The 57,671-nt window shown below is 44.8% G+C and carries 33 protein-coding genes and 2 pseudogenes (1 of these 35 running past the window's edge); 18 read left to right on the top strand and 17 right to left on the bottom strand.

The window, feature by feature from the left end; all coding sequences use genetic code 11:
- The 3 genes from mrcB to HJG39_RS04195 form a co-directional block, all read left to right on the top strand.
- Positions 1-1,931: the 3' portion of a penicillin-binding protein 1B gene (gene mrcB, locus HJG39_RS04205; RefSeq protein WP_268407176.1), read on the top strand. The gene continues 451 nt to the left of window position 1, outside the view; the window shows 1,931 of its 2,382 coding nt (coding positions 452-2,382); its start codon lies off the left edge, out of view; the stop codon is at positions 1,929-1,931.
- Positions 1,932-2,191: 260 nt separating this feature from the next.
- Complete coding sequence (locus HJG39_RS04200; protein WP_268407173.1) at positions 2,192-3,511, top strand: alginate export family protein; 1,320 nt, start codon at positions 2,192-2,194, stop codon at positions 3,509-3,511.
- Between the two features lie 107 nt (positions 3,512-3,618).
- Positions 3,619-4,632, top strand: a complete 1,014-nt coding sequence (locus HJG39_RS04195) for a hypothetical protein (protein WP_268407170.1) — start codon at positions 3,619-3,621, stop codon at positions 4,630-4,632.
- 20 nt (positions 4,633-4,652) lie between these two features.
- Here HJG39_RS04195 and HJG39_RS04190 read toward each other — a convergent pair whose 3' ends face one another.
- The 5 genes from HJG39_RS04190 to HJG39_RS04170 form a co-directional block, all read right to left on the bottom strand.
- A complete protein-coding gene (locus HJG39_RS04190) occupies positions 4,653-5,753 on the bottom strand; it encodes an adenylate/guanylate cyclase domain-containing protein (RefSeq protein WP_268407167.1) in 1,101 nt (366 codons plus the stop codon).
- A 6-nt stretch (positions 5,754-5,759) separates the two neighbouring features.
- Entirely contained in the window at positions 5,760-7,049 is a 1,290-nt protein-coding gene (gene hemL, locus HJG39_RS04185) for a glutamate-1-semialdehyde 2,1-aminomutase (protein WP_268407164.1), read from the bottom strand.
- Positions 7,050-7,103: 54 nt separating this feature from the next.
- Positions 7,104-8,117, bottom strand: coding sequence for an aspartate carbamoyltransferase (locus HJG39_RS04180; RefSeq protein ID WP_268407162.1), 1,014 nt, complete (start codon positions 8,115-8,117; stop codon positions 7,104-7,106).
- 63 nt (positions 8,118-8,180) lie between these two features.
- Complete coding sequence (locus tag HJG39_RS04175) at positions 8,181-8,627, bottom strand: hypothetical protein (protein WP_268407159.1); 447 nt, start codon at positions 8,625-8,627, stop codon at positions 8,181-8,183.
- A gap of 89 nt (positions 8,628-8,716) precedes the next feature.
- Entirely contained in the window at positions 8,717-9,367 is a 651-nt protein-coding gene (locus HJG39_RS04170; protein WP_268407158.1) for a TetR/AcrR family transcriptional regulator, read from the bottom strand.
- A gap of 146 nt (positions 9,368-9,513) precedes the next feature.
- On the opposite strand from HJG39_RS04170, the gene HJG39_RS04165 reads away from it, so the two are divergent.
- Together HJG39_RS04165 and HJG39_RS04160 are read left to right on the top strand one after the other, a co-directional pair.
- Complete coding sequence (locus tag HJG39_RS04165) at positions 9,514-10,728, top strand: efflux RND transporter periplasmic adaptor subunit (RefSeq protein ID WP_268407155.1); 1,215 nt, start codon at positions 9,514-9,516, stop codon at positions 10,726-10,728.
- Between the two features lie 4 nt (positions 10,729-10,732).
- The gene (locus HJG39_RS04160; protein WP_268407153.1) at positions 10,733-13,909 is read left to right on the top strand and encodes an efflux RND transporter permease subunit; all 3,177 of its coding nucleotides are present in this window, start codon (positions 10,733-10,735) and stop codon (positions 13,907-13,909) included.
- A 34-nt stretch (positions 13,910-13,943) separates the two neighbouring features.
- On the opposite strand, the gene hemJ is transcribed toward HJG39_RS04160, so the two are convergent.
- The 3 genes from hemJ to HJG39_RS04145 form a co-directional block, all read right to left on the bottom strand.
- Positions 13,944-14,372, bottom strand: a complete 429-nt coding sequence (gene hemJ, locus HJG39_RS04155) for a protoporphyrinogen oxidase HemJ (RefSeq protein WP_268407150.1) — start codon at positions 14,370-14,372, stop codon at positions 13,944-13,946.
- A 12-nt stretch (positions 14,373-14,384) separates the two neighbouring features.
- Complete coding sequence (locus HJG39_RS04150) at positions 14,385-16,016, bottom strand: chloride channel protein (protein ID WP_268407566.1); 1,632 nt, start codon at positions 16,014-16,016, stop codon at positions 14,385-14,387.
- Positions 16,017-16,130: 114 nt separating this feature from the next.
- Positions 16,131-18,881, bottom strand: a complete 2,751-nt coding sequence (locus tag HJG39_RS04145; RefSeq protein WP_268407147.1) for an ATP-binding protein — start codon at positions 18,879-18,881, stop codon at positions 16,131-16,133.
- A 303-nt stretch (positions 18,882-19,184) separates the two neighbouring features.
- On the opposite strand from HJG39_RS04145, the gene HJG39_RS04140 reads away from it, so the two are divergent.
- The 5 genes from HJG39_RS04140 to HJG39_RS04120 all read left to right on the top strand — a co-directional run bounded on the left by HJG39_RS04140 (position 19,185) and on the right by HJG39_RS04120 (position 25,514).
- The gene (locus HJG39_RS04140; RefSeq protein WP_268407144.1) at positions 19,185-19,904 is read left to right on the top strand and encodes a DUF6776 family protein; all 720 of its coding nucleotides are present in this window, start codon (positions 19,185-19,187) and stop codon (positions 19,902-19,904) included.
- A 73-nt stretch (positions 19,905-19,977) separates the two neighbouring features.
- On the top strand, positions 19,978-20,322 hold the full coding sequence (gene erpA, locus HJG39_RS04135; protein WP_268407564.1) for an iron-sulfur cluster insertion protein ErpA: 345 nt from the start codon (positions 19,978-19,980) through the stop codon (positions 20,320-20,322).
- A 191-nt stretch (positions 20,323-20,513) separates the two neighbouring features.
- Entirely contained in the window at positions 20,514-21,656 is a 1,143-nt protein-coding gene (locus HJG39_RS04130; protein WP_268407137.1) for an efflux RND transporter periplasmic adaptor subunit, read from the top strand.
- On the top strand, positions 21,653-24,802 hold the full coding sequence (locus HJG39_RS04125; RefSeq protein ID WP_268407136.1) for an efflux RND transporter permease subunit: 3,150 nt from the start codon (positions 21,653-21,655) through the stop codon (positions 24,800-24,802). The genes HJG39_RS04130 and HJG39_RS04125 overlap by 4 nt, the downstream gene beginning before the upstream one ends.
- A 136-nt stretch (positions 24,803-24,938) precedes the next feature.
- Positions 24,939-25,514: a glutathione S-transferase family protein gene (locus HJG39_RS04120; RefSeq protein WP_268407135.1), complete on the top strand. Its 576-nt coding sequence runs from the start codon at positions 24,939-24,941 to the stop codon at positions 25,512-25,514.
- 47 nt (positions 25,515-25,561) lie between these two features.
- Here the strand turns inward: HJG39_RS04120 and HJG39_RS04115 are convergent, their stop codons facing one another.
- The 9 genes and pseudogenes from HJG39_RS04115 to HJG39_RS04075 form a co-directional block, all read right to left on the bottom strand.
- Positions 25,562-26,215, bottom strand: a complete 654-nt coding sequence (locus tag HJG39_RS04115; RefSeq protein WP_268407132.1) for a hypothetical protein — start codon at positions 26,213-26,215, stop codon at positions 25,562-25,564.
- 86 nt (positions 26,216-26,301) lie between these two features.
- On the bottom strand, positions 26,302-26,958 hold the full coding sequence (locus tag HJG39_RS04110; RefSeq protein ID WP_268407130.1) for an RloB family protein: 657 nt from the start codon (positions 26,956-26,958) through the stop codon (positions 26,302-26,304).
- Between the two features lie 2 nt (positions 26,959-26,960).
- On the bottom strand, positions 26,961-28,244 hold the full coding sequence (locus HJG39_RS04105) for an AAA family ATPase (protein ID WP_268407127.1): 1,284 nt from the start codon (positions 28,242-28,244) through the stop codon (positions 26,961-26,963).
- Between the two features lie 241 nt (positions 28,245-28,485).
- Positions 28,486-29,640 carry a phospholipase D family protein gene (locus HJG39_RS04100; RefSeq protein ID WP_268407125.1) on the bottom strand — a complete coding sequence of 385 codons (1,155 nt, stop codon included), beginning with the start codon at positions 29,638-29,640 and terminating at the stop codon, positions 28,486-28,488.
- Between the two features lie 15 nt (positions 29,641-29,655).
- Positions 29,656-29,910, bottom strand: coding sequence for a hypothetical protein (locus HJG39_RS04095; RefSeq protein ID WP_268407123.1), 255 nt, complete (start codon positions 29,908-29,910; stop codon positions 29,656-29,658).
- A 7-nt stretch (positions 29,911-29,917) separates the two neighbouring features.
- On the bottom strand, positions 29,918-30,211 hold the full coding sequence (locus tag HJG39_RS04090) for a hypothetical protein (RefSeq protein ID WP_268407122.1): 294 nt from the start codon (positions 30,209-30,211) through the stop codon (positions 29,918-29,920).
- On the bottom strand, positions 30,187-30,720 hold the full coding sequence (locus tag HJG39_RS04085; protein WP_268407120.1) for a hypothetical protein: 534 nt from the start codon (positions 30,718-30,720) through the stop codon (positions 30,187-30,189). Before HJG39_RS04085 ends, HJG39_RS04090 begins: the two co-directional genes overlap by 25 nt.
- Positions 30,721-30,847: 127 nt before the next feature.
- A complete protein-coding gene (locus HJG39_RS04080; RefSeq protein ID WP_268407117.1) occupies positions 30,848-31,183 on the bottom strand; it encodes a hypothetical protein in 336 nt (111 codons plus the stop codon).
- Between the two features lie 638 nt (positions 31,184-31,821).
- Positions 31,822-31,929: pseudogene (locus HJG39_RS04075) on the bottom strand (IS5/IS1182 family transposase); the annotation flags it as partial.
- A gap of 250 nt (positions 31,930-32,179) precedes the next feature.
- Here HJG39_RS04075 and HJG39_RS04070 point away from each other — a divergent pair.
- The 8 genes and pseudogenes from HJG39_RS04070 to HJG39_RS04035 all read left to right on the top strand — a co-directional run.
- Positions 32,180-33,913, top strand: coding sequence for a ShlB/FhaC/HecB family hemolysin secretion/activation protein (locus HJG39_RS04070; protein WP_268407116.1), 1,734 nt, complete (start codon positions 32,180-32,182; stop codon positions 33,911-33,913).
- 12 nt (positions 33,914-33,925) lie between these two features.
- Positions 33,926-53,230 (top strand): hypothetical protein, encoded by a 19,305-nt coding sequence (locus HJG39_RS04065; protein WP_268407112.1) that lies wholly within the window; start codon positions 33,926-33,928, stop codon positions 53,228-53,230.
- A gap of 1 nt (position 53,231) precedes the next feature.
- Positions 53,232-53,480 carry a hypothetical protein gene (locus tag HJG39_RS04060; protein WP_268407111.1) on the top strand — a complete coding sequence of 83 codons (249 nt, stop codon included), beginning with the start codon at positions 53,232-53,234 and terminating at the stop codon, positions 53,478-53,480.
- 407 nt (positions 53,481-53,887) lie between these two features.
- Positions 53,888-55,708, top strand: coding sequence for a hypothetical protein (locus HJG39_RS04055; protein WP_268407108.1), 1,821 nt, complete (start codon positions 53,888-53,890; stop codon positions 55,706-55,708).
- A gap of 2 nt (positions 55,709-55,710) precedes the next feature.
- A complete protein-coding gene (locus tag HJG39_RS04050) occupies positions 55,711-56,145 on the top strand; it encodes a hypothetical protein (protein WP_268407105.1) in 435 nt (144 codons plus the stop codon).
- Between the two features lie 292 nt (positions 56,146-56,437).
- Positions 56,438-56,854: pseudogene (locus tag HJG39_RS04045) on the top strand (DNA/RNA non-specific endonuclease); the annotation flags it as partial.
- On the top strand, positions 56,854-57,318 hold the full coding sequence (locus tag HJG39_RS04040) for a hypothetical protein (RefSeq protein ID WP_268407102.1): 465 nt from the start codon (positions 56,854-56,856) through the stop codon (positions 57,316-57,318). The pseudogene HJG39_RS04045 and the gene HJG39_RS04040, both read left to right, overlap by 1 nt.
- A 165-nt stretch (positions 57,319-57,483) precedes the next feature.
- Positions 57,484-57,671, top strand: a 188-nt coding sequence (locus HJG39_RS04035) for a hypothetical protein (protein WP_268407099.1), incomplete at its 3' end; no start/stop codon positions are given.

Here is a 57,671-nt window from a genome sequence, read left to right as displayed (position 1 = left end):
TAGAGAAAAAGCGTGTGCGCGCTATTACGGATTTAAAAACAGGGGAAAAACTACATCAAATTCGGCTAGAGCCACTACTGGTAACGCGTTTGATGAGTGGCAGTGCGGAAGATCGGATGTTGGTGGCGTTGGAAGACGTTCCCGAAGCGTTAGTTGAAGCCCTGTTGATCACTGAAGACAAGGCTTTTTATCAGCATCAAGGCGTTGCGCCTTTAGCTATCTTACGCGCGCTTGTAGCGAACCTTGCTGCTGGGAGGAGTGTTCAAGGGGGCAGCACACTTACACAACAGCTAGTTAAAAATTTATATCTAACAAGAGAAAAGTCACTGTGGCGCAAAGCCAAAGAAGCCTACATGGCATTATTGCTTGATGCTCAATACAGTAAAGACGAGATACTCGAAGCCTACTTAAATGAGGTGTTTTTAGGGCAAAATGGAAAGCAGGCTGTGCATGGTTTTGGGCTTGCTAGCCTGTTTTATTTCAATCGCCCGTTACAAGAAATTAATTTGGCACAAGTCAGCACACTTGTTGCCATGATAAAAGGTCCGTCACGGTATAACCCCCGACGCTATCCAGAGCGTGTAATGGAGCGGCGCGATCTCATACTACGTTTGCTTTATGAACATGAGCATATCAATTCAAACCAGTATCAATACTTTGTACAGCAACCTCTTGGTGTCGTTGAAAAATCAGCCTTAGATAAACATCTGCATCCGGCGTTTATGGATCAAGTCAAACGTGAGTTAAGACGCGTTTTGCCTAATCCAAGAACGCGTAATGCAGGTATAAAAGTATTTACCACGCTTGACCCTCACGCCCAAAAGCAGGCTGAGCGTACGGTTGAGCAAGTACTCCCTTCATTAGAAAAAGCACGCAAGTTACAACAGTTAGACATCGCAATGGTGCAAACCGACATTCGTAGCGGTGGCATCCGGGCTCTGATTGGATCTCGAGATGTGGCTTTTGCTGGATTTAATCGTGCGCTCGATGCGAAACGCCCGATAGGCTCATTAGTTAAACCCGCTATTTATTTAACCGCACTTGAACAGGCTGAACACTATAACCTTGCGTCACCATTAAAAGATGAACCGATCAAGTTGAAAAGCAATTACGGCAAGTTCTGGGAGCCACAAAATGCAGATAAAACCTTCCGAGGTGAAGTTATGCTGATTGATGCCCTAACAAAGTCGTTAAATGTTCCCACCGTTCACTTGGGGATGGCATTAGGCACCCAAAAAATTGCGAATACCATGAATAAATTAGGTGTTGAGGGTGATATTCCCCTTTACCCGGCTATGACACTCGGCGCGGTCAATTTAAGCCCAATTCAGGTCAATCAAATGTATCAAACGTTAGCCAATATGGGACGCTTTATGCCGCTTCATAGTATTGAGGGGATTACGACACATGACGACAGAGCGCTATGGCACTTTGATTTTGAAGCGACGCAAGCCGTTCAGTCTCAGGCGGCTTATCTTGTCAATTACGCTTTGCATAAAGTAACGAAAGCCGGTACTGCAAAAGCGTTAAAACAACATTTTCCAAATACTCATTTTGCTGGGAAAACGGGCACAACCGACGATTATCGAGACAGTTGGTTCAGTGGTTTCGACAAAGATAAAGTTGCTACAGTTTGGATAGGCAAAGACAACAATGAACCCACGCAACTTACAGGCTCTAGTGGGGCGCTTAATTATTTTATTCAATTCCAGAAAAACCAAGATCCTCGCTCCTTAGCTCAAGGCTTTCCAGCAGGTTTAGCGATTGCTCACTTTGATCCGAGTTCGGGTCAGGTTACACAGGCAGGCTGCCAAGGAAGTATTAGTCTCCCTGCTGTTATTTCTGCCTTAGATGAACCAACACAAGCCTGCGAAGTACATACCCAAAAGCCACAAAAGAAGAGTTTTTGGCAACGCATTTTTGGGGATTAAGTCCCGGCTAGCTTTCCGTTATGTTCTGAATTTATCCATGAAGATTAACTTTATGGATAGGTTTGCGTGTCCCTTTACTTAGGAATGGATTAAAAAGGTATCTTTTTTAGTATCTAAATGCTTTTTATGTTTTCGTTGAGCCGCATTTCATGTGATGATTCTGCAATAATACTAGGTAACTAATTTATATAAAAAAATATGAATGATCGTATGATTATCTCGGTCATTACTGGTGGAATATTCATAAGTAAAGGTCAACTATGTACACAAGAAAGCCTGCCTTGGGTTTTAAAAAGGCAATTTTATTGGGAGCGGCTTGCTCATTTATTCACCTTCCTGCGGCTAGCGCAGTAGAGTTTGATGCGGGAGGCTCCGTTCGTCTTCGAGGTGAAAGTAAACAGGACTTTAACTTGGATGACAGTTCGCAAACCTATTGGCTTTCCCAAGTTCGATTTAACCTGAATACGAAAATCAACAAACAACACGCCTTTTTCGTTGAGTTACAAGACTCTCGGATTTTTGGGGAGGATGATGATGGCATTCCCTTTATTAACGAAGATGCGCGTAATCAGCCATTCTCTGATCAATTGGATTTACACCAAGCGTACTGGACATTCTCAGGTGAGCAGTTCAGCGTAAAGCTTGGTCGTCAAAAATTTAATTTAGGTGATCAACGTTTAGTGGCTTCATTGGAGTGGGTTAACACTGCACGAGTTCACGATGGAGTGCGTTTTACCTACAAAATGCAAGATCGCACAATTGACGCATTTGCGAGCACGTTAGTGTCAGTTGACCCTGAACATTTTAATGATCAATCCACATCCAATAACCGTTATTTCGATAGTGAGTTTCACGGTATTTTTGTTACCGATAACGTAATAATGCCCAATCACAAGACCGAATATTGGTGGTTTTATCGTGGTAACGATAGCGGTGTTTTTGATGACAGTATTCATACACTCGGGGCGCGAATCGTAGGGAGTAAAAATCGTTGGAGTTGGGACCTTCAAGGTGCGTGGCAAACGGGTGATTTCTATGATGTTACCCGTGGCGTTTTATTAGATCACGATGCCGGAATGGTACACATTTCAGCGGACTACAAGTTAGCAGGTTCAACCATTGGCATTGGCTACAACTGGGCGAGTGGTGATGACGATCCAAATGATAATGATCATGGCACATTCGATAATTTGTACCCATTGAATCATGCATATTACGGTTACATGGATTTGTTCTCGCTGCAAAATACTCACAACTTGGAGCTCGTTTATACACGTCCTGAATTGGCTGGCAGCAAGGCTAAGCTGCGTGTAGCGTTGCAGAACTTTTGGCTCGATGACACTAATGATGCGTGGTACAACGCTGGCCTTGGTGCAAATACCGCACGCTTAAATGCGGCTTTGCAAAACGATGCTGATAGCTATGTGGGTAGTGAAATAGATGTCACTGTGTCGATGCCTGTGGCAGGTATTAAGTTTCTTGCGGGCTACAGCCATTTCTTCGCGGGTAGCTACGCAGAGGATACCGGTAACGATGCCAACGCACATTTCTTATTCTTACAAGCGAAGAAGTCGTTTTAAGATGCGATAAGGCCGTTAACTGTTAAGGCTCTTTCTTGGATTGATCACCTTCATTAAAGAAAGAGCCTCAAAATATAAGAAGGTGAACTGTAATAGGGAGTCATTTCATGATGAAAAGCGTCGGTTACTTATTACGGAGTAGGATGTGGTTTAAAGGGATCCTTGTGTTGTTAATGGCTTCATCTGTTGAAGCGGCGGGAAACCGTCAATATACCCCAAACGACGTTTATACCGGCGTGGTGTATGCCAATGCAATGCTTGATAAAGTGCTAAAGCATCAACATATCAATCGTCTAGAGTTACCAGAATCGCGTGAAGTCGCAGCGCGTCCCATGCATGTTTACGAATTGCATTCAGCCATTTTGTCGCAGCTTCATGTGTATACACATAAGCACAGTATTTTACGGCCACCTCCTCTTGCTGTTTCCACCCCAATCGAATACACACCTACGGATGTCTATTATCTTACGCGCTTGATTGTCGATAAAATTGAGGAAATTCATGAGTTATTGGTTGGAGAGGTGAAAGTTAAATCCGTTAAGGTATCTGGGAAGTCTCCCGTTGATGTTTATCGTGAATTATTTAAGCTTTATTATCGGTTAAGTCGGTTAATTGGTACACAAAACATCAGTCCTGATGAGGTCTATGCGCATATGGTCAGGGCAAAAGAAGATTTGCAATATAGTTTGCTCACGCTCTCAAAACGTTTAGATGAGCCGGAGGAAGAACGAAAAATTTTGCTGGTGTCTGCAATTTACGGAATGCATCCAAATGGCTCTTTGCTATCACCAAAAGAAGAAAATAAAAAAATGCGGGATGTGCTGGAGCAGGTCTTTGCTGTACGAGAAAAACTAAACCTACTGCGGCAAAAGAATAATTTGCCTCAAATTGATATTCCCGATATTGAGGTTTTCAGCGATGTTAAACCAATAGATGCATTTTTACAGACTCAATTTATTATCGCAGAGTTAAACTTACTGAAATTGCCGATGCAAATTGCAACCACTACTAATCTTCCAAAGCCAGTCAAAGAGAAAACGGCGTCTGATGCTCTGTATGAAGCGAAGCATATTGAATATATGCTCGACAGATTATTAAAGTTTAATTTGATTGGTAAATAAGAATAAGCAGCAGGTAACGTTTACAAAGTAACCGAGCCATCCCATTGAGGGTGGAGTGGTTTGGTACGAAGCTGGTTACATTGCTGGATATGATGTTGAATCACTTTGTCCTGAGGATCGATGGCTTGAGCGGCTTTAAATGCATCAATCGCTTGGTTCCACTGTTGTGCCTTTCTTGCTGAAAGACCTGTTTTAATGAATGGCGCCGTTTTCAGTTTTCGCGCTATTTCATCTTCTGGTAGATGTGTCATCACTTCATAAATTTCAACTGGATTACGCTTTCCTTTCACACATACCCAGTCCAATAGGCGGTGGCGATAGGTTTCTCTTGCCTTTGCGCTATCCAAAAGTTGAGCACTGACAATAATGTCGCATCCGTAAATTGGTGTTAAGGTTTCTAATCGATAGGCGATGTTCACACTATCGCCAATCACGGTTGTATCCATACGCACATGGGAGCCAATGGTGCCTAAAATAACTGGGCCATAGTGAATGCCAATGCCAATATCAATAGGGGGATACCCGCTATTAGCACGGTGTTGATTGTAAATAACAATCGTTTTGCGTAAGTCGATAGCAGCACGTAAAGCATCGTCCGCTTTATGCTGTTCAGTGCCACCGGGGTGGTCGAACAGCGACATTATGGCATCACCAATAAACTTATCGATAAAGCCGTTATGACGGTGAATCGGCTCACTCATTCGTAAAAAGTAGGAATTGAGAAAGTTCATCAACTCTTGCGGTGACATACTTTCCGATAGTCCTGTGAACCCACGAATATCACAGAAGAGAATCGCAACGTCGTCTTCACCAGCTTGACCCAGTACCAGCTTTTGTTTGCCTTCCTTAGTAAAATGATTCACGAACTGTTTAGGTACGAACTTATGGAACGCGGAGTTCGCGAGTAACTCGGCGTGTACTACATCAAGTTTTTCCGATTCTTCTAGTTGACGAAACCCAAGAACATCTTCTGGATCGGGTAAATTCAGTTCAACAATGGGAGGGGTGTAGTAATGGGGAGGACGAGAGTGAAGTTTACGCCATAAATAAAGGATAATTCCGATACTCACCAGCAGCGCCAGCATAAGCAGCAATGTTAGCGGGTGAAGTATCGGATTCATAGGGCGTTATTGATTCTTTAATTCAGCAAATACGGTATCTGCTGTTTTAATGGTTTCATTAATAATATCCTCATCATGGCAGATAGAGACAAACCCTGCTTCGTATGAGGCTGGAGCAAGGTAAACGCCTTTTTCTAACATTTTATGGAAGAAGAAATTGAACTGCTCAGCGTTACAATTAATGGCTTGCTGATAGTTAGTTACCTTATCTAAGTCAGTGAAGAACAAGCCAAACATGCTACCAGCCTGATTCGTGGTTAGCGGGATGCCGTGACGATCCGCTGCGGCTTGAATGCCCTCTACTAACTGTGTCGTACGACGGGTTAACGTATCATAAAAGCCCTCTGCTTGAATGGCTTTCAGAGCTGCCAAGCCCGCAGTCATGGCAATAGGATTGCCTGATAATGTACCTGCTTGATACACCGGCCCACTTGGTGCGAGCTGTTGCATAATGTCCTTGCTACCACCAAAAGCGCCTACAGGCATACCGCCGCCAATCACTTTACCTAAACAGGTTAAATCTGGCTTGATGCCGAAATGCCCCTGTGCGCCATTTAGCGCCACGCGAAAGCCTGTCATCACTTCGTCGAAGATCAGTACCGTATTGTGCTCAGTACATATCTCTCGTAAACCCTCTAAAAAGCCAGAAACGGGTGGAATGCAGTTCATGTTCCCAGCGACTGGCTCAACAATAATGCAAGCAACATCTTCACCTTGTTGCTGCATGGTTTCACGTACCTGCTCAATGTTGTTGTATTCCAAGGTGAGAGTGTGTTTTGCGATGTCTTCTGGCACACCCGGGGAACTTGGTACACCCAGTGTTAGCGCGCCAGATCCTGCTTTTACCAGTAGGCTATCGGCATGACCGTGATAACAACCTTCAAATTTAACAATCTTATTTTTGCCTGTGTAGGCTCGAGATAAACGAATTGCGCTCATGGTGGCTTCGGTGCCCGAGTTCACCATGCGTACCATTTCCATCGAGGGAACAATGTTGCTTACTAATTCCGCCATCTCAACTTCTAATGCGGTGGGAGCGCCAAAGCTTAATCCCGACTCCACTGCTTTAATAACGGCTTCTCGAATGGCACTAGCATTGTGTCCTAGTACCATCGGCCCCCAAGATTGCACATAATCGATATAACGTTTGTCATCTTCATCATAAAGGTAAGGACCATCGGCACGTTTGATAAAAGGCGGTGTGCCACCTACTGCTTTAAAGGCTCTTACTGGAGAGTTTACGCCGCCGGGAATATGTACTTGGGCGCGCGCTAATAAAGCTTCGGATTTGTTCATAGAGTCTCGCTCGCTAGTTGTCTTAGTTCGTTCGTATGCAAAAAAGAAATACAATTAGTCTTTATGTGCAGCATACCAAGGCACATTGTGTTCGTACTGCTTAAGTTTATTTTCCACGCCCAAAATTAATGCAAACAGAGCCATTCTTACTAGCACCCCGTTATCGGTCTGCCTAAAGATGGCAAGATTGGGATTAGCGTTTAAGTCGTTATCTAATTCGTTAGCATCAGCTCTTGAATCCCGAGGTAATGGATGCATTATGACTGTCTTAGATTTGAAATGCCGTGTGTAAATCTCTTGATCTAGCCTAAATTTGCCTCGGTACTTATTGGCTTCTTCTTGCGAAGGAAAGCGCTCTTCTTGTATGCGGGTTTGATAGCAAATATCGGCATCAAATTGCCCTTCTAAACTATCGGTAATGCGGAACTGATGACCTGCATTGGTAATAACATCTAGCACGCTATCTGGCATGGTTAATTCCGCTGGGGAAATTAAGGTGAAGTGGATATTCTTAAATAAACACAATAGCTTGGATAGCGAGTGTACGGTCCGGCCATGACGCAAGTCACCTATCATGGCAATGTGCATACCATCAAGGTCAGAATCGTGGGAGTTCAGTTCCTTTCTAATGGTGTATAAATCGAGTAAAGCTTGTGTTGGGTGTTCATTTGCCCCATCGCCGCCGTTGACTACTGGCACCCGGCTTCCGTTAGAAAATTCATTGACTGAACCTGAGTCTGGGTGACGCATAGCGATAATGTCAGAATAGCCGCTTAACACACGAGCGGTATCGTAGAGCGATTCGCCTTTGGCAAGGGCTGATGTGCCAATGCCTGTTGTTTCTCTTACAAAGCCGCCTAATAAGTTAAACGCGGTGCCAAAACTTACGCGCGTTCGAGTGCTAGGTTCGAAGAACAAGTTACCAAGAATCGCACCGTTGAGCACGGTTGTGCGTTTTTCGCGTTTTGCATAAGGAAGCATTTGATCGGCAACGGAGAAGATGTGTGTGATGGTGTCACGATCAAATTGTTCAACGGATAAAATATGCTGACCAAGAAGCGAATTCATACCTTAAAAGTCCACTGTACTACGTTGGCGCATAGTCTAGCAGAAATCGGCAATAAAAAGCGCTTAACGTAATGACCTGCCGAAAATTCTTTCACAGGCTGAAATGATAACTTGATTATATTGCGTTGCGTAATTTAGCAAGGTTTGGCGCTGTCTGGCATCAAAACTGGCATCTAAACTGACGGCGGGGCTAGGAAGGGCTCGAAGTCCGCAATGCTTGGTGACGTTATCCAACTTAAAACGCGCTGGGACGCCAGGAGGTAAAGTGGTTTGTTGTGCAAATGTTAGTAGGCGTAAATCGTGTACTGAAAGTGCAATTTGTGCATCGAACGCCGGGGTGCTGTATAGGTCTGAAATAGTGACGGAGGTGTTTTCTTCGCTCGGTTCGGCTGCCGTCGTTTCGGCTTGGTGCATCCACAGAGTATTAGGCATATTCTGACACGCAGTAAGCAACACTCCGCAGAGCATGACGAGCCCGCTCTTTGTTAGTTTGCTTCGAAGTATCGTCATGTCGATCCCAATGAAAGTTGCACAGTCTGGCAAGAATACTAGCTAAACCAAGCGGATAGATCCACACAAAGCGTTCAACAAGGAAGCTTTTATTGCTTGCTTAGTTTGTTGGATTCGTGAGCAAGGCACAATAGGATCCACTCAACAACCTGATTAACATGCTGTTTAAAATAATGAGGTGGATATTCACTCGTTAATCCTAAGAGATTACGAATATGGAATTCACCCTTTAGTGTGCTGAAAAATAATATCGATACCTTTTCAGCGACATCCTGAGGGATTGGATAGCGTTCTTGCAACACAAAATAGTCTGCTAATATTTTGCGTCCACGACGTGAACCAGCGCTATAAAAGAGTTCGGCAATGTGTGGGTTGTTGCCTATATCACCGATAAGTGCTTTGTAAGTGGCAATGACCTCTGGATCGCTGAGCAGTTTGATAAATTGATGACCTAAGTGTTTGAGACTGGTTTCTAAGTCTTCTGGGTTCAGTTGTAAGTTGTCTTCATCAAAACAGTATTGTGAGCACTTACCTTCAATAACGGCTACGTATAATCTATCTTTATTTTCAAAATGAGAATAAACCGTTTGTTTAGAAACACCTGCTCGATTGGCGACAAGATCCATAGAGGTTGATGCAAAACCGCATTCAAGAAAGAGCGTGGAGGCTGCTTTTAGGATTTGTTCCTTTTTCTCTTCACTTTTTGGACGTCCAGCCCCTTGCTTCTTGGTTGTTGTCATTACGTTTTGAAATACCTATTTATTATTTATCAAACTATACGGTCTAGTATTTTATTTGATTTATCATACTCAGTAGTCTAGTATTTTTTTCCATAAGTTCAACGGAATATTTCTTAATTTAGCTTGAAGCTGTCATTGAGGCGTTTATGTCCAATAACCATCTAACATCGCCGGGTAAACAATCCAAGTGGTTTACTATTGCCCTGATCTTGATTCCCGTCGCTTTTCTCGTGTCTCTATTACATGCGGCGGGGGCAGGGCAATCTTACTCTTCAGATGCCGAAATAAGGCGACACCATGTCGATGTGATTCAGGTCGAAATACAAGCGTCTTACCAACGTCAAATAAAAGCCGTTGGCAAAGTTGAATCCACCCAACAAGCCAATATGGGGTTTGAACGCGCAGGAACATTGCTTGCAGCCTATGTAGATGATGGTGCGCGAGTCAAACAGGGGGAGCTATTAGCGGAATTGGATGTGGCACGCTTACAAGCTGAAAGGCAAGAAGTAAAAGCAACGGTAGAGCGCGCAAAAGCGGATGCACGACTCGCTAAAGTGTCTGAACGTCGTATCGAAAGACTGGTGCGTGAAAAGTTAGAATCGAGACAACGACTTGATGAAGCGAAGGAACAAGCTGCGGCAACTGCGGCGTTTGTCACACAAGTTGAGGCCTCGTTAGCTCGAATTGATGTAGAGCTTGATAAATCTCGCATCTATGCGCCTTTTGATGCGCGTGTTATCTCACGTGAGGTAGACCCGGGCTCTGTAGTGAACACTGGTCAGTTTGTCTTTGTATTGCAACAGCAAGGAGCGACCGAAGCACGTTTTGCTATGGGGGCGGACCAAGCCTTTGAATTATCAGTCGGTCAGAAACGCACCTTACACCTACCTTCTATGCATAGAAATAGCCACAGCCGTCGACAAATAAAAGGCACAGTGAAATCCATTTCCAGTGCTCGCAACCTAAATACTCGTACGGTGGATGTTATTTTTACTCTCAACGCTAACAACCAAGTGTTGTCGGGTGATTTACTCACGTTATCGTTACCCGAAACCATCAGTGAATCAGGTATTTGGTTGCCCAAATCAGCCCTTGCAAGCGGTGTAAGAGGACTGTGGACAGTCTATACCGTTGAGGGAACAGGAGAAGCTCAGAAAATCGTGCCTAAATCGGTGTCGATTTTGTATCACGATGATGAGCATGCGTTTGTTTCAGGTGCATTGTTAGATGGAGATTTCGTTGTTGTACAAGGCGTTCAACGATTAGTGCCCGAGCAAGTGGTTAATGTCAGCCTCTTACCTCAGAAACAGCTTGTGAAAAATACTGCACAACACACCGTAAAGCATTTAGTCAGTCGATAACGTTATGTACGAATTAAAAGGTATTGAATCTCAGCCGCCTTGGTATACGAAGTTTTATCGAAGCGGTCACTTACTTGCTTTAAGCATTGTTATTCTTATTGTTGCCGGGCTATCGGCACTCACCACTCTACCGCGTCTTGAAGACCCTCGTATCGATAATCGTAATGTCATGATCTTAACGTCGTATCCGGGCGCATCCGCAGAGCGAGTTGAGGCATTAGTGACCGATGTGATTGAAGATGAATTGCGGCAATTACATGAAATTAAAGAGCTGCGTTCAAACTCGCGTGTTGGCATTTCTTTTATTATCGTCGCATTAGCTGATTGGGTAGATAACACCACTAATGAAGAAATCTTTTCTAAAATGCGAGATCGCTTAGGAGAGGCAAGTCGACGTTTTCCCGAAGGTGTTAGTGAGCCAATTTTAGATGATAAGCGCGCGGCCACTTCGTTTACGCTTATGGTAGCATTACAGCCTCAAGGCCCAATGCAGCCGATGACTCCCATGCTGTTGACCCGTCTAGGTGATGAACTTGCCGATAAAATGCGGAACGTTAGCGGTACGGAGCTTGTACGTAATTTTGGTGTGGCGTCTGAAGAAATTAACGTCAGTATTAGTCCGCAACAACTTAGCAGTGCTGGTTTGAGTGTACAGCAGGCGAGTCAAATCGTAGCGGCAAATGATCCCAAGCTCCCCGCTGGGGTCATGCGTAATCACAAGCAGAATATGCGTATTCAGGTTGCTGAGGAATTAGATAGCCTCAATACGCTTCGCAATATTCCAGTATTAACAACTGAAAGCGGTGGGTATTTGCGTTTGGGCGATATTGCCGATGTGCGCCGAACCACTCGTAATCCGCCAAAAGATCAAGCTTTAGTGCAGGGTAAAGAAGCAGTTATTGTTGCTGCGCGCATGCAAATGAATGTGCGCGTTGATAAGTGGACTGACTCTATCAAAGCAGTGATCGCCGACTTTAATGAACGTTATAAAGGCTCTGCTTCCATTTCGATTGTATTTGACCAAAATCGATACACCGAAGCGCGATTGAACGACCTTACCGAAAACTTACTGTTAGGCAGTGTTGTGGTTATGGCTGTTGTAGCGTTATTTATGGGAAATCGAGCTGCTTGGATTGTTGGCTTAACATTGCCTTTATCTGCTGCCTTTACTCTGTTTTCATTGAGTCTTTACGGTCAACAAATTCATCAAATGTCGATTTTCGGGATTATCATTGCCATTGGTTTGTTAATTGATAATGCCATTGTTATTACAGATGAAGTTAGGGCGAATTTACTCAATCCCGATTTATCGCGCTTGCAAGCACTGGTAAAAAGCTTGCGACATCTGTTTGTACCGTTATTAGCGTCAACCCTTACCACCGTGCTGGGCTTTATGCCGATCTTCTTACTCCCCGGCAATATCGGGGATTTTGTCAGTCCAATTGCGATTAGCGTTGTTATGGCGCTAATGGGTTCCTTATTTATCTCGCTTACCATTATTGCTGCACTTGCGGCACGCTATTTAAAGCGCGTCGCACCGGATGCAAAAGGCATCGATGTTGAACTTAAATGGTATCAACGAGGCATTCAAATGCCCAAAACAAGTGCATGGTTTAAAACTAAATTAACAAATGTGATTCAAAAACCATTAAAAGGATTACTGTTAAGTTTATCGGTACCCATTTTGGGGTTTGTACTTGCTGGGCAACTTGGCAATGTGTTCTTCCCTAGTGCCGACAGAGACCAATTCGAAGTGTATGTGTGGTTGCCAAGTGGCGCTTCTATCACCCAAACCAAAGCATTAACCAAAGAAATTGATTCGCATATCCGAGATAAAGAAGGTGTTACTCAAACGATGTGGCTTGTGGGGGGATCGGTGCCTTCGGTTTATTACAACCAGATCATGACCAAAGATAACACGCCGCATTTTGCTCAAGGTGTTGTCACTACTGATAGTATCGGTGCCGCAAAGCGCTTGATTAGCACGTTACAAAACGAACTTGATAAAACCTTTACCCAAGCACAAGTGGTTGTGCGCGCGTTTGGTCAAGGTCCGCCAATCTATGCGCCCGTTGGTGTGGATATTTACGGTAACGATTTAGCTGTACTCAGTCAGTTGGGGGACAAAGTGCGTTTGGCTTTATCACAAATTCCGGGAGTCACGCATTCAACCGCTTCTATCACAATGAGCGACCCAGAATTGACTTTGGATACCAGCAGCAATTTAACGCAGCTTTCTGATTTGTCACTGACCGACATTGCCCAACAACTGCAAAGTAATTTGGAAGGGCAGGTTGGTGGCTCCATTCTTGAGGGAACAGAAGAAATTCCTATCCGTATTCAAATAGCAGAAGAAGAACGTGACACCACGGATGCGTTAGCCACATTACCTTTGGTCAATAGTGCCTTAGGTGCAGAGCAATCATGGGTACCTTTAGCAGCATTAGGAGAATTCGAGTTACGCCCTAGCATTAGCGGTATTAATCGTATGGATGGAGAACGCATCAATAAAATCGAAGCATTCTTGATGCCGGATGTGCCTGCTGTTGATGCGAGCCGTCGCTTGTTAGAGCTTCTTGATACGCCTGAGTTTGCCATGCCAGAAGGTTATCACATCAAAATGAAAGGGGATGCCGATAAACAGCGCGAAGCGATGGGGCAATTGGCGACCTATGCGCCAGTTTTACTTGCGTTGATGATTGCGACACTGATTTTATCTTTTAACAGTGTGCGCTTGGCCTCGGTTATTGGTGCTGTTGCTGTCCTGTCGGTGGGATTAGGCATGCTTAGTTTATGGATTTCAGGTTTGCCATTAGGCTTCAATCCAATGCTCGGTACCGTTGGCTTAATTGGCGTTGCCATTAACGGTTCAATTGTCGTTATCGCGGCTATTGATGGAAATCCGCTAGCGCGGGCTGGCGACGTCGAGGAAATTGTTAAAGAAACAATGGGGTGTAGCCGCCATATTTTATCCACGACAGTGACCACTGTGGGGGGATTCATTCCATTATTATTATTCAGTGAAGGCTCTTTCTGGCCGCCCCTTGCGGTAGTGTTGGCGGGGGGGGTTGGATTCTCGGTTCTGTTAAGTCTTATCTTTACCCCTATTATTGTGGGACAAATGGCAATCCGACGCGGGAAGCGTACAGAAAAACAGCTGAATATGTTGGCCACACAATAATCAAAGAAAACCCGAAAACAATATACGTGAAGCCCTAAAAAGGCTTCACGATAACAAGAATAACAATAGCCAGTAGTACCAAAACGGGGGCTTCGTTCAAAAAACGATAAAATTTGGCAGAACGTTGATTTTCATCGCGTTCAAATTGCTTCATCACCTTAAATAAGTAGCCGTAATAAATATAAATAAGCACGACCAAGGTTAATTTGGCATGTAACCAACCAGAAGCTGCAACCCACGCAGAACCATACAAATGCAGCATGCCTATCCCTGTGATCGCAGTTAAAACAGCAAAAGGCAGTACAAACCACCATAGTCGGCGCTGCATTATCTTAAAGGTTTCTTTAACCGAATTCTCGGTAGCATCTGCATGATAAACAAATAGGCGAGGTAAATAGAAAATCCCGGCGAACCATGCAATCACAAAGAAAATGTGAAACGCTTTAAACCATAAGATGGCCATAATTTCGTTATCCTAATAATGTTGTTGGTTAATGTAATGACGTACACAATCCCAGGTAATAACACCAACAATATTTTCCGCTGTATTACGGTAAACATATACGGCACCTTGCCTGTTGCGTTGTAAAATATCATACACCTCAGCCATTGTGGCTTGAGCAGGAACTCCTTGCATGGGGTAGTAGGTGAGCGGTGTTTGGGAATGTGGATCAAGGCTCATATCGTATTGCACAAGCTGGTAGGTTACGTCAATTTCATAGAAAGACTGCTGTACCACTGGGTGTGTTGGCGCCGTATCCAGAAATTCTAAGATGGTACTTTCTTGAGCGTCGTGGAACAGTTTAAATTCTTTATCGATAGCGGCCATAACGCCAATTTTTTGCAGTGACTCGTTAATAAACGTGGTTTTGTACGGTAATTTTTGAAAATCTAACTGCTTAATAAAAATAGAGCGGTTTTTCAAAAACTGACTGGCAGTAACGAAAGAAGGAACAATGACCAACATTGCTGGCAAAATCACGCCAGTAGTATGGGAAAGCTCCATAATAAAAGACAAAGCTGCTAACGGAGCGTTTAACACAGATGTGAGTAAGCCGGCCATACCTAAAAGGGCAAAACTACTCGTGAGATGTTCTGTTTCAGGCATAAATAATTTAAGCGGAAGCAATAACAAAACCCCTGCCAAAACGCCGATGCCCAGAATCGGCCCTATGACACCGCCGGGAATCCCTAAACCAATTGCAAATAATGTCAGGATCACTTTGGCTATCAAAATCATTAGCAGCAATTGCATGTCGTGGGACATATCATTAATAAGGTGAACGGGGCTTAAGCCTGTACCCATTGCCTCAGGAATAACAAAACCAATCAGGCCAGTGATAATGCCCGCAAGTATAAGACGTCGTGCCATTGAAACAGGGCGAAAGGCTTTGATGATGTGCATTAACTGCTTGTTAAAGAAGGTTGCTGCTACTCCAAGCACCATCCCAAAAGGAATGAGATACGCTAAAATCCAACCTTGGTGAATTCCAACCACATTCAAAAAGGCAAGCTCATGAGTGTTACCAAATACACTTCGGGTAATCACTGAGCCACAAGCTGCCGCCAACATCACAGGAATAAAAATATGGATTCGGTATTCTCGGAGCACCACTTCCATCACAAAAATAACGGCAGCAAAAGGCGTGTTAAATGACGCAGCAATACCCGCAGAAATGCCACAACCTGCCAAAATTCGTACCGCATTGTAAGGAAGTTTGAGCAAGGTACCGAAGAAGCTACTGGTGGCGGCACCTAAATGAACCGAAGGGCCTTCTCTCCCTACAGAAAAACCACTTGCTAGGGCAAACATGCCACCAAAAAATTGGTTCAATGCCGTGCGAAATGGCACCGTGCCATAAAAAAGCTTAACTCGGTGAATGATAAAAGGTATGCCTAAACGGTAGTGCCGAAATCCGGTAATAAAAGCAAAAGCCGCAATACAAAGAGCGCCTATAATCGGTAAAATCAAGCGGGCTTCAGGGGCGAGAGATGCGTACTTTTCAACATCGTCTAGATATTGTAATTGAATAGACTCGTAGCCTAAGCGAAAAAGAATAATAACAAATGCAGAACAGATCCCAGCGATAATACCGAGTAAACACATTTGGATTGTGGTGGTGGGCTTGGCGAGTTCTTCTTGGAAAGAGACAAGCAGCTTCAACGAGAATGCTCCCAACATTAAAATTTTCAATACTTTAGCGAGGTTTAGCGTAAGCGTCTAGCCTTCCGTAGGAATTGCTTGTATTTCTTGGGATAAATACTTATTCAAAGCACTATAGAGCTTTTTCATGTCTATCGGTTTACTGACATGACCATCGAATCCAAGTTGATAATAACGCCGCACATCTTGCTCTAACACATTTGCGGTTAGCGCAATAATGGGGATAGTTGGAAAGCTTTTCTTGATAATCATGCAAGCTTCTTCTCCATTCATAATAGGCATTTGAATGTCCATTAAAATGAGATCTGGTTTGTGATTGGCAATGGAATCAACGGCTTCTTTACCTGTTGCCACTGTATCAATGGTCACATGCGTTTGTTCAAGCATGGATTGTACGATTAATTGATTAATCTCGTTATCTTCCGCTAACAAAATTCGTTGCCCCGATAAATTAGGGACATGCATCTTATTTTCACTGTTTTTTATCGGCGTAAAGTCAGCCTTTTCGAATGGCAAGAACACATCGAAAGTTGTTCCTCCGCCGGAAGTGCTCGCGACTTTTATTTCACCGTGCATAATATCCACCAAACTTTTTGTGATAGCCATGCCTAACCCTGTGCCGCCAAACTCCCGTGTGGTGGATTGTTCACCCTGTTCAAAGCGCTGGAATAATTTCTGCGTCATTTCTCGGCTCATGCCAATACCCGTATCCGCGACACATATTTTTAAACGTTCAGGGCTACTCGTTTTATCGTTACTTATTTTAACGGTAACGTACCCACACTTTGTAAACTTCACTGCGTTTGATACCAGATTTAGCAAAATCTGATGCACTCGTGTAGGGTCGCCATACCAGCCATCAATAAAGTTATCGTCGTATTCAAGGTACAACCCAATCCCCTTATCAACAGCAATCGGGTGCATGTCTGAGATCACCAATTGCGCGATTTCATCGACTTTAAACTCAACGCTTTCCAGTGTGAGTTTGTTCGCCTCAATTTTAGAAAAATCTAATATGTCGTTAATAATCGTGGTTAACGATTTTGCAGAGAGTAAGGCTTTTGAAATTAACGTCTCATGCATGGGCTTTTGACGGGTTCTGGATAGCACTTGCAAGGTGCCAAAAATACCATTTATCGGGGTGCGGATTTCATGGCTCATATTGGCAAGAAACACATCTTTCATGCTGTTTGCCTGTGCCGCTTGCTCATAAGCTTTTGTTTGAGAAACATAAGCCTGCGAGACATTTTGAATAATTATCACCACTAAGGCGATAACGATCACAATTAACAAAAAAGCCATTGCAGCAAAGGTATAAACGCGTGTTTGGGCAGAAGCGATTTTCTGGTCGAGTTGCTGTTGAATATCAATCTCCAATTGCGCGGCATATTTTTCAATTAAGGCCTCTTTTTGATTGAGCTGTTGCAAAGCTTTATGCCACGGAAACTCCCACACATAACCTTGTAAAAAATTGAGCGCATTAACGGCTGGGGAGTCGTCAACGTTGGTCACTTTATCAATGTCTTCAATAGGAATATCGCGTGCATGTAAGCGAGCAATAATAGGCAGGTTATTTTTATATTCATTAACCACTTGTTGAGAGTTAGCAAGCTGGGTGAAAAACGCATCGTCCTCGTAATCGGCGGCATTGAGTTCATCAACGATGCGAACAAATTCAGTATACAACGTATTAAATGCCTGAGCGTTTTTAGGCTCTCCACGAAGTACAAAATTCTTGTACTGATGGATGAGCCCATTGAACCCCATTAGGCGTTGTAATTTATCTATTAATACCTCATTTCGACGGGCTAAATGCTGTCGTTGAATCTTTTTCACTTCAACAACTGCATAGGTGTTTACGTATTCTTGTGTCAGTTTCTTAATGTCTGGCGATAGGCTGTTTAATAGTGAATCCATAATAATGTCTTCATGTTCAATTCCTCTTTGAACCAAAGGCTTTAGTTCATTCAACTGTGCTTTGCTGGTGTTATGCTCAGAATAAACTTGACGAAAAGGTTCGGTTTTAACAATCGCCTGAAAAGTATGAGTGATCAGTAATATTCTATGTAAATCAGTAAACTTCTCTTGAGTAATCGCTAACTTACCTAAATCGACGCCGCTTTTAATGTGGCGAATTTCTTGTAAAACAATTAACGATAGTGACTCGTACTTCTCTGCTATGTTTGCCCAATTTGCGCCAATGATAGCAAGGTTTCGCGCTTCTCTAAGTTTGTTGGCAATGAGTCGTTCTGGCTGATGCTGTTTTTGCATGGGTAGCTGATTAAAAGCGTCAGCCCATTGCAATAGCTTTTTGTCGGTTGTCATTCGGGTATCGTTAAACGTGAGTGCGGTCACGGTTTCATTGCTAGAAAATACAAATGCGCCTACGGTAAATAGCTCGTCGTTAATCGCGTGGAGTAACTCGCGGCTCTGGCTATTAATCTTTTTGATAGGCTCAATTTTTTGTAACTCGTCAACTTTATGATGCTGTTGCTCAATAATAAAAGCCAGCAAGCCAATCGCAATCAGCAGTGGAATGCCCGTGGCAAAATAAACTTTCCGACGAATATCGTTATTCCCATTTTTTTGTTTCGCATTGTTATGGGATATAAATAGCAGCAAAATGGGAGCCAGAATGACCCCCAACAACATGGCACTTAAATAGGATTTGGGAATAAAGGGTAACTTAGTCAGAATCCACGGTTGAAAATGCATAATGGTCAGATCTAAGACTGCAATAGTCACAGACAAAAACAAAACAACAAGAAGCGTGTGATAGCTTTGAAAAGGCTTTAAGTTTTCATCCATTACGCAGAAAGTACCTTCGTTTGCGGTTGATCGTGGCACACTAAAAGGAGAACAATTGGCTTTTTACAAGCGATGTAAATGTAAAAAATTAACCTTGTTGACTTAGGTTAAAGCATAAAATTTTATCCGTAAATCTTTTCAATGAGAAAATTTAGAAAAAGAGGCTAAGTGAAAATACCTATGATTATCGTGTGTAACTACGTAACCAAATTCGTAGGTGAGTAGTATCTGATGGATTCGGCATAGCCAAAGGCGAGTCGCTTTGAGATACTAGCGTTAGTCATTAGCAGAAGCAGAGTAGTAGTGGAATTAACATCGTTAAAACAGCGCGTTGGTGCGTTTAAATATTATCTTCTAATAATAACGCTCCTGTTTTTAAGCGGGGTTTCTGGTTTTTGGGTGAAGTCATTCCTTTCCGAAGCGACAATGGAAGAAGCTAAGGTTCTTGCGCATTCGGTTCATAACTTAAAAGTTGAAAATGAAAGTTTAGTGAAGCAGCTCAATATTCTTGGTGTGGAGCTTGAAGTTGCACGCATGACGAATGAACAAAACTACCAGCTCATCCAACAAGAATTGCAGGCGAAAATAACGCTAAAGAAGCAGTTGTCGTTTTATCAAAAAGTGATGGCGCCTGAGTTAGAGCAAGAAGGCTTTGCAATTGACTCCTTAAACATTGATACCACACATAGCGAAAATTATTACCGCTATACGTTGGTGTTAATGCAATACGACAAAACCCGCAGCACGGTAAAAGGCTGGGTCGATTTAGTATTAAAAGGCAGTCAGAATGGACGCCCAGCCGAATACCAATTGCTCGATTTAATGCCAAATGACGCGGATCCAATTAGCTTCAGCTTTCGCTATTTTGAAGTTCTGAAAGGTGATTTCAAGTTACCAGAAGGCTTTATGCCCGAGCGGATAGAAGTTAAATCCACGTTGAGTCAGGCAAAGTGGGGCAAACGCCACCTGGATCGTAGTTTTGATTGGGTTGTTGATGAACCCGAACTGGCGGCTAATACTTGACTACTTTAGTCAGGCATTTCATAATCCAGTGCGTTTACACCCTGTCTATTCAATCCGAGTTATCGAGGACGCCATGTCAAACAACCCAGAGTTCCCAATTGAGTTTTCCGATGCTGCTGCAATCAAAGTGAAAACCTTAATTGAGGAAGAAGAAAATCCCAATTTGAAGTTGCGCGTGTTTGTTACCGGTGGAGGCTGCTCAGGCTTCCAGTACGGCTTTACTTTTGATGAGAAGGTGAATGATGGGGACATGGTTATAGACAAGCAAGATGTGTCGTTAGTGGTTGATCCAATGAGCCTGCAATATTTAATGGGCGGTGTTGTGGATTATTCAGAAGGACTACACGGTGCTCGTTTTGTTGTTGATAACCCCAATGCAACTACCACTTGTGGATGCGGATCCTCATTTAGCATTTAACTTCCCGTTATTTGTATCCACTTTTTACATCTTAAGCGATTTGAAACATTTTCATGTGAATTTAATTTCAAGTCGCCCATCTATTCTTCAAAAAAACACGTAAACTAAGCCTGCTTTTTTAAGTACTGGAATATACCCTCTGTTTCAGAGCAATATAACTCCAGTACATTGCTATAGGTTTAGGGAACAGTATGTCTAAGGTCATTAATAAATTTCGAAAAGAGCCGCATTGGTTAGCCTTGCTTATTTTTATTGTTTTAGTGGTTTGGGTCATGAGTGGCCTATCAAGTGAAAACACGCCACAAAATGAGAAAAAAAATATGGAGCATGTTACGGAAGTGCAAAAAGTGCGTACCACCATGCTGTATGCCGAACAGGTCGACCAAGAAGTTCGTATTTATGGACGCACTGAGCCAGATCGAGTCGCAACCTTAAGCGCAGAAGTCCGAGGTCAAGTGTTAGAAATTTTAGTGCCGGAAGGACAAACTGTAACTAAAGGACAAGCATTAGTTCGTCTTGATGAAAATGATTTAAGACAACGTTTAGCCTCCGTTAACGCCTCTCTTCAACAGGCATTAATTGAATTAAAAGGCGCCAAAAAACTGGGTAAGCAAGGCTATCAATCAGAGGTCGTTCAAGCCCAAGCCGCTGCCAGTGTTGCCGATGCCAAAGCACGTAAAAAAGCGTTAGAACTGGACCTTGCTAATACCGTTATTCGCGCACCATTTGATGGTGTCATGAACGTACAATTCATTGAAGTCGGTGATTATTTGCGTGAAGGCGATCAAATCGCCACCATTGTTGATTTAGATCCGCTAGTCATTAAAGCCGATGTAACCGAACGTTTTGTACAAGAGCTTTCCGTCGACCTCAAAGCGAAGGGGCGATTGGTTTCTGGTCGCTCACTAGACGGTTACGTGCGCTACATTTCCAGCCTTTCCCAAATGGGCACCAATACTTTTAAAGTGGAAGTGGCAGTTCCCAACCCAGATAGCACATTACGCGCTGGTATGAGCACCGAATTAGTTATTCCTATTCGTACAGAATTGGCCATGAAAGTCACGCCAGCAGTAATGGCACTCGATGAAAAAGGCAATTTGGGTGTAAAAACGGTCGAAAATGGTCATGTGAAATTTGTGCCCATTGACATGGTGAAAAGTGATAGCTCTGGCGTTTGGTTAACCGGGCTAGGTGAGCAAGCCGAAGTTATTACATTAGGACAGGGTTTTGTGCGCGATGGCGACCCTGTTGAAGTGGTGAAAGACTTAAAAATTGGTAGTGAAATTGGCGCGAGTGAAAAGGTCGGCAATGTCAGTGCTGGGGAGGCAGAATGAACGGCATTTTAGCTTCCATTATCGGGCGCACACGCACGGTATTAATGATTCTGTTGCTACTGTTGCTATCTGGCACCGTAACCTACTTGAACATTCCTAAAGAATCGGACCCAGACATCACCATTCCGTTCATCTATGTGTCGATTGTTCACGATGGCATTTCGCCAGAAGATGCTGAGCGCATGCTGGTTAAGCCAATGGAAAACGAGCTACGTAGCATCGAAGGCGTGAAAGAAATGCGCGCTACGGCTGGGGAAGGTCACGCCAATATCACTCTAGAATTTCTAGCCGGCGCCGACCCAAAAGAGGCCTTGGCAGATGTGCGCGACAAAGTCACCGTTGCCCGCGCAGAATTACCTGACGAAACCGAAGAGCCGACTATTCATGAAGTGACCATGGCAGGAGAGCAGCCGGTGATTACTGTGGTGTTTCATGGCCCCGTTAGCCAACGAGCACTCATCACCCTTGCGCGCGACTTGCAAAGCGACCTTGAAGGCTTAAAAGAAATTCTAGAAGTGGATATTGGCGGTGACAGAGAAGACATGGTGGAAATTGTTGTCGACCCACTTCTTATGGAAAGCTACGGTTTAGATCAAAACGACATTTTCAACTTGTTATCGCGCAACAACCGTTTAGTGCCTGCGGGAACAATGAACAACGACAAAGGCAGTTTTGCGGTAAAAGTGCCCTCCATTTTTGAAAGTATTCAAGACATCATGGAGCAGCCAGTGAAAGCTGAAGGCGACCGCGTTATCACCTTTCAAGATGTGGCAACCGTGCGAAGGGCATACAAAGATGCCAGTAGCTTTGCGCGTATGAACCAAGAGGCTTCGGTGTCGTTAGAAGTGAAAAAGCGCCCCGGCGAAAACATTATCGATACCGTTAACAAAGTCAAACAAATCATTGAGGACGAACGAGCTTCGCCCATGTGGCCAAATGCCGTTATGGTCACTTATGTAGGTGATCGCACAGAAGACGTTGAAATGATGTTGACCGACCTACAAAACAATGTAATTACCGCCATTTTGCTAGTGACTATCGTCATTGTTGCGATTCTGGGATTACGCACTGCCACCTTAGTCGGTATCTCTATTCCCGGTTCATTTTTAACCGGTATTCTTATCTTATCGTTGTTTGGCTATACCCTAAATAACGTCGTTCTATTCTCGCTTATCATGGCCGTAGGAATGCTGGTGGACGGCGCCATCGTAGTCACTGAATACGCCGACCGCTTAATGAGCGAAGGCGCAGATAAACATGAAGCTTACATTAAAGCGGCGAAACAAATGTTCATGCCAATTACCACATCTACTGCCACTACGTTAGCGGCATTTGCCCCCTTAATGTTTTGGCCGGGAATGATGGGGGAGTTCATGAAGTTCCTGCCATTCACACTCATTGCTACCTTATCGGCATCGTTAGTCATGGCGCTGATATTTGTTCCAACGTTGGGAACAGTGTTAGGTAAGCCGCGTTATTTATCGCCTAAAGAGAAAGAACAAGTCGACCTTGCGGAATCGGGCGATCTGAAAAAACTCAGTGGGATTGTTGGCAGTTATTTGCGCTTCCTCGATAAAGCCATTCGCCACCCGCTTAAAGTGCTAATGGCTGCTTTTTTTATTGCTATCGGTTCCATTATAGCCTTTGGCATGTCGGGCTTAGGCGTCGAGTTGTTTCCGCATGTGGATTCGCCAAGCGTCAACATCACTATTCGTTCCTACAGTGATATGTCGATTTACGAACAAGATGACATCGTGCGGGATGTGGAGCGCCGTTTAGTCGACATGCCAGAAATTGAAACCATGTATGCGCGCACAGGCGGATCAGACCAAGTTGGCTACATTCGTCTCAACCTTGTTGACTGGCAATATCGTGGGCATTCGGATGCGATAATGGCAGAAGTGGAATCGCGTTTAGGCTCCTTGCCGGGGTTAGATATCGAAATTGCCGCTGACCAAAACGGTCCGCAACAAGGGAAAGACTTACAAATCGAACTGTCGTCTCGCTTTCCTGAACTCGTGAGCGAAGCGGCGGGGAAAATTCGCCTTGCTATGGAAAACAACGACAAGCTCATGTCGATAAGCGATACCGCGCCTAAGCCGGGAATTGAATGGCGCCTAGTGGTTGACCGTAGCGATGCCGCACGCTTTGGCGCAGATGCAACGCTCGTTGGCAACACCGTCCAATTCGTGACTGATGGCTTAAAAGTGGGGGAATATCGCCCCGATGATGTAGACGATGAACTCGACATTCGTGTGCGTTTCCCCGAACAAGACAGATACATTGGCAAGCTTGACGAACTTCGAGTGAAAACCGCAGATGGTTTAGTGCCTATTGGTAACTTCGTCGAGCGAAAACCCGATCATAAAACCGATGTTATCCGTCATGTGGATAGCCGCCGCGTTATTCGTGTGGAAGCGAATATGGTACCGGGCAATCAACTGGATAAAGCATTACCTGAGCTGCAAGCTATGTTGCCAACATTGGGTATTGACCCGCGCGTTAACATCAACATTCGTGGTCAAAACGAGCAACAACAAGAAAGCGAAGGCTTCTTAATGAACGCCTTCCTTGTGGCCTTGTTTGTGATGGCGATTATTTTGGTAACCCAATTCAATAGCTTCTACCAAGCGATGTTGGTATTAAGCGCCGTGCTGTTTTCAACCGTTGGCGTTTTCCTTGGATTGATTTTGATGCAGCAACCCTTTGGCATTGTAATGTCGGGAATTGGGGTGATTGCATTGGCGGGGATTGTGGTTAACAACAACATCGTGCTTATCGACACCTACAATCAACTGCGAAAAGAGGGTTATGAATCAATAGAAGCGATTTTACGCACCGGCGCGCAGCGTATTCGTCCGGTATTGATGACCTCTGTTACCACCATTCTCGGTTTATTGCCCATGGTATTCAGAGTCAATATCGACATTATGCAACGCACCGTGGAATTTGGTGCGCCTTCTACTCAATGGTGGACGCAACTTGCCACAGCCGTTGCTGGTGGCTTAGCGTTTGCTACCGTATTAACCTTAGTACTAACACCATGTATGTTAGCGCTAAAAGTACGTTTCGACAGATGGCGACAAGCAAGAAAGCAGTTTTCAGCTAACGATATGAGTGGTAAATTATCCGCCGCTGAACGTTAAGTCAGTTGGGGTGTAAGCAACGCTTAAACGTGTTTTCCACCCCCTATTTTCACACAAAGATAACAGCAGCCCGTGAGCGAAGTGATGGTGTACTAACGGGTTTCTTCTTACTTAATCATCAATATGGGAAAAGCTCATGTTTACCTTATACGGCTCGACGACTTCACCCTTTGTGCGCCGCACACGTTTACTATTGGCAGACACAGACTTCACTTTCAATAAGATCAACATCTTCAATCCAGAAGATAAAGCCGAATTACGAAAAGTTAACCCAACACTTAAAATCCCTATGTTGCAGGATGGTGATAACTACATTTATGACTCAAAAGTCATATATCGCTACATTGCTGAAAAGTTAGGCTTACCTAAATGTTCATGGGATCAAGAAAATTTGTTAACGACAATCGATTCCGCGAACGACACTTTTGTTCAGTTATTCTTATTAACTAAATCAGATTTCGACGTTAAGTCCGATCGCTTGTACTTCAATATGCAACAAGCACGTTTAGATACAGTGCTTCCTTTCCTTGATGAACAAGCGAAAACAGGAGCGTTTGATGAATGGCATTACCCTTCAATTTGTTTGTTCTGCATGATGGATTGGCTAATGTTCCGCAAGTTCCACGATTTCTCGGTATACGAAAACCTCATGGCGTTCCACGCGCGTTTCAAAGGCCGTGAAGATGTTGTGGCGACACAGCACGAAGACTAAATCAGCGTTTAAATAGCGATGAGCACCTGAGGGCTGATGCTTAACATTCAGGTGCTCACTTTTTCAGTTTTATTATGGAGTTTATTTAAGAAGTTCAGCAGTTCGTGGGCAAAAATAGTTGGGTTATTCGCCGTTGTGTTTTCCACCGATTGTTGTGTTGCATTTTCAGATGCTTCATGCTCAGAAGCTCTTTCACTGCTTTGGCGAATCAACTCCTCCAGTTCTTCGGTCAGCTTCTTCAATTTGTCTTTTAATGCGCTTAGCGTGGTTTGTTGCGCCTCAGTGAGCGGCTCTTGCTTCTTTAAGCCTTCAATGGCTTGCTCCGTTTGCTCAATTTCTTCTTTCAGCTCTTCTAGCTTTTCCTGATCCAAACCTAAACGATTCGCTAATAGCTTCTCGTATGCTGTCGTAATAAAACTTTCTTCAGAATCTTTCGAACTCTGTGAATTTGAGTGGTCGTGATCCGCACAATGTTCGCAGTGTTCACCACTTTGCGAGTGTCCATGTTCGTCTTCGGTACGATTTCCAGTTTGCTCACCTGCACTGCTAGCGGCAACAGATTGCCCCTGTACATCGGCATTCACTTGTGAAAATGCCGCACCATTGCCCGTTTCCTGTCCTGCACTGAGTAAACTATCTTCCTGCGCGTCTTTGCTGTACATCTGCTGCCAGCGCTGATAATCCGCTTGCGTTACTATCACAACACCACTCCTGATACATCGTGTTGACTACTTGTGTGAGTGATAATAGCAAGTATGGGGCCAGAATGGATGAAAGTAAGCGAAGGCTATTTTTTCAGGTTTATCAAGTATTCCACTAATTCATGAGCATGTGTTGTAGGGTTATCTTCGCCAATATCGTTAGCGGCACTTAAGGCTTTTTTGGCGTTTTCAATTGCTGTACCTAGCTTGGTTTCTAGGTCATCAAATATCTTTTTGTTGCCCTTTTCATAATTTGGAATATGCGACTTCAATTTTTTAATTACCTGAGTACAAATACTCCTGTTTCCAGATGCATGATAGGGCGTTGTTGTGTATTCGAAATGCAACAGCAACCAATACTCAAAGCAAGGCACAGAAGTGCAAGCGTAAAAATGCTGTTTGTTGGTTAGTTTTTCTACGGTGGCACTATAGGATGCATGGCTATCTTTATCGAAAACACAATAAATGCGGTCGTATGGATTACCCTCTTTGCTGGCTCTTTTTGCTAGCTTTTCTGCACTTTCAAGCACATTTTTCGGGCTAGAGCCTCTGGAATCCGCAACTTCAACGTTGGCACTATTAATGCCGTAACAGCGAATTAGCTCTTTAAAGTAGTTAGGTTCGGTTTTTTCACCCTCACAAACAATTAAAACACGATCATAAGGCGATCTTTGGGCGTCCCTTCTTTTTTGTTTGTTAGCTGTCCTTGCTTTGCGCTTATGGTGTAAATTGTCTGTTCCCATCGTTAGCCCCCTAAGCTAGTAATAAAGGGAACTGCCCCATATTTGCCGGAAAGGTATCCTGCTTCAAGGTTTTCCCTGTCCGCTTTACGTGGGCTAAAATCGGTAAGCGGGTAAATACTGGTTTCGCCGAATTTTTCTTTTTCGCAAAACCAAATCTGGTCGCGTCTAAACACATGTTGGTTGAGCACAGACGTTTCATGCGTAGAGAAAATAAGCTGTGCGTTGTGCTTATTCACTTCTTTGTTGTGGAAAAGTCGAATAATGCCTTCAACCATTTTCGGGTGAAAACTGTTGTGCAGCTCATCAATGACAAGGATATAGCCTTTTTCCAGAACATCTAATAACGGGCCTGCAATGGAAAATAGCTTTTGTGTACCGTCCGACTCTTCTTCTAAGTCGAGAGTGACAAGTTTACCTGATTGGGTTTTGTGTACCGTGCGAATATCTAAAATTTCTTCATCCTTCATTTCTTGGTGAATTTTCTCTTTAATTTCTTGAGGTAACTCATCAGGAAGAAGGCTTGAATCAAACTTTTTAGATTCAATGGCAAGGTCGTGAATATTCAAGTCGGCAGCTTGTAAAAGGTCGATAACGCGGCGTTTAAAGCCATCATCTAAGCAAAAGGGGCCAGTATAACGAGGGCCCCAATTATCAAAATTGATAACGGGTTGTAAAACATGTCGGAACCAATTAAATACCGGCTTTAACTGTTCGCTATTAAGTTGCACCGCGGTAGACAAAAACAACGCATTATCGCGGGTGGCATTATGCCAAATCTGCTTGTTGCCTAACAAATTGTCACTGAACTTATAATCGTACTCTTGGGTTTCTTCATCAAAAACACGAGAAAACCACTTTTGCGGACGTTGCTTTGGAAAAGCAATTAACCACTCATCGTGCACTCGTGCTTGCGTCGCGGAAAAGCCATATTGGTATTTGATGTCGTCATAAATAAAAACTGCTTCGAATTCGCTAGGCGCTTCAGACGTGGATTCATCAAACAAGAAAGGTTCAACGGGTAAGGAGTCACCCTCTTGTAAGCTGGTAGATGAATGCTTAACAATCGTGTTCATACACCTTAGTGCATTAACAAAATTAGACTTACCGGAGGCATTTGCACCGTAAATAACGGCGCTGGCTAATAGCTCGGTGTTGTTCTGATCATTTGTTTTAAACGTATTGCTCGCTTCTAGCTCGTCATCTTTAATTTTTGACGCTTTAACCATACTAAAAATTTGTTCTTCCTTGATTGAGCGAAAATTCTTTACGATAAATTCAATCAACATTTTTAAACATCCTTAGGTAATACTTGCCGTTGAGTTTACACTACAAAATCTTGTTGTGTTAAGTTTAGTTTTGCTTTTTTGGCATTTTTAACCAAAAAGGAAAAGTTAAACGGGTTTGTGGTGGTTTTTTACTTAAGACGAAAGTGTTTTGAGAGTGTGAAGCGAAGGTTTTCGGCAAGAAGAGGTTTTCCTTAACCTCAATTTTCTGAATAGGCAACAATGTTACCAATAACACCGCCTGTTATTTATTGCCATACGCCTGCCAAAGCAGAATATCTAACTCCGCTAAGTTCTTGGCTTGGCTTTTGGGGTTTTGTTGAAGTGACGCGCGTAAGGTTTGAGTGACTAACAAATACTTCGCACCTTGGCTTGCGCCTTTTGGGTATGCGAAACCGATGGCTTTAAGAAATGATTTCAATGGGCTGTTTAGAACGAGGTATTGTTCTGGAAAGGCTAGGCATAGCATTTCACTAAAAAAGGCTTTTCTTGCGCTATTGTTACTTGCTTCTAGCTTATCTAGCTCATTAACAACAACGCTATCTCTATTTTCGTCACTGGCGTTGACTATGGAAACAAAGCTTTTGGATAACTCACGAAAATTGGCGGTTTTGCCTTTTCTTTCCCAGCCTTTACCTTGAAGCCGTGAGCCTTGAAAATCTTCCAAGTACCAATATTTAGGTAATCTTTCATAAAATGCTAACGAGGTGACTTCTGCACTTGCGCACTGTTCAAAAAGTGAATGAAACTCAGGCTTAACCTTGTTGTGTTTTGCCAGTTGCGCTCTTCGTTTTTTAACTAGCGCTGCGGCATTTAACGGATTTGGTAATTCAACAGAGGATACCCTTTGCGTCACTTGGTTCGACTCAACGCGGCTTGTGGAAATGCTGGCTTCTTTATAGCAGTTCAGCCAATTCGGGGTAACAGGAACACAAAGCTTAGCAATCTCATTTACCCATTGTTTTGCATCATTAAATTGCGCCAAAGTAATGTTAGAAACAATATTTGCCTCAACATTTTTATTGAAGGCGGCATGGCTTAAATTTGACGAACCAATTAATGCGTAGCAATGTCCGCTGGTGTTTTTCCAAAAAATAGCTTTAGGGTGAAAGCCTTGTATGCCGTCAGCAACAAGAAAGGAAAACTTAAATTGAGGCGGAAGCCATTTGGTTACATTTTTGCATGCCTGTATGCGCGTTAATCCAAAATCCTTACCAACGATAATTTTGACATTCTCGCACTTTGGTAGTTTGGGTAAGCTTGAATCCCAGTGTGTTAGGTAAGCGGATAAAACATAGAGTTCAACGGCTTCTGCAAATGCTGTTTTGTAGGTTTTATTTAGTTCTGTTGTTGAATTTGGTGAATGTAGAAATAAGCTGACTTCTTTTAATGTATTCAAAAAGTGGCCTCCTCGTTAATCCCGCATTTTTTGGTAGCTTCTGGCTTCTTCCAGCCATTCGATGTGGTTATTTCCCCAAACCGATTGAGTTTTGGGGTCGTACATGGTGCGGCGTTTAAAAATAAGGCGCTGGGCTATAAAGTGTTTGTTGGTGAGTTTGGCGGTGAAGGCGTTTTTTACTTGCAGGATACTCGAACGAAGCATCAGCATAACAAGCAAGGCCGATACAACTAACACCAATATTTCGGGAATGTAAAAGGTGAAGTACATGTAATGGCTACCCTAGGTTTGGATCGTGAGAAGAATTAACCACTGCAAAGCGAGTTAAGCGCTGCACTTTGGCGTCCCATTCGTTTATTTTGTTATTGGCCTTGATGATTTCCATAAAGTGTTTAGAGCCTGAGTTCATAAGCTGTTCCGAAAGGTAAATTCCTTCGTTTACCAGCTTTTCGTAAAGGCTTAATTCGGCGTCGCTGGGCACATATTCAAATGCTTGTTTTGCCACGCGCAGCGAGCAATAAAGTTGGTAGCCTACAAGGCCAAGCGTTAAAGCGATGATTGCGGTTTCCACTTTTTCACCTCCACGTTTTTCAGCACGGCGTATAACAAGTAACCGGCAATCGCAAAATTAATAAAAGGCACGCCCAAACGATAAAGCAATTCTAACGCTTCTACTTTAAAGAAAAGCTGATTGACTAACACAATTAAGAACAAGGCAATAATGCCGCTAATGCCATATTGCACCACTTCAAGGTGGCGCCCCTTCGACACATTCAGCCATATATGCAATTTTTGCAGTAAGTAAATTTGTAAATACGCAACGGTTACCCAAAACACCACCCAAGCGCAAAGCCGAAAAGTATAGGTTAGCCCCACCTCATTAAAGTAGGCTAAAAGTGGTTCGTTAATCGGGTACATTACAAATTCGGCCAGCGCTAAAAACACCACAATAATGGAAGCCGAGTTCAGTTTTTTACTGGTTGCCGCACTTAATAAAAACAATACGGTGTATAAATACGGCAAATAACTGCCTATTTCTAACAATACTTTATTAACTTGGTGAAAATATTCTACGCTCATTGCTCTGCTTTACTCTAGTTTGCTCTGGCCCTGTAATACTCACTTTGCTGTGCTGGCCTTGGTATGTGCCAAGGCCGTTTACTAACGCCGTTTATTTACACCGAGCGCTATTTGTTTACGCTATTTGCTAGGGTTGTGTACATAACCCTAACACGCACCATAATGAATACGTGCTGGTGCTACTGATATTCGGGTCTGGCACTGGAAGTGTGCCGTTGCCATTGCCATTGGCAATAATGCCGTCGAACTTGCTGTTTGGGTCCGGCACGGGAAGAGCGCCACCGCCATTACCAAAGGGGTTAATTGTACCCAAACCAACCGTACCCGAAGCAAGGTTTGGGTCCGGCACTGGGCGGGTGCCTCCGCCATTGCCCGTGGTGCTGGCCTGTGTTCCTGCCATTGCCGCCGACGCGGTTAAAAAAAACGCCGCACATAGCGCAAGGATTGTATATTTATTTTTCATAATTTCAACTCATAAGGTTAATCAAATATCCGGTTTTTTCCGGTTTGCTAACATACCATAAGGTAAGTAAGTACGTAGGCTACATCGTGGTGAGGGTAAATTTCCATCCAAAAAAATCTGGATTTAAAGCAAGAAGTTTTGCTTAATTATGATAAATATTTAATTTTATTGGTGAATTTATAAAGTCATGGCGAAATTCTTAAATTTAAATGCGGTAAATAAAATTTTAAAAAATTTACCATCATGATTTTGTGGAATTAATTCAAAACGGAATCCTTTCGATTTAATCGGTTATAAACTTCGAAAAGTTGGCAATTTTGGGGGCCGAGGTATTAGCGTTTTGTTGAACGACTTAATCCTTTGGAAAATATTCGTAATATTGCTTAAATCTCGGCCACTTTATAGGTTGCAGGCATAACTATTCTAGTAAGATTGTTTATCGCTCCGGTGGTTGCTATTGCCTCAGTAATTTGAGTGTTGTCATTCCTTAAAGCTCAGCTCATCTCCAAAGTGTGTTTTGAATCTGAACATAGCCGTTTCATTCAATAAGCGTTGATGATAATTGGTTTGCTTTTTCCAATGGCGGTGTCGCCATTAACGAAGCTTCCTCCACAACCACCATGATGAGCTGAACAATTCCATTCTGCTATCGCAGATTCGTCAATCCAAAATGTGATGGAACCTCTATTAATAAGATGTTGGTTGTACTGTTTCCAGTTTTTAGTTCGGTATTTAGGTTTAGGCATGAGGAGGGAGCAATAATGATTTGGTGATCTGATCATTGAGAGAAGGAAAAGTTCAAATCATTTGTTCAACAAAGCGACAAAAAATAATCCAAGTTGAGTAAAAAATAATCTTTTAAATTGCCCAAATATATGTAAAATCGCCTTCCTTTTTGGTTTTGTCTGGTCATATTATTTGTTCAATTCGTTGCTATTCCAGGATAGGGATGAGTAACGCTCGGAGCAGTTTTAATACGGAATGTTAGTTAACGTAATGAATTTTAAATATTTATTTGCATCCTGTGTGGCTGCTTGCCTTTCTTTTTTTACGGTTTCCTTTTTTGCGTTTGCGCAAGAAAACACAACTACTGTTGTTCCGAGTCAAATTTCTCAAAACCACGAGCGTTTGATAAAAGAAGGCAATGATCGCATTCAAAGCGAACTTTCGCCGTTAATGCAACGTTCGGATGTTTTCTTACAAGACAATTTCAGCCAGCAGACTCAGCAAACAACGCCGCAAGGCGATGAGCGTTGTTTCGATATTACCCGCATTCATGTTGAAGGTGTGGTGATCTTCTCTCCCGAGCAAATTCGTTCAATTACCCACAAATACACCAATCGCTGCTTAACACTTACTCACATCAATAATGCGGTAGCTGAGATTTCCAACCTGTATTTGGATAACGGTTACGTGACCAGTCGTGCTTATATTGTTGAGCAAGACTTATCCGATGGTACGTTGGATCTTGTGATACTTGAGGGCGTTATTGAAGCTTTTGCATCACAAGAAAACTCGCTTTCTGAAACCCAGCTTCATCTTGCCTTTCCGGTTTCACCCACGGAAAAATTAAATATTCGCGACTTAGAGCAAGGCTTGGAAAACCTAAACAGCTTGGGGCAAAACAAGGCGACATTAGCCATGCAACCGGGTGAGCAACAAGGCGGCACTATTGTTGGTATTCAAAATCAAATGCAGGCGAATTGGCGCGGTTCAATGGGTATTAATAACACGGGCGTGGCGTCTACCGGTGAATACCAAGCCGATGCGAACTTAATTTACGAAAATCTGTTTGGTGTGAATGATAGTTTAATTGCTACGGTGTCGTCGAATGTGGGCGAGCACGAGCTGCCTATTTCCAAATCCAGAAGTTATTCCTTGGTGGCGAGTATGCCGTTGGGGTACTGGCAGTTTGCTTTGAGTAACAGTTACTTCGAGTATGAGCAATCGGTTATCGGTACGGAAGTTAACTTTTTAACCCACGGCACTTCATTTAATTCTACGCTTTCTGCCAATCATATTTGGTATCGCGACCAAGCGGAAAAGCTGCAAGTGTCGTTGGCATTTACCCGCAAAGAAAGCCGCAATTATATTGAGGATGTATTTCTGGAAACGTCCTCTAGAACGCTTTACGTGTGGGATGCAGCGGCAACCTATATTCACCATTATCCAGCTGGCTCGTTAGATGCCACCTTTCATGTTAATAAAAGTGTGCCTTGGTGGGATGCAAAGCGAGAGCTGGCGGTCGCTGAGGATGACTTTCAATTCACCAAATATATTGCCGATGTGGGCTTTACCTCAACATTTTCGCTGCTGACTCATCCCATTCAAATGCGAAACAGCCTGCATTTGTTATACGCACCGCAAGAAATACTTATCTCCGAAGGAGTAAATGTTGGTGGGCGCTATTCCGTTAGAGGGTTTTCTCAAGGCGGATTGGCAGGCTTTAGAGGCGGCTATTTACGTACCGACTTCCACACTGGCTTGCCGTGGCAACTGCCGTTGGGCATGAACGCACAAGTGCATTTGGGCTTGGACCTTGGGGCAAGCAATGCGCCTAATTTTGCAGCAAGGCAACATTCGGATTGGGTGGCAGGGGCCATTATCGGCTTGCAACTCTACTACCAAACACTCTCATTTAATTTTTCTTATGCGCGAGCACTGCATTCTCCTGATTATTTAGGCGCGCAAGAACAAGAAATTGACTTTTCACTTCGACTCGGTTTTTAAAGGAACTTGGCCATGTTGACGGTTAAAACAAAACGTATCACCGCTAATTTATTACTTTGGGTGATGTTAATGAACCCCGCGTTTGTTGCGGCAAACGGCGTGGTTACTGCCTCAAATGCAGAACCAGAATTTGCGATACCAGCTCAGCAATTTTCCACGGGTGTGGTGGTCGATACCTCATCGGGTGATCCGCAAAGAACCGGCATAAAAGAGTCTGCCAATGGCGCCACGGTGATTGATATTGCCGAAGCCTCGCAAGCAGGGGTGTCTCATAACCTGTTTAGCCAATTCAACGTGGATGAAAATGGCCTGATTTTAAATAACAGCTTAAACCCGATTATTTCCCAACTTGGTGGCTGGACAGACGGAAACCGCCGCTTAGCAGGGGGAACTGCCAGCATTATTTTGGCGGAAGTGACAGGAAACAGTGCCTCTTCTTTATTAGGCTTTACCGAAATTTTGGGCGACTCCGCAGAGTTTGTATTAGCTAACCCTAACGGCATTACCTGTAATGGCTGTGGTTTTATTAATACCCCGCGTGTGACCTTCGCCACAGGAACCGCCGATGTGCAAAATGGCGCGCTGTTAGGCTTTAACGTGAATTCCGGTAGCGTGATTATTGATGGTGCAGGTTTGAATGCCTCTAACATCAGCAAATTCGATATTTTAACGCGCGCAATGTACGTTAATGCCGCGTTGTACGCCAATGAGCTTAACGTTTATACGGGCAACAACTATGTTGGTTACAGCGCTGGTGATGTGAATGTGTTGGAAAATCAGCCCGGCGATACGCCATTTCAATTTGCTTTAGATGCCTCAGCCCTTGGTTCGATGTATGTAAACAGCATCAAACTGATTGGCACAGAAGCAGGTTTAGGCGTGCGCTCCGATGGCTTAATTAGTGCCACAGAGCGCGTAGAGCTAACCGCCGATGGGCGTATTCGCTTAAAAGACACACTAACGGCGGGTGATCTGGCGTTAACCTCTCAAAACAATGATGTGATTTTAGATGGCAGCACGTTTGGCAATAGCGTTAACATTAGCGCAGGCGGCAGTGTGGGCAATGCTGGAGAGCTTTCCGCGCAAGAGCAAATTAATTTACAAGCACAAGCACAAATTGAAAACCAAGGGCGTATTTTAACCGAAGGTGATGTGACACTTTCAGGCGAGACTTTCGATAACCAAGCCGAAGCGATCATTCAATCCAATCAGCTAACCGCGCAAATCAACGACATTGTGAATACCGGCACCTTGGTTGCTCAAAACCTTGTGATTAGCGGTTCACAGCTTACTAACTCGGGTCATATCCAAGGCGATAACATCGATATTAGTGCCAACATCGAGCAAACCGAAGGCACTTTATACCAAGCCACTGAAGATGGCAGTTTAACCATTAACAACCAGCAAACGTTGATCACTGGCGGCTTAATCGCACATGAAGGCGACGCGAGCGTGGTATCAAATGAACTCACAAACAATAGCAATTGGCTCGCAAACGGCACACTGAATATCGACGTACAATCGGTAGTCAATACGGGCACTTTGCAGTCCGAATCTGCCCTTGAGTTAACCACCGATACTTTAAGCAACAGTGGCAACCTATTACTGAATAGTGAAACCGCATCAGGGCTGAATATCAGCCAATCGTTTAATAACGATGGTGGCGTGCTCCAATCTACTTCGGCATTGAATATCGACACCCAAAATATCAGTAACCAAAACGGGCAGATATTGCTGTTGAGCGAAGATGAAACCAATGTGCTTGCTGCAACTGATGAGTTCAATAATGTCAATGGTCAGGTGCTTAGTAACGGTGAAACGCAGTTATCGGCGGCGACTGTGGATAATACAAATGGCGAGATCAATGCGGCCAGTATAACGCTTAACGCAGAAACATTGTCGAACCAAACTGGCCGAATTACCGCGCAGTCACTCGATATCCACGCACAATCGTTAAATAACCGTGAAGGGACGTTAGCAGCAGAACAGCTAAGTTTGTCGGGCGATGAACTGAATAATCAGGCCGGCGTGATTGTGGCGCAAAGCTTTGAAGAAACCCCTTCTGATGAGCAATTGGATGCCTTGTCGATCGAGTTAAATTTCACCTCAGAAATTGATAATAGCGAGGGCGGTGTAATAGAAAGTCAGACGCAAGATTTTGCGTTTGTGACCGAGCATATTAATAACAATGGTGGCCGAATTGCGCTCATCGGCACTGGGGTACTGAGCATTGAAGCGTTGGAGTTGCTTAATGAGGCGGGAACCATCATTGCCAATGAAACGACTTTGAATATTGAAACTATTAATAACAGTAGTGGGCAGTTATTGGCGCAAACCCAGCTTGATATTAGCGGTATTGATATTGCCAACCAAGACGGGGTCATTCAGGCGGGTGAGTCGCTAAATATTGATTTAACCGGGGCCTTAACAGCAGAGGGTGAAACGGTTATTTCCGCACAAAATACTAGCATTTTATCACAGCACATTGATCTCGGTGAGAATGCGGTCATTAACGCCGAAGCTTTATCGATTAATGCGACAGATATTGCTAACCAAGGTCTGATTCGGGCCTTTGGCGAGTCTGAAAATGCATTATCTATTAATGCCCAAAGCATCGTAAATGCTGGGCGTATTGAATCATCTGGCGAGAATTTCGTACTTGATAATATCCAAATCGACAACACCAACGGTGAGATTATTCATCTAGGTTTGGGCGTATTGCAGCTAGCATTTTTGGGGGGCTTAATTAATCAGGACGGCATAATTTACTCGCAATCAGATGTGACAATTGCAGAGCTTGATAATGGCAACCTGCTTAACAATAACGGGCAGGTGTTAGCTAACCAAAACCTCACGGTAGAGGCCACAGAAATACAAAACCAAAGTGGTGTTGTTCAGGCACAACAGCAGCTTTCGATTAATGCTCAGCAGCTTAACAACGACCTTGAAGGGGTGATTAGTGCCAATAATGCGAGCTTGTCGGTAGCAAATTGGCAAAATGCGGGTGATTTTGTGGCAAATAGTGCCAGTGTGTCAGCTTCTCGCATTCACAACACCGGCACGATTCAAGTTGTTAGCGTGTCGAGTGACGAAGAAGGCTCAACCAATAGCAATGCACAAAGCACCGTTTTTACGCTGGATACTCGAGAGTTAATTAACCAAGGTACATTGTTGACTGATGCTGCCAATTTAACGTTGAACAATGTGCGCCTAAACAACCAAGGTGGCATTATCGCGCATCAGGGGCAAGGAGTGTTGCAAATTAACGCGGTGGGGTCGTTGAATAACCAAAACGGGGTTATCAATACTAATCAGCTCGCCGTGAGTGCAGGATCCTTGAATAATATCGATGGTCAAATAGTCGCTCTTTCGCCACAAGCAAATATGCACTTAAATGTGCAAAGTCAGTTGCGTAATAACAATGGTTTGATTGGCAGTGCGGGGAGTTTGAATCTTTCCGCTGGCGATATTACAAACAACGATGGCAGCATTCAAATGTCGGGCAATGGTGTGATCAACGCATCAACCATTGATAACCAAGGCGAGGGGCAAATCTTTGCGGGCAACGCCTTGGATGTGACGGCAACAACACTAAATAATAACGGCACCTTGCAGGCTAATCAGCTCGTTGCAAAAGTATCTTCAATCGATAACCAAGGCACCATTGCTGCCACTGGCACACAGGGCAACAGTTTAGTATTTAATACCCGTAATTTGAACAATGGTGGTGTGATTGTTAGCCAAGGTGAAAACCTGTTGTTTAACGATATGGTCTTAAATAATGCCGGAGGAGTGATTGTTCACGAAGGGCTTGGCGTACTGAGTATTGAAACGCTGGGTAGTTTGAACAATACCAACGGACAAATCTCGACCAACGGTGGCCTTGTATTAACAACTGATAAACTATTAAACGACCAAGGTATGGTGTTATCGGCTGGGGATGCAACGCTAAATTTTTCTGATTTGAGTAATGTTGCCGGTACGTTAAATATTCAAGGTAATGCCGTCTTTGAGGTGGAAAACTTGAACAACAGTGAGGGGCAAATTGTCGCCTCATCATTAGAAATAAGCACACAAAGTTTGCAAAACCAAGACGGTGCCATTGTTACAACAGGCACGGGGGCTGGAACCGGGTTAACTCTCAATATTGCTGAAGAGATAAACAACACCCGAGGGCAAATTGCTTCTGCGGGTGAACAAGCCAGTATTACAGCGGCAACTATCTTGAATGAACAAGGCTTAATTCAAGGTGACAACACTCTATCCTTAACCACGCAAACGCTAATGAATTCGGGGCTGATTGAAGCGAATAACCTTGATATTACGACTACCCAATTCGATAACCAAGGTGACGTTACCGCTAATGCGCACTTAAACCTCACCCAAGCCGAGCTAACTAACGCCGGAAATATTAGCGCCCTAAGTGCCAATATCACAGCGCAAACGATTGAAAATAGCGGAGCGGTGAATATTACGGGTTCCGAGGATGATAGCTTTGTACTCACCGTTGATACCCTCAATAACGCTGGCACTATTGCTACCCTAAGCGCCAATTTCACCTTAGAAGACATCAATTTAGACAACACTGACGGGCAGTTATTGCATTACGGCGTGGGCGTGTTTTCGTTATCGGTATTGGATGAACTGAGCAACCAAGACGGTGTGATTTTAAGTCAAGGTGAGTTGCATCTCACCACACCAATCTTAAACAATCAAAACGGGCAAATTCTGGTCGTTGCAGGCGAGGATGCGCCAGCAGGTTCGGGTGTTCTCAAGCTAGATATACAAAGCATTACCAACACCGGCACAGGCGCAATTGCTAGCGCTGGCTCACTTATCATGAATGCTGACGATTTGCTTAGTAACGCAGTGATAAGTTCAGAAGGTGCGATGACCCTTAACGTTGATGACGTTACGCTGCAAACCGACAGTCAATTATTGGCTGGCGATTTAACGCTTGATGCCAGCACCTTAAGTAACGCAGGTATTTTGAGTGCTGAAAACACTCAGCTAACAACAACCCATATAACTAACTCAGGGCAAATTGCGATTGCTGGCGATTTACAGCTGAGCGTTACCGATTTAATTAACACCCAAGGCAGTATTCAAGTAACTGATAACCTCACAGTGGATTTGGTTACACTGAATAATACTGACGGGCAAATTTTGAGTAACGGTGCGGCAACAATCAATGCCGATTCAGTCGTTAATCAGCAAGGGCAAATTGGCGCACAGCAATTAACCTTGAATATTGCTGATATTGATAACACCAATGCAGGCGAGCTATTTGGTGAGCAATCCTTAAACATCAACACCACCTCCTTGCTTTCTAACGGCGTGATTTCTGGCGGCGAATTGTTGCTAAACGCTCAAACCTTGGTGCTACAAGAATCTGCTGAGCTAAGCGCGAATCAATTTACCTTAACTGCACATAGCCTTGAAAATGCCGGTACTGTGAATGCGTTACAAGCTACGCTAACACTGGATACGTTAACTAACACAGGCACGATGCAAGCCCAAGAAAGCTTAGTGTTAAATACCGATGCGTTCACAAACAGCGGTAATTTGCTAAGTGTGGACCAGCTATCAGTTAGCGCGAATGCTGGTGCATTGAACCTTGAAAATACGGGCACGATTGGCGCAGGTCAGCTTGTTATTGATGTTGAGCAACTTAATAATGCTGAACATGCCGAATTAGCCGCTTATAACACCACGGGCAATGCGTTGCAGCTAACTGTTGCGCAAACCCTTGATAATGCAGGGCGCATTTATAATGGCGGCGAAGCCGGTAGCATTAGCGCTAATCTGATTAGCAACAGTGGGCAGCTTGAGCACACAGGCACAGGTGTGCTCACCCTTGATGCGCAGCACATCGATAATCTGGCACAAGGCGCAATGGGCACGAACGGTGAGTTAATCTTTAACGCGCCTATCCTAAATAACCTTGGAACGTTGGCGGGGCACGCGCTCACGCTTAATACCGCGAATACGCAAAACCAAGGCAGCCTTTTAAGTGATGCGTTAATGATTAATGCCACAAACCTGAATAACGCAGGCTCTATAGAATCGTTAACCGCGCAAATAACGGCCCAAGTGATCGACAATTCAGGGCAAATTCTTGGTGCAGAAACGCAATCAGGCATTGATGCGTTAAGCATAAATGCCACTCAATTGAATAACACAGGGGCGTTAATTAGCCGCAGTGAAAACTTCACGTTACACGGCATTAATATTAACAACCAAGGCGGCCAAATCTTACATTTTGGTGCGGGTGTGTTGGATATTGATACCCTACAAGCCTTACAAAACCAATCGGGTTTGTTGTATTCCGATGGTACGTTGGTGCTGTCTGCCTTGAATTTAGAAAACAGCCAAGGGCGCGTGTTAAGTCAGCATCTTGAAATTGAAACGGGGCAAATTGGCAATCAGCAAGGTGTGCTACAAGCCCAGCAATCGCTGACGATTCAAGCCGATACACTGCAAAATGAATTAGGTTTAATTACCTTAGATGCGCCAGAAACGTCTACGACCAATTCAAGAACGGCGTCGCTAAACATCACACAAGCGCTCAATAACCTAAACGGTGTCATTCGCTTAGAAGGTGACGGGCAGCTCAATTTAAATGCGGCGGATTTACAAAATACCCTAGGCCAGATTTTGTCGGAATCGGCATTAACCATTCAAGCGCAAAACCTATTGAATACCGGTGAGATTGGCGCGCAGACATTAGCGCTAAACGGTGGTCAGGTAAACAACCAAGGCGCGATTGATGCACAAAGCCTTACCACGCAGCTCGATAGCTTGACCAACAGTGGCAACATAGCCGCCATTAATGCACAAGTGCAGGCAACCCAAATAAGCAACTCAGGGCTGCTTGCTGCTACCGGAAATGTAGGGGAAAGCCTGACTATTTCTGCCGATAGCCTGACCAATACCGGCGTGCTTGCAAGTTATGGAGAGGACTTCACTTTAAGCAACTTGGCGCTGAATAATGCCAATGGCTCCATTGTGCATTTTGGCACAGGCGTGTTAACACTCGATACTCTCACCATGCTCAATAATGCTGCTGGTTTAATTCGCGGTGCAACCGATTTACACATTCTTCAGAGCAATATTGAAAACCAAGCTGGGCTGATTGAAACCGCAAATACGCTGACGATTGATGTTGATAACGTCGTTAATGAAGGCGGCGAAATACGCGCCGATGTACTTGACCTAAGTGCAACTCAAGTTAACAACCAAAACGGTTTAATTGCGGTTGCCGAGCAGCTAGATATTGACGTGCAGCAAACGCTTGATAACACGGCAGGTCGCATTTTAAGCACGGCAACGCAAGCGAATATCGCAACACAAAACTTGCTCAATGATTCTGGCTTGATAAGCCAATTAAGCGACGATGCGCTGAATGTGTCGATAACTGGCACGCTTTCTGGCGTGGATAGCGTTATCCGCGCAGATAACGTGCTTAATGTAGACGCCAATCAATTAAACAACCAAGGCACGTTAGCAGCAAATCAACTCACAATTAACGCCGCCAATTTAGATAACCAAGCCACCATTCAAGCGAATCAACTCAACATTAATGCGCAAGCGTTAGTAAACAGCGGTTTGTTATTGGCCGCAGGCACACAAGCCGATGTGTTATCGCTTAATGTAGATGGCACTTTGTTTAACAGTGGTCGCATTCAAAGTTTAGGGGAAAATCTTACGCTAACGGGCTTAGTGGATAATTCCAACGGCGAAATCATTCATGCGGGTGTAGGCGTATTGCAATTGGATGAACTGATTAACGCCAATGGTTTAGTGCATTCAGAAAACCAACTCGCTGTGCTGGGGCGCCAAATCAACAATAATAGTGGTGTGCTTCAGGCGAGCCATAGCATTTTATTGGGCGGTGATAACCTGCTCAACCAAGGTGGCAGCATTCAGGCCAACGACATCACCCTTAATAGCGCCAACGTAAATAACGATGTGGGTGTGATCAGCGCAGCAAATAACATCGTAGCCAATGTAGATAGTTATCAAAGTGACGCCGGTGTTTTACTTGCCAATAACCAATTGAATTTGAATGCCGAGCAGGTTGCTAATACTAACGGTGCATTAATTAGCGCAAGCGACACCCAAATTGCCACGGCATTATTACAAAACCTCGGTGGCAAAATTGAAAGCACACAAAGCATGTTGCTGGATGTGGGAAGCGCGCAAAATCAGGGCGGTTTGATCCTTTCCGCAGGCGACAACTTCACTCTGAACTTAGGCCAAAGCTTTGATAACAGCGCAGGCGGTCAACTTGAAGTGCACAGCCAAAACTGGCTCATCCAGAATCAAAACATTAATAACCAAGGCGGTGTGTTACGCCACATGGGTATTGGCGCACTGGATATTCAACACACAGGTACCGTTAACAACAGCCAAGGCTACATTGGCACATTAGGCGCACTAAACCTGCAAGCCGATACCCTTAACAACACCCAAGGGCGCTTAATTTCGGGTACGGGCTCAATCCTCAACCTTGCGCAAACTCTGAATAACAATGCGGGTGTGATTTATAACGAGGCAGGAAACCTTAGCATTCAGGCGAATACTTTAAATAACGGTGTGCTTGATGCTAATGCAGGTTCCATAGTGCAAAACGGTGTAGGCACATTAAACATTAATGCTAGCAACTTGAACAACCAAGGGTTAATTCAGGGGCAAGCGCTTACACTCTCTGGCGATAGCATTAACAATGCCGGTAGCATTCAGGGCGAGCAGGTAACGCTCAGCGCCACGTCGTTTAACAATGACGCCGGATTCATTGCCGCAACGGCGACCAGTCATGAGTCATTGCAGTTATTAACCACGCAAGCAGTCAGTAACCAAAATGGGATTATTCAAAGCGCTGGAACCGCACTTAATTTATCGCAAGGGTTGAATAACCAAGATGGGCAACTTGTGTTTCTTGGCAATGGCGTATTAACGCTTAATGACCTTGTGAACAACAACGGTCGCGTGGTGAGCCAAGGTGATATTCAAAGCACTGGCAACTTGTCGAACCAATCTGGCAGCATTCAAGCCGCCAACAACATTCAGCTACAGCAAAGCAATATCAACAACCAAGCAGGACAAATTCATGCGGCGAATAATTTAGCGTTAAGTGCAACATCGTTGGCAAACCAAGGCGGTTTAATTAGCTCCGCTGGCAATGAGTTTGACGTAAATGTAACAGGCGCACTAAACAACAGTGCGGGTGGCGTGTTGGTGACGCAGGCCAATACCATGCAAGTGACCACTGCTGATTTGGTCAATACTGGCGGCACGGTAAAACACCTAGGAAGTGGTCAGCTTCTATTGAATGGCTTATCAACGCTAAACAACGACAATGGCGTGATTGATACCGCAGGGAATATTGCACTAACACTGGATCAGCTTAGCAACAACGGCGGCGTGATTGCGGCCAACCAAGCCACAATTAACGCTGGCAGTATTGCCAACCGTGCGGGCGCGCTACAAGGGTCGCAGTTGAATATTACCACGACTCATTTAGATAACACCGGCGGCTTACTGTTAGGGCAAGGTACAGGAACACAAGCTTTAAATCTTAACGTAAGCGGTGTGTTGAATAACACCAACGGTACGCTTGAGTCTCGTGGACAGCAGTTCACGTTGGCAGGGAATATTGGCTCGTTAATCAACACTGGAGGGCAAATTCGTAATCATGGTTTGGGTGTTTTACGCATCTCACAAAATGGTGCGTTGAACAACGATTCGGGCTTAATTTACAGCGCGGGCCAATTGGTGCTTGATAGCGGCAACTTATCGAATAACAGCGGCACGATTTTTGGTGCTTCAGGCGCAGCGCTAAACACTGGTACTTTTTCTAATCAGCAAGGGCAAGTGCAATCCAATGGGGTGTTAAGCATCAGCGCGACCAGCGTGAATAACAACAATGGGCAAATTGCCGGTAATCAACTAAGCGTGAATAGCGCAGGTAGTATTAGCAATAGCAGCGGTGTATTAACAGGTGGCAGCGTTACCTTAAGCGGCTCAAGCTTAAACAACAGCAACGGGCAACTTATTGCAACCAGCACAGGGAACAATACCTTGTCGCTTTCTGGTTTATCGTCGATTAATAACAGCAGCGGCACAATTAGCTCGCGTGCGGCGAATTGGAATGTGTCGTTAAATAACTTGTCGAATACCGGCGGCAAGCTTATCCACCAAGGAAGCGGCACTTTCACGGTGGGGCAGTCTGGTACGTTAACCAACGATGGTCTTATCGCCTCTAGCGGCAACTTGCAGCTTAATGCTGGCATAGTTGATAACCAAGGTAACTTACAAGCAGCCAATACTTTACGAGTGGATGCTGCGCTAACCAACCGCGCAGGTGGCGTGATGTTGGCGCAAAACATCGATATTAACGCCAACGGAAAAACCGTTTCCAACCTCGGGCAAATAGTGGCGAATAATGCCGGTGTTGGCGTGATCAGCATCGATGCGTTAGAAACCCATAACAGCGGTACGTTATATAGCGCTGATAGCCTTACGCTTAACGCCAATAACATTAACAACACCGGCTCTATTTCCGCAGATACCCTTACCGCAAGTGGTTTTAGCACGCTTAGCAATAACGGACGCATTGAAAGCATGACCGCAAACTACAGCGGTGGTACGTTCGAAAACTTATCCGGCGGGCAGCTTGTTGGCGCAAGTTCGGGGAATGTTGCGCTTAACTTAAACGTTAGCCAGCTGACGAACCAAGGGCAAATATTCAACAACGGTGCGAATATGGCGTTTGGCGGTAATATCACCAATTCCGGCAGTATTACCCATGCAGGGAGCGGCGTGCTTACTCTTGGTGATAAAGGTAGTGTAAACGTTGGTGGCGGGAACATTGCCACAGCCGGAACCGCAAGGTTAATGGGCAGCGTTTCTGGTGCTGGCGGTATTTTTGCGCAAACAGGAATGGAAATTAACAGTGCAACGCCGTTCGTTAACAGCAACTCTCAGTTATACACCCAAGGCAATCTGCAAATTAACGCCGAGGTGAACAACCAAAACGGAACCTTAATTGCCGATGGTACTTTGGGCATTAATACCACGGGCAGCATCACCAACAGCAACGGTGTGATTCAAGGCCAAAACCTCAATTTACAAGCGGGCACTTTAGCTAACGATAACGGCACTATCACCTCAACCGGCACAGGCGCAGCAAGCATTCGCGCGGGCACGATTGACAATGGCGGAGGATTAATTCAAGCCGGTGGTTCAGGCTTAAGCGTGACTGCTACCCAAGGCGCTATTAACAACGCAGGCGGCGAGATTATTTATCGTGGCTCTGGCGTTTTGTTGGTGGATGCCAACACCAACCTTGATAACAGCAATGGGCGTATTGCCACGTCTGGCTCTATTGACCTTGATGCAGGGCAATTGTTGGACAACCAAGGTGGCGTGATTTCTGGCGCGAGTTTTACGGTAAATGCAGCAACGCTGAATAACCAAAATGGCTCGTTAGTGGGATTTGGTAGCGGCAATAGCCAGCTTATTACCACAGGTGCATTAAACAACACAGGCGGCACGATTTCTTCTGCTGGAACCAACTTCACTGTCAGCAGCGCGGGGCTCACTAACCACAACGGCACAATTAGCCATGCGGGTACGGGCGTGCTGGCGCTCACTGCAAGCAGCATTAGCAATACTGGCGCGAGTGCAAGCATTGGTTCAAATGGCGGTATTAATTTAAATGCGGGCAGTAGCTTAACTAACCAAGGTAGTGTGGTTGCCGCTAATGCGCTAACGCTTGGCGCAGGTAGCCTAAATAACAGCGGTACGATTGGCAGCGCAACCAATATCACAGACATCAACCTATCCGGCAACTTAGATAACAGCGGCGTAATTGTGGGGCGCGCAGGGTTAGATATTGATGCCCAAGCCATTCGCAATAGCAGCGGTAACATAGAGTCTCAAGGCAGTATTAACCTTGCCGGTTCAAGCTTAAACGTAGGGACGATTCGCGGGCAAAACGTGAACGCCACGTTGAGCGGCGGCTTAACGATTAACTCGGGTGAGCAAATTACCGCTTCGGGTAACATTGCCATTAATACCGGCGGCAGCGTTGCTAACAGTGGCTCTTTACTGGCATCGGGAACGCTAGGTGTGTCAGGAACAAGCTTAAACAACACCGGCTCTATAAGAAGTGGTGGCAACAATACGCTAGGTTTCACAGGCAATTTAAGCAACAGTGGTACGCTCAGCAGTGGCAGCACATTAGTGGTTAATGGTGGCACATTGACCAACTCAGGCACGGTTGCCGCAGCCAACCTAGACATCAACACCAACGTGAATAACACAAACTTGGTGTACGCCTCGAACAACCTCAATATTAGCGGTTCGGTAACAAACAATAATTCCATTTTCTCCAGTGGCGACGCGGTAATTAGCGGTGCATCCATTACCAATAATGCGGGTAGAATCACCGCTGCTGGCAATTTGTCGTTATCCGGCACGATTACCAACAATCGTAGTGGCTCGGTGAGCTTTAACTCCAACGGGGAAGTAACCACAGAAGTTGAATATACCGATGGCAACGACCGATTCTGGCGTCCGGTTAACTTTGTTGGCCCAGATGGCAGCACATGGCGACGAACCAAAGAAGTACGTGAATCCACCACCTACTCGGCAAATGCCTCTGGCTCGGATGGCGTTATCGCCGCCGGCCGTAATTTAAGCTTAAGTGGCAGCATCACCAACAACTACAGCACCATTTCAGCGGGCGGCAACATCACGGTTTCAGGCCGCTTAACCAATAATGCCATTCAAAACCGTATTGAAACCGATATTACCCAGTTACAAGAAACCTACGTATGGGATTGCTTGCAGGACAATGGCTCAGGCTGTACCGAACCGGGCGAGATAACCATTACCTCCGCCGAGCAAGGTGCAAGCCATGAAACCACCTTTACCGGCGGTGCTTACGGCACGATTGCCGCTGGCGGCAGCATTTCAGGCAGTATTTCAGGGTTAGATTCAAACGACGCCAACCCCATCGGTGCCTCCGGCAGAACTGCTGGCACCTCAGCCAGCGGAAGTGCGGGCGCTGCAAGCGTGAGTAGCAATAACGCCGGCGGCTCAAGTGCCAATGTGAATGTGGCTGCAACCAGCGGTACGGCACAGTCAACCAACGGGCAAAACCTCAATGTGAATGCCGCTGGCAGCCAAGCCAATACCAACGTTAACGGCCCAAGCATGGGAGCGGTTAACGCAGGAACCAGTAGCGGCGCAAATACCGGCAACGCCAATGTAGCCAGCGAAGACGCCGTAGTTGCCCAATCTGGCGATAGCTTTAATGAAAGCGTAGAACAACAAAGTACCAACACGACTTCCGTAACGGTTAATGGCACTACCGTGAGCCAGTCCAGTACACAAGTGCTGGCGGCGGGAGATTTATCCGACACCCAAGTTGAAAAGATCATAGGCACAGTGCCAACAGAACCCGGCCCTGTAGATTCCTCTACCACACCGAAAACCGACAAAGCCGGAACCGATTCGCGTGTCGCCGTTATCACCGACAATCCGTTATTGGATGCCAAAGCCAATGGCACGCAGGTGATTATTGATGCTGGCGGCGATTTATCATTAATTGACCCATCCACTTTGCCGCAAAATGGCGCGCAAGCAGGAACCGGCGACCAACTCGCGGGTAATGTAAGCATTCTGCCTGTTGATGCTGCGACGACGCCGCAAGAACCAACTATTTCAACGCCTCTTGATGACAGCGGCAAAACCATTATTGATGGCGAAACCGTATTAGTGCAGACCAATGTCGGTTTGGTCAATGTCACCGGCCCAAGCTTAGGTGGCGTTACCCTGCCAATTGATGACGATACCTTTGGTATTCCAAGCGCGGGTGTTGATGTTGACCAGAACCAGCTAAACGGCATGAATGGCAACTTAAATGCCAGTGGTGTGAACAGAGAAGACGGCGTTATCGTGTTTGATGGCAGCAATCCATCACCGGATTTAGGCTTTGAAGCCGAAACCCGCGATGAATTCTTACAAGAGCCAGATACTAACCCGCTCAACGACGAAGCGTTCATTGCCGAAGTGGAACGTAATGCCGAGCTAACACTCGACGAACTAGAAGACAGGCAAAACGCCCTAAATAACGAATACACCACAACCAGTGCTACCGAAGAAGGCGCAGCGGGCAACAACTCGCCGCCAGCGCCCTTTACTCTGGCGCAAGTGGGCCTAACCCAAGGCGATGTGGAAGTGGCGCAAAATATCTTCATGAGTGAAGAACAAGTGGCTACTTTGGCGGGGCTGGGTTTCAACGAAGATTACATCCGCTTTGGCGAATTCATTCTTTTAGGGGCAGTATCGCAAAACAACCTACTTGAAGATGGCGTCACCATCGGCGCGGGCGACAGCATCGAATTAACCAGTACCGGCGACATCAGCATTGACGCGGGTATATCTGGTGAAAATGGCGTCACCTTAGTCACCGAGCAGTCCTTAAACTTTATCGACACCAGCTTCATTGAAAGCGACACCTTAATTGGCCTTGGCTCAGGCAACAGCTTTACCAACACGCTCGACTTAAACAGCGCCGATGTGTGGCTAGATATTGGCGGCGATTTCACCAACAACGGCAGCATTACTGGTAGCCATTCCGTTGATATTGTCGCTGGCGGTAGCCTAACCAATAACGCCGATATTCAAGCAGGTAGCTTCCTGTGGATGGATGCCTTGGGCGGCGACTTAACCAACAACGGCAGCTTATATTCTGGCGGCTTGTTAGACCTTAGCGCCAACAACAACCTCATTAACAGCGGCGGCGCGAGCATCGAAGGGTTTGATGTAAACCTAAGCGCAGGTGGCGACATTATTAGCCGCACCGAACAGCATCACTACAGCGCAAGTGGCACAATTGCACGCGGCGACTTTAGCTACGAAGCCTCGTGGGGCGGGCAATCTGCCAGCATCATTTCACATAACAGCCTAAGCTTGAATGCCGGTAACGATATCGACGTCACAGGCAGCGAATTTGCCGCCGCAGGCGACATCAGCCTTTACGCAGGAAACGACGTTACCCTTGGTGCGATTGAATACACAACCAACAGCGAACAATACTTCAAAGGCGGTTACGACAAATCCTACGAAACCGAATGGGATGTTACCAGCCTGCAAGCTGGTGGTAATTTATCCGTGGTGGCTGGCAACAACCTCACCTCACAAGGCACAGCGTTCATTGCGGGCGGCGATGTAAACCTAGCCGCAGGCAATGAGATGAACTTAGATGCAGTGGTGGAAACCCATGCCTCTGCCACTAAACGCACCAAGAAAAAGACCTTCTCTAAAACTGTGACCATTAACGAAAGCCATCACGACACAGTGCATGGCTCAACGGTTCTTGCGGGCGGCGATATTCTGATTAATGCCCAAAAAACCGAGGAAGGCATTGCGGTTCAACAAACGGGCGATGTAAATCTTCGCGGCGCGTATCTACAAGCTGATGGCAATATGGTACTTGCTGGTAACGACATCAACATTGAAGCGCAAAGCTACACCGACTACGAAATGCAGTACAAATTCAAGTCGCGTTTTGGTGGCTTAAGCAGCAAAGAAAAGCTAGATGCGAAAGCCACAGAAAAGCTTCATGGCTCCACGTTAATTGCCGGCGGCACAAATGGCGCACAAGGCAGTTTAAGTATTATTGCTGGAGATGATGCGAGCATTGTTGCCAGTGAATTACACAGCGCGGGTAACACAAACTTAAGTGTGTTCGACGAGCTTGTGGTGGCTTCTGGCGAAGAAATCGAGCAAATCGATAAAATGCGAAAAAGTGGTGGTTTGTTCTCTGGTGGCAGCCTGTATTCACTCAAAGAAAGTGTGAGCAGTACACGCACCATTACTGCCGATGCATCGGTTATTAACGCAGGTGGAAACTTACATATCAACACTGGTAGCGCGTTAGTTGTGGGCTCAGATTTAAGCGCCGAAGGTAATTTGGTTGCGAAAACCGATATTGGCGATATTGAAGTGAAAGCCGCCCAAGAAGGGACATTTGCCTATCAATACGACAAAGAAGTGAAAGTGGGCTTGGGGGATATGCTTGGCAATCCTTCGGAAATGGTTAGCGTTGAAGGCGGTAAGCTAAAAGTGACCCTTGCCTCAGCCGATTACGACGAAGTGGAAGTGACCACAAACGAAACCACGCATCGTAGTAGCAATTTAACAGCCAATGGTAATGTGGTGCTCGATTCGGTTGGTGACATCTTCATTGAAGGCTCGAACATTATTGCTGATGCGAACGCCAATGGCGACGGTGATGTAGGTTTAATTGCCGGTGGCAATGTTACCGTAAAAGAAGCCACCAACGAATTTGAAGAGCAAAGGGATGAAACCCACGGTGAAGCAGCGCTAAGCGTAGTGGTGCAAAATAACTATGTGGAAGCGGCTAAATCCATTGAGCAAGTGAATGATGCTAAAAACCAATTAAAACAGGCTGAGCAGGATTACCGTAAATATCAAAAAGAGTTGAGCACGCTAGAAGGCACATTGGCGCAGTTAAAGTCGGACTACGAAGCAGGCGTTGCCGGAACGGACTACAACGATATTAAAGATTTAGAAGCCCTTGTTGCCGACTTAAAAGATGACGAAGAGTTTTATCAGGCAGGTATTGCGCTAGCCACTCTTAATTTGGTGTCGAAAACGACCCTAGCGGCACAGCAAACCAATGCGGCTATAAATGGGGCGGGCACATATGGTTTTGATGTGGGGGTTCAACTGGATATCAATGCCACACAAACGCAAACCCATACCCAAGCAACAACGTCCCATGCTTCACAGATAAGCGGTGAAAACATCACGGTGGTAACAGGATTTGAAGATGAGAGCAGCTTTGGGCAAAGTGGCTCCACCTTGATTCAAGGCAGTTCCTTGGCGGCAAACAACAACCTTACCATTGCTACCGAAACACTGGATGTACTGGCAAGTCGCGACACCTTTAGGCAAACGGTAGATTCTCAAAATGCGTCCATTAGTATGCAGCAAACAGTGTATGGCGCCTCCACCGGCGGGCCTGCGGTAAATGCCAGTTACGGTCAAAGCCGAAGTGAAGATAGAAGCACTACCTATAACAACAGCGTGCTCACGGCTGAGAATATCAATATTGCTACGGCAGGCGATGCGAGCTTCATTGGCGCAAATGTAGATGCCACTAACGACTTAACCTTAAGCGTGGGTGGCGACTTATGGGTGGAGTCGCAACAAAATCGCAGCAGCGGCAGTAATCATTCTTTTGGGGTGAATGCAGGTGTTGGTTTTGGTGGTGGCGATAGCGCAGCAGGCTTAGGAAACAGCTACCAAAATGTTGGCAGTAGCAACGGTGAAGTGTCGAGTGTGAGCGGTGGTTTAAATGTGAGCAACGGGCGCTACGCCAATAAAGAAACCGTGCTGACCACGCTTACATCAGGCAACACTGCCACTATTAACGTGGAAGGTAATACGCAAATTGTTGGCGCACTTATCGCCACCTTAGATGACGAAGGCAACGACCTTGGCAACCTTGCCCTAACCACGGGCTCGCTGGATTTCATCAACCTAAAAGAGCGCAGCTATAACAGCCAAACTGGGTTTTCGGTGAACGCCAACGTGGGCATCTCAGAAGGTGCGAACCCCACCGACCCTGCCAGCCAAGTTGCAGCCAACCCGCAAGATAACGACGATACGCTAAACGTAAATAGCAGCAACATCAGCATTAACACCAGCACAAGCGCCAGTGGCGGCACAACCTACGCCACCATAGGCGAAGGCACAGTGGTGGTGGGCGATGCACAAAGCGAAGCGAATTTGGCAGCCATAAATCGCGATGTGGATAACGTTACCGAGGAGCTATACAACACCGAAACGGGCATGAGCGTAGATGCCACCATCGACCACCGCTTGTTTAACGAAAACGGCCAAAATGCGATATTGGAGGATTTTGCAGAGGTTGCCGAGGAAGTCAAAGCAGGCGTAAAAGCTATTCAGCGCGCGATTTCTCCGCTAACGCCAGAAGAATTTGAAGTGGTGGTGGAAGAAAACAAAGCAGAGATAACGCTCAATATTAAAGAGAAGCTTATTGAAGACGGTTTAACACCAGAGCAGGCGGAAGCAGAGTTAGCCCACATGGATGGACTGGTGCAAAGGGCGGCGTCTTTGCAAAGCATGGTTGAGGAAAACCCAGAGCAGTTAGCGAATATCCTAGAGCAGAGTTTGGTATTAGAAACCCAAACGGACGAAAACGGCATTGAGCATGTGACCATTGGTGGCTCTGCGGATATGGCGCTCGCGCTTGAAGTGGTGATGTTTGCGGCGGCAGCGAAACAAAAGGTAGATGAGTTTAATGAAAGTGACGCGGGTCAGGCTGCGGCGTTTTTAGCGGAAATTGCAGCGGGTCCAGTTGGGTTTTTGATAGGAAAAGTGGCAGAAACGCTTGCACAAACAGAGCCGGGGCAGGCATTGTTGGCGAAAGCAGAAGAAGGATTAGAAGCCGGTGGAACCGTACTTGCGACCGTTGTCACCAATGAAGATAGCATAGAAGATTTTGAGGAGGGTTACGCCGACGAGGAGACTCACGACCCGACAGCGCACAGAGAAGCGAAGTCTGCATCTGTAGAAGCCTTGCTATTGGTTGGTACAATAGCTGGCGTCTTGGTTCCTGTATTGAAGGATACCTTTAAGAAAAAAGGTGGTGGCAATAATGACTCCGGTGGGGATGATGGTCCGAGTGGTGGCGATAATAGCCCTCCGCTACGAAACGACAATGGCGATGAATATGGCAATTTGCCAGATGGCGCATTAATTCCTGATGAGCATTTAACTAATCTGCATCTAGATCGGCTTTCATTTGATGTCCTTTTCACAAAAGTTGATGAGTTGGATGTTTCTGCTGGTAAAGATCAGGCTGTCTTTTATTCTGGTTTAGGGGCTAGAGGGGCAGCTGAAACTTACGCGAACAAAAACAATTTAACGACGCTAGAACAAACTTCTGGCGGCAAGTGGCTAGATGATTTAAAACTATTTGAAGGAACAGTCTCTGATGTTGATGTAAGTAAAGCTGCTGATGTTTGGGGGAAGATTTCGTCGAATTATGCAACTCAAGCAGTTGGCAGGGTAACTGCGATTATAAATAATCCCAGACCAACAAGTATTTTTCTTACACAAGAGCTACCGACTCTCCTTAAGAATCCAAACGTGACGGAAATTGTAATTCGCTCTGCCAGTGGAAAAAATATATCCATTCCCAGTGGCACGCCCATAAATGCGGCTTTGAAAATGATAGAAGGACTTTAGTATGCCAAATAAGTTTAAAATATACATGCCTCATAGGCACACTGTTATTTACAAAGATGAAACGTTGGAGGCTTCATTTGAAGTGGAGTTATTGGTTGATGGGGTAGTGTTGTATGCGAACTCTCCTTCATTTATTAAGGGGGAGGGGAAATCACTTCTTCAAGTGGTGTCTGATATTCGAGTTTGGCTGGAGAGTAAGTTTTCTAAAGTTGAAGTAGATAATTCCCCTCCAACAAATTTTTTTGTTTAATTTTTGTGCTGTGTGTCCCGTCCAAACGTCTACAAGATAACGGGTAATATTTCTCAAGGTTGATTTTTAGGTTTTTGCTTAAAAATCAACCTGTATTTTCTTAAGTTCTTATCAGAGTTTTCAAAACCCTTTTCGGTTTTTCAAATCTCGTCTCAATTTCAGAACAAAAAATAATCAAAAAATTCATTTGAAGCATGGCTGTCCCGTGGACGGCGATTTATCCACTTACTATATCTTTTAACTTCATTCTGAGCGGCTAATGTGCCGACGCCATTTGGTTAATAAATCAATTCCACACCCGTTAATAATCCACCCCACTTTTCAAAATGCTTTGCGCGTTTGTAGCCCGAAGTAAAGACATCCACTTGCTGCCAGACTTCCATTGGTGTACGCCCGTCCAAGTTGCTGTGAGGTCGAACGGGCGCTACGCCAATAAAGAAACCGTGCTGACCACGCTTACATCAGGCAACACTGCCACTATTAACGTGGAAGGTAATACGCAAATTGTTGGCGCACTTATCGCCACCTTAGATGACGAAGGCAACGACCTTGGCAACCTTGCCCTAACCACGGGCTCGCTGGATTTCATCAACCTAAAAGAGCGCAGCTATAACAGCCAAACTGGGTTTTCGGTGAACGCCAACGTGGGCATCTCAGAAGGTGCGAACCCCACCGACCCTGCCAGCCAAGTTGCAGCCAACCCGCAAGATAACGACGATACGCTAAACGTAAATAGCAGCAACATCAGCATTAACACCAGCACAAGCGCCAGTGGCGGCACAACCTACGCCACCATAGGCGAAGGCACAGTGGTGGTGGGCGATGCACAAAGCGAAGCGAATTTGGCAGCCATAAATCGCGATGTGGATAACGTTACCGAGGAGCTATACAACACCGAAACGGGCATGAGCGTAGATGCCACCATCGACCACCGCTTGTTTAACGAAAACGGCCAAAATGCGATATTGGAGGATTTTGCAGAGGTTGCCGAGGAAGTCAAAGCAGGCGTAAAAGCTATTCAGCGCGCGATTTCTCCGCTAACGCCAGAAGAATTTGAAGTGGTGGTGGAAGAAAACAAAGCAGAGATAACGCTCAATATTAAAGAGAAGCTTATTGAAGACGGTTTAACACCAGAGCAGGCGGAAGCAGAGTTAGCCCACATGGATGGACTGGTGCAAAGGGCGGCGTCTTTGCAAAGCATGGTTGAGGAAAACCCAGAGCAGTTAGCGAATATCCTAGAGCAGAGTTTGGTATTAGAAACCCAAACGGACGAAAACGGCATTGAGCATGTGACCATTGGTGGCTCTGCGGATATGGCGCTCGCGCTTGAAGTGGTGATGTTTGCGGCGGCAGCGAAACAAAAGGTAGATGAGTTTAATGAAAGTGACGCGGGTCAGGCTGCGGCGTTTTTAGCGGAAATTGCAGCGGGTCCAGTTGGGTTTTTGATAGGAAAAGTGGCAGAAACGCTTGCACAAACAGAGCCGGGGCAGGCATTGTTGGCGAAAGCAGAAGAAGGATTAGAAGCCGGTGGAACCGTACTTGCGACCGTTGTCACCAATGAAGATAGCATAGAAGATTTTGAGGAGGGTTACGCCGACGAGGAGACACACGACCCGACAGCGCACCGAGAAGCTAAGTCCGCATCTGTAGAAGCCTTGCTATTGGTTGGTACAATAGCGGGCGTATTGGTTCCTGTATTGAAAGATACCTTTAAGAAGAAAGGTAGCGGCAATAATGACTCCGGTGGGGATGGTGGCTCTGGCGGGGGAGGTGAAGGCCCAGAGGGTGGTGTAAGTACAAATAGTGTTGATGCCAATTCAGGAGAAATATTTGAACCTGGTTTAAATATTACTCCAAACAGCACTCTCAATAACTATCCATCTATAGGTGCAAATGGCACTTTCGTAACAAATTCAAAAACTATTGAAGGTATTATCGGTCCTGTGCCGGATGGTGCTACTGAAATAAGAATAACGAGACAGCAAGCAAATGCTCTTGAGTCTGATTTAGGCTTAAACCCCGGTAGTCTTGAGCAATCAAATACATTATCAATAGTTTCTGATATTCCAGAACGTTGCCCACGCTGTCCAGTTGGTAATGCCGGTAATGATCTATTTTTAGGAGATGGTGAAGGTCTTCCTGGTGGCGGGCCTGAGCTAGTAATCGATAGTATTCCTTCTGCTGGTGGTGATGGAATTAGACAAATAACTATCATTGTGGAGGATTAGTCATGAGTAATATTCTTAAAAGAGTCGGCAAAAAAAGAGATTGCCCTAATTGTTCACATACTCTGAAATATTCTTGGCTTAGTCACATCAACAAAGATTGGATTTCTTTTTACTCAAAAGCTGGCGATACTGTTTTAGTTAGTAAAGAACTCGCTAAATTTGCTGTTAATGAGAATGAATTGTTGAGGGGGATTGCAGAGTATGAAAAGCAACATAAAGTTGATACAGCACACGCATTTTCATTGAGAAATGAAATGAGGTGTCCTAACTGTAATCATCCGTTAACAACTCGATCAAGTGAGGAATTTAAAGACCTAATAGAAGGCCGAGTTGTTTTCTTAGAGGGTATGACTTTTATTAATGATGAAACAGAGTATCAAGTTGAAATTGATTGCCCCGTTGCTGTCCCGTCCAAGCGTCCACAAGATAACGGGTAATATTCCTCAAGGCTGGTTTTTAGGTTTTTGCCTAAAAATCAACCTGTATTTTCTTAAGTTCTTATCAGAATTTTCAAAATCCCTTTCGGTTTTTCAAATCTCGCTTTCATTCCAGAGCAAAAAATAATCAAAAAATTCATTTGAAGCATGGCTGTCCCGTGGATGGGGATACCGACGTCCACTGGTCAACAAATCAACTCCACACCCGTTAATAATCCACCCCATTTTTCAAAAGTAACCGTCCGTCGATTGGAATAAAGTTGTAAACAATCCAGAAGCTAATACGCGGTATGAATTTGAAAACGGCTACGCATACCAAACTGATAGTGATGGACGGGTGAGTTCTGTGGAAGCAGACTTGCAATTAGAAACTTGGGATAGAAATACTTATAGGCAAAGAACGTCTGGCGGGGAATGTAGGGAAAACGCCGACAGTGGCGGACATTTAATTATCTCAATGTTTGGAGGGTAGAGAGAAAGTGTTAACCTTGTACCAATGAATGCCAAACTGAATGGCTCTGGGGGAAGATGGTATAAGCTTGAAACGAGGTGGAAGGGTGTCTTAGTAGGTGGCGGAAAGGTGAAAGTTAAGATTAATCCTGTGTATTCCGGCACGAGTAAAAGACCTACAGAATTTGAGGTTACTTTTTCAGTTAATAATGGGCCAGTTCAAAAACAGAAAATTAAAAATACTCCAACAGGAAATTAATGATGAACTATTCTGAGTTGATAAAACAAGTCGGACAACTTTTGTGGTCAGTGACGCCCGAAGATGCCTTGATAATAAGAATGCAGGGGAGTGTTTATGAATTGAATAGTGGTGGAGTAGTGACCTTTATACTAAAGGTTAATGAAAGGGAGTCGTGGTTTGATTTTGAGGATCCCAGAAATCAAATCGTTTCGGATATACTTAAAATTATTGAGGAATATAAAAAAAGCACTGATAAACTTCATGAAAGTTGGTCTCACTTTGAAGTAGAGTTGAGTGAGTTAGGGAAAATTAAAGTGAATTTTGCTTACATCCCTGAGGATGACTCTTGGGCAGGATTGTACATGAAAGGTGTCAGTGATTTAACGAGGGAAGAAGCTAAAGCTAATTACATTCCCGAAAAGGATTGGGCAGATCGAGTGAAAAAGTATAAAGGGTGCCCCGTCCAAACGTCCAAAAGATGATGGGTAATATTTCTCAAGGTTGATTTTTAGGTTTCTGCTTGAAAATTAACCTGTTATTTCTAAAGTTCCTACCAACATTTTGGAAATCCCTTCTGAATTTTCAAATCTCGTCTCAATTTCAGAATAAAAAATAATCAAAAAATTCATTTGAAGTATGGCTGTCCCATGAACGGCGATTTATCCTCAACTGTTGGGGGGCAATTAGAAATTAGAGCTCCAAGAATGGAAGGACAGTTGCCCACAGTCGTTCATGCTCGTTATGTTGGAGGGGCTTTGTTGAACAAAAGATTTGAACTTTTCCTTCTCTCAATGATCAGATCACCAAATCATTATTTCTCCTTCCTCATGTCTAA

It is taken from the genome of Alteromonas sp. a30 (genome assembly GCF_026788005.1).
Taxonomy (GTDB): Bacteria; Pseudomonadota; Gammaproteobacteria; order Enterobacterales; family Alteromonadaceae; genus Paraneptunicella.
The sequence above is the reverse complement of the archived record's forward strand: the minus strand, read 5'-3'. Positions and strand labels throughout refer to the sequence as shown.

Coding starts and splice junctions, on each gene's coding strand:
- HJG39_RS04200 (WP_268407173.1), top strand. CDS start 2,192: ATGTACACAAGAAAGCCTGCCTTGGGTTTTAAAAAGGCAATTTTATTG.
- HJG39_RS04195 (WP_268407170.1), top strand. CDS start 3,619: ATGATGAAAAGCGTCGGTTACTTATTACGGAGTAGGATGTGGTTTAAA.
- HJG39_RS04190 (WP_268407167.1), bottom strand. CDS start 5,753: ATGAATCCGATACTTCACCCGCTAACATTGCTGCTTATGCTGGCGCTG.
- hemL (WP_268407164.1), bottom strand. CDS start 7,049: ATGAACAAATCCGAAGCTTTATTAGCGCGCGCCCAAGTACATATTCCC.
- HJG39_RS04180 (WP_268407162.1), bottom strand. CDS start 8,117: ATGAATTCGCTTCTTGGTCAGCATATTTTATCCGTTGAACAATTTGAT.
- HJG39_RS04175 (WP_268407159.1), bottom strand. CDS start 8,627: ATGACGATACTTCGAAGCAAACTAACAAAGAGCGGGCTCGTCATGCTC.
- HJG39_RS04170 (WP_268407158.1), bottom strand. CDS start 9,367: ATGACAACAACCAAGAAGCAAGGGGCTGGACGTCCAAAAAGTGAAGAG.
- HJG39_RS04165 (WP_268407155.1), top strand. CDS start 9,514: ATGTCCAATAACCATCTAACATCGCCGGGTAAACAATCCAAGTGGTTT.
- HJG39_RS04160 (WP_268407153.1), top strand. CDS start 10,733: ATGTACGAATTAAAAGGTATTGAATCTCAGCCGCCTTGGTATACGAAG.
- hemJ (WP_268407150.1), bottom strand. CDS start 14,372: ATGGCCATCTTATGGTTTAAAGCGTTTCACATTTTCTTTGTGATTGCA.
- HJG39_RS04150 (WP_268407566.1), bottom strand. CDS start 16,016: ATGTGTTTACTCGGTATTATCGCTGGGATCTGTTCTGCATTTGTTATT.
- HJG39_RS04145 (WP_268407147.1), bottom strand. CDS start 18,881: ATGGATGAAAACTTAAAGCCTTTTCAAAGCTATCACACGCTTCTTGTT.
- erpA (WP_268407564.1), top strand. CDS start 19,978: ATGTCAAACAACCCAGAGTTCCCAATTGAGTTTTCCGATGCTGCTGCA.
- HJG39_RS04130 (WP_268407137.1), top strand. CDS start 20,514: ATGTCTAAGGTCATTAATAAATTTCGAAAAGAGCCGCATTGGTTAGCC.
- HJG39_RS04125 (WP_268407136.1), top strand. CDS start 21,653: ATGAACGGCATTTTAGCTTCCATTATCGGGCGCACACGCACGGTATTA.
- HJG39_RS04120 (WP_268407135.1), top strand. CDS start 24,939: ATGTTTACCTTATACGGCTCGACGACTTCACCCTTTGTGCGCCGCACA.
- HJG39_RS04110 (WP_268407130.1), bottom strand. CDS start 26,958: ATGGGAACAGACAATTTACACCATAAGCGCAAAGCAAGGACAGCTAAC.
- HJG39_RS04105 (WP_268407127.1), bottom strand. CDS start 28,244: ATGTTGATTGAATTTATCGTAAAGAATTTTCGCTCAATCAAGGAAGAA.
- HJG39_RS04095 (WP_268407123.1), bottom strand. CDS start 29,910: ATGTACTTCACCTTTTACATTCCCGAAATATTGGTGTTAGTTGTATCG.
- HJG39_RS04085 (WP_268407120.1), bottom strand. CDS start 30,720: ATGAGCGTAGAATATTTTCACCAAGTTAATAAAGTATTGTTAGAAATA.
- HJG39_RS04080 (WP_268407117.1), bottom strand. CDS start 31,183: ATGAAAAATAAATATACAATCCTTGCGCTATGTGCGGCGTTTTTTTTA.
- HJG39_RS04070 (WP_268407116.1), top strand. CDS start 32,180: ATGAATTTTAAATATTTATTTGCATCCTGTGTGGCTGCTTGCCTTTCT.
- HJG39_RS04065 (WP_268407112.1), top strand. CDS start 33,926: ATGTTGACGGTTAAAACAAAACGTATCACCGCTAATTTATTACTTTGG.
- HJG39_RS04060 (WP_268407111.1), top strand. CDS start 53,232: ATGCCAAATAAGTTTAAAATATACATGCCTCATAGGCACACTGTTATT.
- HJG39_RS04050 (WP_268407105.1), top strand. CDS start 55,711: ATGAGTAATATTCTTAAAAGAGTCGGCAAAAAAAGAGATTGCCCTAAT.
- HJG39_RS04040 (WP_268407102.1), top strand. CDS start 56,854: ATGATGAACTATTCTGAGTTGATAAAACAAGTCGGACAACTTTTGTGG.